This is a genomic window from Streptomyces sp. NPDC056479, assembly GCF_042795335.1.
In the GTDB taxonomy this organism is placed as follows: domain Bacteria; phylum Actinomycetota; class Actinomycetes; order Streptomycetales; family Streptomycetaceae; genus Streptomyces.
In genome coordinates, this window is the sequence record NZ_JBHTRZ010000006.1 from 1 (window position 1) to 57,202 (window position 57,202).

Sequence of the window (57,202 nt, forward strand, 5' to 3'; positions counted from 1 at the left end):
CTGGCGTTGATTTTTGGCACGCTGTTGAGTTCTCAAGGAACGGACGCTTCCTTTGTACTCACCCTCTCGGGCTTTCCTCCGGGCGCTTCCCTTCGGTCTTGCGTTTCCGACTCTATCAGACCGTTTCCCGATCCGATTTCCTCGGTGCTTTCCAGGTTCCCGCTCTCGCGTTTCCCTTTCCGGCGGTTCCGACTTTATCAGAAGTTTCAGACCGGACTGACCGGCCACTCATTTCCGATTCATCGGGAGAAGCTTCTCGGGAATCAATGTTCCGCTGAAGCAGATAGATTCTAACTCGGCCCGGCTGGACTACATCCACTTCCAGGCAACTGTTCGAATCTACCTCCCCGCTCGCTCCGTGTCAACGGCTCTTGTGGGGCGAAGAGGACACTAGCAGCTCAGCAGGCGTGCCCGCACATCAGGCCGCGGTCGGAACGGTCGCGCTGCGCTCGGCCGCCTCGAGGTCACCTGTGTCACCGGCGCGCGCGGCACGGCCGCCGAGGACATAGACGTATGCAAGAAAGGCCAGTTCAGCGATTACGCCGATCGTGATGCGTGCCCAGGTGGGCAGGCCCGACGGGGTGACGAAGCCTTCTATGGCGCCGGAGACGAAGAGGACCAGGGCCAGGCCTATCGCCATGCCTATGGCGGCTCGGCCTTCCTCGGCGAGGGCTGAACGCCGGGTGCGTGGGCCTGGGTCGATGAGGGTCCAGCCGAGGCGCAGGCCGGTGCCGGCGGCGACGAAGACTGCGGTCAGTTCGAGGAGGCCGTGCGGCAGGACCAGGCCGAGGAAGGTGTCCAGGCGGCCTGCCGATGACATCAGGCCGATGCCGACACCTAGGTTCAGCATGTTCTGGAAGAGGATCCAGAGCACCGGAAGCCCGAGGAAGACTCCGAGGATCAGGCAGAGGGCGGCGGCCCATGCGTTGTTCGTCCAGACCTGGGCCGCGAAGGAGGCTGCGGGGTGGCTGGAGTAGTACGTCTCGTACTGGCCGCCGGGGCGGGTGAGCTCGTGTAGTTCGCTCGGGGCCGCGATGGTGGCCTGGACTTCGGGATGGGTGCCTATCCACCAGCCCAGGAGGGCCGCGACAAGGGTCGACAGGAGCGCTGTGGGTACCCACCAGTGGCGCGACCGGTAGACCGCGGCGGGGAAACCGTGGGCCAGGAAGCGGGTGACATCGCGCCAGGAGGCGCGTCGCGTGCCTGCGACCGCACTACGCGCGCGTGCCACCAGCTGGCTGAGCCGGCCGGTCAGCTGGGGGTCGGGTGCGCTGGACTGGATCAGGGACAGGTGGGTGGCGGTGCGCTGGTAGAGGGCGACGAGTTCGTCGGCCTCGGTGCCGGTGAGGCGGCGCTGGCGCCCGAGGAGGGCGTCGAGGCGGTCCCACTCGGCTCGGTGGGCGGTGACGAAGACGTCGAGGTCCATCTGGTTTCCTGCTCCTCGGCTGTTCGTCGGCGACTCGTCGTAGGTGTCAGCTTGTCGTACTGCGGCGCGATGCGCCCTCAGCTTGGCAGACTGGCCATTTCAGGGGCAGATCAGGGGAAGGACGGTCGGCGTGAGTGAGCTGGTGACGGGCGAGGCGGTGGCGTTGGAATTGCGCCCTGCGAAGCTGCCCAGCAGGGCACTTGCCGTGCTGCTCGATCTGGCCGTGGCCTTGGTCGCCTACCTCGTCGTGACCATTGGCGTGGTCGCTGCCACCGCTTCGTTGGACGAGGCGGCGCAGACCGCGCTGTCGATCGCGATGTTCGTGTTGCTGCTGGTCGGCGGGCCGATCGCGGTCGAGACGCTCAGCCATGGGCGTTCGCTCGGGAAGCTGGCGTGCGGGCTGCGGGTGGTGCGCGACGACGGTGGACCGATTCGCTTCCGGCACGCACTGGTGCGGGGCCTCATAGGCGTGATCGAGATTCTGATGACGCTCGGCGTCGTCGCCGTCATCGCTTCACTGGTGTCCGCGCGCGGGCGGCGGCTGGGTGATGTGTTCGCCGGGACTCTCGTGGTCCGGGAACGGGTGCCCCTGACCCGGGTGGGGTTCGTGCCGCCGCCTCCGCCGTGGTTGGCCGGGCGGTTCTCGGGGCTCGATCTGTCGGCGGTTCCCGATGGTCTGTGGCTCGCCGTTCGCCAGTACCTGACGCGGATGCAGCAGCTCGACCCGCAGGTCGCCTGGAGCATGGCGGAGCGGCTTGCTACGGATCTCGCAACGCGTACGGGCGCTCCGGCCCCGCAGGGTGTGCCGCCTGCCGCGTATCTGGCCGCGGTTCTTCAGGAGCGGCAGGCGAGGGAGGCGCGGCGCGCATTCGGCAACGGGTCGGCTGCGGGCAGGGCGCCTGTCGGCGTCGAGGTGGCGGGCGGGCCGGGTGCGGCGGCTGGTGCACCCGGCACGTACGGTCCACCGGTCACGTCGCCCACGGTCATGCCGCCCCCGGCTGCGATGCCTCCGCCCTCGCCTTTCACCTACGGCGCGGCGTCTCCCGCCCCCCAGGACGCGCCACCCGCCGACCGACCCTCCACCGGCTTCGTCCCGCCGGCCTAGCCACCGCTCAAGCCGGCGGCGAGGGCGGCGATTCCAGGTCCTCCAGCTCGATGCCCGGTGCCGCCAGGACTACGTCGCCGGCGATGTGTACGGCGTGCTGCTCGCCCGTGTCCAGGGCTGTGACCTGGTATTCGTCCACGGTCAGAGAGCCGTTGTCAGTGGCGTGTGTTTGGCTGTTCACCAAGGCCCAGGACTGGTCCACGGTGCGTGGGGCGAGGACCGGATCCGTGAAGGCCACGAGGCGCACACGGGTTGCCGAGGCGGAGAGGGTGAGGCGAAGGAGACGAGCGGTGGCGATGAGGAACGCGGGGGATGTTCCGGTGAAGGCATGGGCGCGCACATTGCCTTCCGTGGCGTGAACCCCGGTGGGGTCGGTACGGACCCAGGTGACGCCGTCGAGGGCGGCGCCTCGGACCTGCCAGCCACCGGCGTGGAGTTCGAGACGGATGGGGCGGCCGAGTTCGTCGAGGGCCAGATCGACGGAGCCGCTGTGATCGCCCGCCGGGGTGGTCAGCTGGGCGACATAACGCCAGCCGGAGGGGCCGGGGGCGCAGTGGAAGTGTTCTTCTGCGAGGGGGGTGTGATCGTGCGGATCATGGAGCGAATAACGGCCGCGGGGCATCGGGGTCCTGGGGTTTGACGGACGGACTGGACCGGCCACGCGGGCCGATGAAGCTGCCTGGCCGAAGGGCCAAGCGGGCCAAAGGGGCAGGCCCCCGGCACGGGGGTGCGGGGGCCTGCCTCGGAGGAACTGCCGCTCGGCTCAGTAGCGGTAGTGGTCCGACTTGTACGGGCCGTCGACCTCGACGCCGATGTACGCGGCCTGCTCGGGGCGGAGCGTCGTCAGCTTCACGCCGAGCGAGTCCAGGTGGAGGCGGGCGACCTTCTCGTCCAGGTGCTTGGGCAGCGTGTACACACCGGTCGGGTAGGCGTCCGGCTTGGTGAACAGCTCGATCTGCGCCAGCGTCTGGTCGGCGAAGGAATTGGACATCACGAAGGACGGGTGACCGGTCGCGTTGCCCAGGTTCAGCAGGCGGCCCTCGGACAGCACGATGAGCACCTTGCCGTCCGGGAAGGTCCAGGTGTGGACCTGCGGCTTGACCTCGTCCTTGACGACGCCCGGGACCTTTGCGAGGCCGGCCATGTCGATCTCGTTGTCGAAGTGGCCGATGTTGCCGACGATCGCCTGGTGCTTCATCTTGGCCATGTCCGAGGCCATGATGATGTCCTTGTTGCCGGTCGTGGTGATGAAGATGTCGGCCTTGTCGACGACCTCGTCGAGGGTCGTGACCTGGTAGCCGTCCATCGCCGCCTGCAGGGCACAGATCGGGTCGATCTCGGTGATGATCACGCGGGCGCCCTGTCCGCGCAGGGACTCCGCGCAGCCCTTGCCCACGTCGCCGTAGCCGCAGATGACCGCGGTCTTGCCGCCGATCAGGACGTCGGTGGCGCGGTTGATGCCGTCGACGAGGGAGTGGCGGCAGCCGTACTTGTTGTCGAACTTCGACTTGGTGACGGCGTCGTTCACGTTGATCGCGGGGAAGAGGAGGTCGCCGTCGCGCTGCATCTCGTACAGGCGGTGGACACCGGTGGTGGTCTCCTCGGTGACGCCGCGGATCTCGGACGCCAGCTGGGTCCACTTCTGCGAGCCGTCCGTGATGGTGCGGTGCAGGAGTTCGAGGATGACGCGGTGCTCGTCGGACTCGGCGGTGTCGACGTCCGGGACCTTGCCGTCCTTTTCGTACTCGACGCCCTTGTGGACGAGGAGGGTGGCGTCACCGCCGTCGTCCAGGATCATGTTCGGGCCGCCGGTGGGGGTGTTCGGCCAGGTCAGGGCCTGCTCCGTGCACCACCAGTACTCCTCCAGGGTCTCGCCCTTCCAGGCGAAGACCGGGATGCCCTGCGGGTTCTCGGGCGTGCCGTTCGGGCCGACGGCGATCGCGGCGGCGGCGTGGTCCTGGGTGGAGAAGATGTTGCAGGACGCCCAGCGGACCTCGGCGCCCAGGGCGACCAGGGTCTCGATGAGGACGGCGGTCTGCACGGTCATGTGCAGGGAGCCGGTGACGCGGGCGCCGGCCAGGGGCTGCGCCTCGGCGTACTCCTTGCGGATCGCCATCAGGCCGGGCATCTCGTGCTCGGCGAGGGTGATCTCCTTGCGGCCGAACGCGGCCAGGGAGAGGTCGGCGACCTTGAAGTCCTGTCGGTTCTCGACAGTCGTCATTACGAGCTGCTCCTCGGGGTTGGGGCGAGGGTGGGTACGGCTGGTCTGCGCGGCGGCGGACACAGGGTGCCCGAAGAGGACACAGGCATGCCCGCGTACACGCAGCGCAGTCCGTCGGAGGCCCTCTCTCCCTCGGCCGGTCCTTGTCGGGACCGCCCGACCGCCATCAGCAGCGACGTCTGGCTCTGTCCCAAGCTACACCGGGAGGCCCGGCCGTCCCCAGTCCGCCTCCGAACAGATCGAGCCATCAAGGGGTCCGAGGGTGGGTGGGAAGAGGGGCCGCCCGGACGTCGGCGGCAGGGCAGGTGACGGTCGGGTGCGGGAGCGATAACAGGACACCAACGAAGAGTTCACAGGTGTCGGCAGACCGGGACGTTCCGGAAGCCTTGCCCCTTTGAGCTTGCGGTGAGGTGGGGCAGGATGCCTCGAGATCGGAACATCTGATCGATCTTGCGGGTCGTCCGGGACGGCGTATCCGCATGACAAAGGCGTTAGGAGATCGACGTGACCAATCCGGCCGGCCCTCCCCCCACGGGCAGCGGCGGCGGCGAGCAGAAGCGGTTGAGGCTGCTCGCGGTCACCGCTTGCCCGACCGGCATCGCCCACACGTACATGGCGGCTGAGAAGCTCGCGCAGGCCGCCGAGAGCCGTGGCATCGACATGAAGGTGGAGACCCAAGGGTCCATCGGGGCTGAAAACGTTCTCGATGACAACGATGTCAACCACGCCGACGGCGTCATCATCGCCGCGGACAAGGACGTGGACCTGAGCCGTTTCGCCGGTAAGCGGGTTCTCACCGTCGGGGTGGCCGAGGGCATTCGCCACCCCGAGCAGCTGATCGAGCGGGTGCTGTCGGCGCCCGTGCACACGGGAGGGGGCGCCCCCACGGCCCCCGCGTCCGGCGGTGGCAGGGAGCGGAGCGTCGGGTACAAGGCGCTGATGAACGGGGTCAGCTACATGATCCCGTTCGTCGTGGTCGGCGGGCTGCTGATCGCGATCTCGCTCTCGCTCGGCGGGCACACGGACCCGTCGGGCGGTCTGGTCATCCCGAAGGACTCCTTCTGGATGGACGTGAACAACATCGGTGTCATCGGCTTCACGCTGATGGTGCCGATCCTGTCCGGTTACATCGCGTACGCCATCGGCGATCGGCCCGCCCTCGTGCCCGGCATGATCGGTGGCTGGATCGCCAACACCGGTGAGCTGTACGACTCCAAGGCGGGCGCCGGGTTCATCGGGGCGATCGTGACCGGGTTCCTCGCCGGGTATCTGGTGTTGTGGATCAAGAAGGTCAAGGTCCCGAAGTTCGCGCAGCCGATCATGCCGATCATCGTGATCCCGATCGTGGCGACCACGGCGCTCGGGATGTTCTTCATCTACGTCATCGGCAAGCCGATCTCCTGGGTGTTCGAGAACCTGACCGACTGGCTCAGCGGGATGACCGGCACGAGCGCGATCCTGCTCGGCGCGATTCTCGGGCTCATGATCGCGTTCGACATGGGCGGGCCGGTCAACAAGACGGCGTTCCTGTTCGGCGCCGGGCTCATCGCGACCGGCAACCAGACGGTCATGGGCATGTGCGCGGCCGCGATCCCGGTCATGCCGCTCGGTCAGGGCCTGGCCACGCTGATACGCAAGCGGCTGTACACCGAGCAGGAGCGGGAGACCGGGCTCGCCGCGCTGTTCATGGGCTGCTTCGGCATCTCCGAGGGCGCGATCCCGTTCGCCGCGGCTCGGCCCGCGCAGGTCATCCCCGCCAACATGCTGGGCGGCGCGGTCGCCGGTGCGATCGCCGGGGTCGCCGGCGTCGAGGACGCGGTGCCGCACGGCGGGCCGATCGTGGCCGTGCTGGGTGCGGTGAGCGGCGTGCCCCTGTTCTTCGTGGCCGTGGTGATCGGCTCGGTCGTCACCGCGCTGACGACGGTGGCCCTCGTCGACCTGGGTGAGCGCACGCGGCGCGGGGAGGCGGGCGTCGGTGCGGGTGCGGCTGGGCCTGAGCCCGCGCTGGTCGGAGTGCCCGGTGGCGGTGGCGGTGCGGTCGTAGAGCAGGCGTCGGTACGTGCGCCGGCGACGGCCGCTGGTGCCGCGAGCAGCGCCACAGTCGTAGCGGAGGAAGCGGCGGTACCCCAGCAGGCCGAAATGTCCGACCCCGACGACGCGCCCACCGAGGTCCTGTCCGGTCACCTCACCGACCGGACCGTCAAGGTCCGCCTCGAAGCCGACGACAAGGAGGCCGCGATCCGGGAGATGGCGGAGCTGCTGGCTCGGACCGGCCGGGTCGCGGACCTGGACGAGCTGGTGGCGACCGCGCTGCGGCGGGAGGCACAGGGGACGACCGGACTCGGTGAGGAGATCGCGATTCCGCATGCCAAGACGGATGCGGTGATGGCGCCGGTCGTGGGTTTCGCGCGGTCCGTCGAGGGCGTCGAGTGGGGCTCGCTGGACGGTACGAAGGCGAGGCTGGTGTTCATGATCGCCGTACCGGAGGCGGCCGCGGGCGATGAGCATCTGCGGATTCTGGCGCTGCTGTCGCGGAAGTTGATGGATGCGGCGTTCCGGGAGCGGCTGCTGGCCGCCGGTGACGAACGCGCGGTGCTGAGGGTGCTCAGCGAGATCCAGTGACCGTGGCGCGGGCTCACGGCCGTCATGGCGTGGGCCCGCGCGGACGGTTCGGCGACAGCCGCTACCCTCTGCCGCTGCGGAAGTTCCGCCCGGGGAGGGAGTACTGATGGAGGAGGCGCGAAGACTCCAGGTCACGGCGTGGGTGGTGGGCCTCGTGGGGCTCGCGCTCGTGGTCGGGTCCGTGCTGTGGCTGCGGACGGGCTATGCGCTGTCCGCCGTGGCGAGCGAGAGCATGACGCCCACGTACGCCGTCGGCGACCGGATCGTCGCCGAGCGCGTCGACGCGGACCAGGTGGGCAGGGGCGATGTGGTGCTGTACTCCGCGCCGGAGCGCTACTACGACGGGCCGCCCGTCATGCAGCGCGTCATCGGCGTGGGCGGCGACCGCATCGTCTGCTGCGTGGGCACGGGAACGGCGCGGGAGCGGATCACCGTCAACGGCAGGCCGCTCAGCGAGCCGTATGTGAAGGGCGGCATCGCCAACGGCATGCCTCCGTACGACGTGACGGTGCCCGAAGGCCGGCTGTTCGTGCTCGGCGACAACCGGCTGAACTCCCGCGACTCCCGTTCCTTCGCCGCGGACCACGGCGGGACGGTGCCCGTAGGGGCGGTCGTCGGCCGGGTGACCGACAGCTATGCGATGCCCGTGCTGCTCGCGGTGGCCACGCTGCTCGGGTTTCTTCTCGCGCTCGCCGGGCTCGTCCTCGGGGTCGCGGCACGGAACGTACGACGGCGGCCGGCGGCGCGGCTGACGCTGTGGCCCGAGCACTTCTGACGGGACCGGCGCTCGGGAACGAGCGACGGGGCCCGCCGATCGACTCGGCGGGCTCCGTCGCCGTACGGACAAGTGCCGTACGGGAAGCTGTCGTACGAACCGTCAGTGGTCGGTGCCGTGCTGTGCCGGGCCGCCGGGCGTCGCCTCGCGGTCGGCGCCCTTGGCCGCCTCGGTCTCGCTGTAGATGTCGGGCTCGAGGTAGATGACGCGGGCGATCGGGACGGCCTCGCGGATGCGGGCCTCGGCGGCGTTGATCGCGGAGGCGACCTCGCCGGCCGTGTCGTCGTGCTGGACGGCGATCTTGGCGGCGACCAGGAGCTCCTCCGGGCCGAGGTGGAGCGTGCGCATGTGGATGATGCGGGTGACGACGTCGCCGTCGACGATGGCGGCCTCGATCTTCTGGACGTCCTCGACGCCCGCGGACTCGCCGAGCAGCAGCGACTTGGTCTCGATGGCCAGCACGACCGCGATCAGGACGAGCAGGATGCCGATGCAGACCGTGCCGATGCCGTCCCAGACGCCGTCGCCGGTGAGCAGGGCCAGGCCGACGCCGCCCAGGGCGAGGACCAGACCGACCAGCGCGCCGAGGTCCTCCAGGAGGACGACGGGCAGCTCGGGGGCCTTGGCGTGGCGGACGAACTCCTTCCAGGACTTCCTGCCCCGCAGGACGTTGGACTCCTTGATGGCCGTCCGGAAGGAGAAGGACTCGGCGATGATCGCGAAGACGAGGACGCCGACCGGCCAGTACCAGTGCTCGATCTCGTGCGGGTGCTTGATCTTCTCGTAGCCCTCGTAGAGGGCGAACATGCCACCGACGGAGAACAGGATGATCGAGACGAGGAAGGCGTAGATGTAGCGTTCGCGGCCGTAGCCGAAGGGGTGCTGCGGGGTCGCCTCGCGCTGCGCCTTCTTGCCGCCGACCAGGAGCAGTGCCTGGTTGCCGGAGTCCGCGAGCGAGTGCACGCCCTCGGCGAGCATCGACGACGAACCGCTGAACGCGAACGCCACGAACTTCGATGCCGCGATCGCGAGGTTGGCGGCGAGTGCCGCCACGATCGCCTTGGTACCGCCTGACGCGCTCATGTGTCGCGTTGTCCCTTCGCCTTCGTACGTACGCCGTCCAGGGCGTCGCCGAGGGAGCGCGCGGCCCCCGGTCGGCTTTGCCCGTCCTTTGCCGATGGGCCATTGTTGCAGCCCGGTCCGACAACGGTGTGCCGGGTCGTCCGATGCCCTCGGTCAGGCGACGACCGTGGCCCGGAAGACCGTACCGGCACCGGACACTTCGGCCTTTTCGCCCGCTGCTACGAAGACCGAGCGACCCGGCGTCAGCTCGTGTTCGCCGACGCGGACCGAACCCGCCGTGCAGAGCAGGATCTGCGGGGTCGCGCGCGTGAGGTCGTGGGCGGTGGTGCCCTCCGGAAGGACGTACCGGGAGAGCCGGAACTCGTCGATCGGGGTCTCGTAGACCTCCTCGCCGTCCGGGGCGGCCTCCGGGCGCAGCACGCCCGCGTCGCCCGCCTCGAAGCGGACGACGCGCAGGAGTTCGGGGACGTCGACGTGCTTGGGGGTCAGACCGCAGCGCAGGACGTTGTCGGAGTTCGCCATGATCTCGACGCCGAGGCCGCTGAGGTAGGCGTGCGGGATGCCGGCGCCGAGGAACAGTGCCTCGCCGGGCTGCAGACGGACGTAGTTGAGGAGCATGGCCGCGATGACGCCGGGGTCGCCGGGGAAGTGGTGGGCGATGTCGGCGTACGGGGTGTACGCGCCGCCGAGGCGGGAGCAGGCTGCCGCGGCTTCGGTGACGGTGTGCGCCATCTCGTCCGGGTCGGCGCTGAGGATCGCGGTGAGCACCTCGCGCAGGGCCGCTTCCTCGGGATGGGCGTGCAGCAGGTCGACGTACGGCTTGAGGGAGTCGACACCCAGGCCGTCCAGCGCGTCGGCGGCCTCCACGGGGGCGCGGAAGCCGCACAGGCCCTCGAACTCGGTGAGCGCGCAGATCAGTTCGGGCTTGTGGTTGGCGTCCTTGTAGTTGCGGTGGCCCGCGTCCACGGGGATGTGGCGGCGCTCCTCGTCCGCGTAACCCTCCTTCGCCTGCTCCAGGTTGGGGTGCACCTGGAGGGAGAGCGGGGCGCCGGCGGCGAGGATCTTGAGCAGGAAGGGCAGGTGGGGGCCGAACTTGGCCACGGCCGCCGCGCCCAGCTCGCGCTCCGGGTCGGCCTCGATCGCCTCGACGAGTGTGCCGCGCTCGGTGAGCGACGGTGCGCCGGGGTGCGCGCCCATCCACATCTCCGCCTGCGGTTCGCCGGTCGGCTCGACGCCGAGGAGCTTCGGGATCGCGGTGGTGGAGCCCCAGGCGTAGGGGCGGATGGTGTTGTCGAGGCGGTCCATGCGGGTTTCTGCCTGCTCTCTGTACGGGGGCGCGGTCTCGTTGCGTAGGACGCGAGTTCGCCTTGCGTACGACTGCCCGTTCCTCGGGCGTACGACCGTCAGCGCGTCCAGAGATAGATCAGGCCCCCGAGGCGAGCGCCAGGTAAACGGCGGCGAAATCGGTGATGGCGATCAGTTCCGCGAGGGTCTCGAGCTCGTCGCCGGGCTCCGGCTCCAGTTCGCTGATCGGTGTGTCATGGCTGAGAGCGAGGTCGCGGGCCGCGGGCGCGGCGGTGAGACCGCCGATCGGGCGGTCGCGCAGCAGCACCACGCGCGCGTGCAGGGCCGGTGTCTCCTCCACGCGGTCGCGGAAGAAGTCGTCGGGGTCGGCGCTGCCCGCGAGCCGGCCCGCGAGCATGGCGCTGTGCGAGGCGAGTGCCTCGGGCAGTTCGGCGACCAGGACCGGGTGGCCGGAGAGTTCGGCGACCGCGGCGGCGAAACGGCGGCCGGCCGGACCGGCGGAGACGCCCTCGGTCCAGATCAGCGGGAGCGCGTCGGCGAGTTCGGCGGCAAGGGTCTTGGCGGGGTTGCTGTAGGTCGCGATGGCGGGGCCGCAGCGCTCGGCGATGTGGTCGAGGCGGTCGGCGACCTTCTCGACGGCGTCGGGCGGGGCGGTGAGCAGGCCGGTGCGGTCGAGGAGCGCCAGGAGCGGGGTGAGCAGCGCCCACAGCACTCCGGGGGCGGAGGCCGCGAGGGGTTCGGCGTGCTCGTACGGGGCGGTCGCCATCGGTACGAACAGGCCGTGGTTGCCGTGCACCGCTTCGGCGAGCGGGGTGCGGGCGGGGGCCACGGCGACGACCGTGCAGCCGCGGCGGTACGCCTGCTCGGCGAGCAGGGTCAGGCCGGGCTCCGCGCCGTCGGGGGTGGTGATCAGCAGCAGGTCCACGGAGCCGGCCCAGCCGGGCAGCTCCCAGCGCAGGGCGCCCGCGGCGGGGGCGACTCCGGCCGGGGCCAGCCGGGTGACGGGGCTGGTGGCGCCGGCGAGCGTGCTGAGGAGGTCGGCCACGCAGATGGCGGCGGCGCCGGGGCCCGCGAGGAGGATGGCTCGGGGGCGGCCGTCCGGCTTGAGGTCGTTGATGCCGGCCTCGGCGGCGAGCCGGGCGGCGGTGCGGACGCGGGCGCCTGCTTCGGCCGCGCCTCGGAGCAGGGCACGGCGGTCGGCCTCGGCGAGCGCCTCCGGCGTGTCCAGCAGCGATTCGTCGAGCATGGGCGGCAGCCTCCGATCGCCGGGGTGGGTTGGGGCCTTGATGGGCCGGTGCGCCTTTGGGGGGTGGGGTGCGGTCCTGTTGGGCGCGGTTTTGCTGGGCGCGTCTTGGTGGGGCGCGGTTGCGGTGTGCAGTTGTGTGGTCGGCGGTGCTCGTGCGTGCGCTTGTGTGCGTACGTCTGTTGCGCCGGGGCCGTCGCGCCTGTCGCTTTACGCGGGGCGGCGGGCCTCGTCGATGAGGAGGACGGGGATGCCGTCCCGGACGGGGTACGCCAGGCCGCAGTCCTGGCCGGTGCAGAGCAGCTCGGCGTCCTGCTCCTTGAGCGGGGCGTGGCAGGCCGGGCAGGCGAGGATCTCCAGGAGGCCGGCTTCCAGCGGCATGGCGGGTCCCTTCTGGGGGTGGGGGTGGGTGGTACGTGCGTCTGTGCGGATGTGCCTGGTCAGGGTACCGCCGGTGGGGGCGGGGTGCTGGGGTTGGGCGGGGTCGGTGCGGTGGGCGGTGGTCGGGTTGGTTTCGCCCCCGCCGCCCCTACCCGTCCCGTCCTCCAGGGGCTCTGCCCCTTCGCCCCCGGGTGCTTCTGGGGGCTGCCGCCCCCAGACCCCCGCTGTCGGCCCTGAACGGGCCTCGTCCTCAAACGCCGGACGGGCTGGATGGTGCGGACCGGCGCCTGGAAAGCGGACGCGCCCCAGCGGGTGGGTGGGGGTTGGGGACGGCACGGACTGAACCTCGACCGCCGGACGGGCTGACACTGCCTGGACCGGCGCTGAGAGGTGAAGGCCGGCGCCTGGAGGTGAGCTGGGGACGGCCCCACCTCACCCCCTGATGATCGCCAGCGCCGCGTCCCGCACCTTCGCCATCGTCATCTCATCCCGCGCCTCCGCGTTCAGTCTCAGCAGCGGCTCCGTGTTGGACGGGCGGACGTTGAACCACCAGTCGGTGGCGGTCACCGTCAGGCCGTCGAGTTCGTCCAGCTCCACGTCTTCCCGGCCCTCGTACGCCGCCTTGATCGCGGCGAGGCGGTCCGTCTGGTCGGCGACGGTGGAGTTGATCTCGCCGGAGCCGGCATAGCGGTCGTACTGGGCGACGAGGCCGGAGAGGGGGCCCTCCTGGCCGCCGAGTGCCGCGAGGACGTGCAGGGCGGCCAGCATGCCCGTGTCGGCGTTCCAGAAGTCCTTGAAGTAGTAGTGGGCGGAGTGTTCGCCGCCGAAGATCGCGCCGGACCTGGCCATCTCGGCCTTGATGAAGGAGTGGCCGACGCGGGTGCGGACCGGTGTGCCGCCGTTCTCCTCGACGACCTCCGGGACCGACCACGAGGTGATCAGATTGTGGATGATCATGCCCTTGCCGCCGTGCCTGGCGAGCTCGCGCGAGGCCACCAGGGCGGTGATGGCGGACGGGGAGACCGGCTCGCCGCGCTCGTCGACGACGAAGCAGCGGTCGGCGTCTCCGTCGAAGGCGATGCCGAGGTCGGCGGACTCCTCGCGGACCCGCTTCTGGAGGTCCACGATGTTCGCCGGGTCCAGGGGGTTGGCCTCGTGGTTCGGAAACGTGCCGTCCAGCTCGAAGTACATCGGGACGACGTCCAGCGGGAGGCCGCCGAACACGGTCGGCACGGTGTGACCGCCCATGCCGTTGCCCGCGTCGACGACGACCTTCAGGGGGCGGATGGAGGTCAGGTCGACGAGGGAGCGGAGGTGGGCCGCGTAGTCCTCCAACGTGTCGCGCCGGCTGATCGTGCCCGGCCGCGCGGCCGGTGCCGGGGCGCCCGACTCGGTCCAGCCCTCGACCAGTTCGCGGATCTCGGCGAGCCCGGTGTCCTGGCCGACCGGGGCGGCGCCCGCGCGGCACATCTTGATGCCGTTGTACTGGGCCGGGTTGTGCGAGGCCGTGAACATCGCGCCCGGCAGGTCCAGGGCACCCGAGGCGTAGTACAGCTGGTCGGTGGAGCACAGGCCGATTTCGGTGACGTCGACGCCCTGGGCCGCGGCCCCGCGCGCGAACGCGCGGGACAGACCGGGCGAAGAGGGGCGCATGTCGTGACCGATCACGATCGCGCTCGCCCCCGTCACCTGGATGAAGGCGGCTCCGAAGAGCTCGGCCAGTGACTCGTCCCACTGGTCCGGGACGACACCGCGCACGTCGTACGCCTTCACGAGCTGTGACAGATCAGCAGCCACGGCCAACCCTCCTGAAAGTCCTGTCGGTGACCCCAAGCTACCCGGCCGGACCGACACCGCGCCGAGTGCCCGGTGAGTGGACCCCGAGCCGTAACCAGGAGGTCAGCGCAGGAGTCAGGGCAGCATCCAACCGAGCACCGGTGAACTCTGTCCGACCACGATCAGACACATCACCAGCAGCAGCCCGAGACTCCACGGCAGCACCCGACGCAGCAGATCCCCCTCCCGGCCCGCCAGCCCCACGGCCGCGCACGCGATGGTGAGGTTCTGCGGCGAGATCATCTTGCCGAGCACACCACCTGAACTGTTGGCGGCGGCCAGGAGTTCCGGAGACAGCCCCGACTCCCGCGCCGCCGTCACCTGCAGAGCGCCGAACAGCGCGTTGGCGGATGTGTCCGAGCCGGAGACGGCCACCCCGAACCAGCCCAGCACCGGCGACAGGAAGGCGAGCCCGGCACCCGCCGCGGCCACGAAGTAGCCGATGGTGGCGGCCTGTCCGGAGAGATTCATGACGTACGCCAGCGCCAGCACGGACGTCACGGTCAGGATGGCGAACCTCAACTCGTGCACGGTGGCGGCCCACTCCCTGACGGCCACGCGCGCGTTAACTCCGAGCACGACCGCCGTGCACACCCCGGCGAGCAGTACGAGCGTGCCTCCGGTGGACACGATCGGCCAGCTGAACACATTGCCGCCGACCGGCTCGCCGTCCGGGCCGACGACATCGAGGAAGGGCCAGTCGTAGGTCTGGGTCGCCTCGGCCAGCCAGTCCTTGATGACGGCGATCTGCGCGACGGAGAAGATCACGACGATCAACGCGTACGGCGCATAGGCCCGTACGACCTCCCCGCGCGGGTCGTCCTCGTCCAACTCCTCACTGCGCGCGCCGGTCAGCACGGACGCGCGTACCGCCTCGTCGGCGGGCACGCGCGCGTGCGGTACGGCGACCAGGGCGCCCGCACCGGCCAAGGCGGCGCCGATGTCGGCGAGTTGCGCGGAGACGTAGTTGGAGGCGGCGAACTGGGCGACGGCGAAGGCGACTCCGCACGCCAGAGCGGGCACCCAGGTCTCCCGCAGCCCGCGTCGCCCGTCCACGAGCCCGACCAGCACCAGCGGCACGACCAGGGCCAGCAGGGGTGTCTGGCGGCCCACCACGGAGGCCACGTCGTCCAAGGGCAGCCCGGTGACCTGAGCCAGCGTCACCACCGGCGTTCCCATCGCCCCGAAGGCCACGGGGGCGGTGTTGGCGACCAGCGCGACGACCGCCGCCCGCACGGGCTCGAAGCCCAGCGCGACGAGCATGACCGAGCAGATCGCGACAGGCGCCCCGAACCCGGCGAGCGCCTCCAATAGCGCCCCGAAACAGAAGGCGACGACGAGCGCCTGGATGCGCGGGTCGTCCGACAGCCGGCCGAACGACCGGCGAAGGATGTCGAAGTGCCGCGTCCGGACGGTCATCCGGTACACCCACAGGGCGTTGACGACGATCCACAGGATGGGGAAGAGCCCGAAGACGGCCCCCTGGGCGCCGCTGGAGAGTGTCTGCCCGAGCGGCATGCCGTACGCGAGCCAGGCGACCAGCACGGCGGCCAACAGCCCCGTGAGGCCCGCCAGGTGCGCCTTCATCCGGACCCCGCCCAGCAGGACGAGGACGATCACCAGCGGTAAGGCCGCGACGAGGGCGGACAGGCCCAGCGAGCCTGCGACGGGTTCCAGTTCCTGGACGTACACGGGCGCCTCCCCGGATTCCGCCATGCGGAAAGCGATTTCTCGTTCCGGCATACGGAATGGTCGTGTCCGCGACAACCAGACGTCAATGCTTGTGCATCACTCAATGAATCGAGCACACAAGAACCACAGAAAAACCAACGTCACCAAACGTCAGTTGTCGGGCGACCGAAGCACCCGCAGATGGCCCCGCCGCGCGACCTCCATCGGATCGGCGGCACGTCCGCCGCCCCCGGCCGCCCGCTCCTGCGGACGGGCCGCCTCGCGCACGGCGTTGGCAAGCGCTTCCAGGTCGTCCCCGCTGGGGCGGGCCGGAGCCGAACTGTCCAGCAGCCGTACGACCTCCCACCCTCGAGGGGCGGTCAGGCGCTCGGAGTGCTCGGCGCACAGGTCGTAGCAGTGGGGTTCGGCGTAGGTGGCGAGCGGGCCGAGGACCGCGGTCGAGTCGGCGTAGACGTACGTCAGCGTCGCTACGGCGGGACGGCCGCAAGCGGTGCGCGAACAGCGACGTACAGGGCTCACGACGTTGGACGGTACCGCACTCTTGAGCGGGCCGCGACGACTCTCCCCCGGGTCACTCCACCGTGTCGTGTTGTGAAGCTTCCCGCGCGCCTCTTCCGTCCCACCCTCCTGACCTGCACAAAAGCCGCTTACCTAGATCCTGGACATTTTCAGAATCGGTCACCACATACCACAAAACCCAACAATTGCCGTGACGTCGACGGTCTCGGAGAGATGCGGAAACGAGCCCAAGCTTGGCTGGAATGGTCATCTATCGACATGGCGTGCGGGCGGGCCGAGATCGCTCCCACCAGCCCACGGCGATCGGACACGCACCGGCCGTGAGGACTACCCTTCATCAGTGATGGACACCCCTGTACCGCCCCGTGCCGCCGGCCCCGGCCCCCGCCGTCGTGATCGCCACGGTCGGGGCATGCGCGGCCCGATCGCACCGCCGCAGGTCCCGCTCGCGGCCAGCCGCGCCGACGCCTTCGCCGACCTGGTCCAGGACTCGGTGGAACGCCTCGAACGCCGCTGGCCCCAGCTGACCGACATCGATTTCCTGGTCCTGGAGGTCCCGCGTCTCGACGGCCCCGGCCGCACCTGGAACGACGAGGCGGTCCCCCTGGGCGGCACGATCGCCGCCCGCGAGGGACGCCGGGCGCGGGTGGTCATCTATCGCCGCCCGGTGGAGATCCGCACCAAGGGCCGCGACGAGCGGGCCGCGCTGGTGCACGAGGTGGTCGTGGAACAGGTCGCGGAGCTGCTGGGCCTCACGCCGGAAACGGTGGATCCCCGGTACGGCGAGGACTGACGGCCCCCGCGGCAGCGTCCGGCGTCGAGCGGTCGGCCCTACTTCTGCAGAACCGACAAGTCCTCGTCCGCCTCCGGCACAGCCACCATGCCCCGGTCGTCCGGCAGCGTCTGCACGGTGAACCCGGGCACCCCTTCCTCCGTCACGGCCAGCGTCCGGGACGCGTACGCCGGTCCGCCCGACACCGTCTCCACCGTCAGGGCGTACGTGCCCTTCAGCCCGCTCGGGACCGGCACTTCCACTTCCTGCGTGGTGCCGGACTTGACCGTGTACGTCTTCGACGCCGCCGAACCCCCGTCGCTCCCGGCCGACGCCGTCACCTTGACCTCCGCCGTATCGAACGGCGCCGTCACGGACAGCGTCGTGCCCTTCGCCCGGTTGTCCACGGCAGTCGCGCGTGTGCCCACCGCCCGAGCGGCCGGAATGAACGCCGTCTCCTGCTTGGCCCCCTTCCCGCGAACCACCCGCAATGCCGCCACCACCGGCACCGAGCGATCCGTGGGCGTCAGCACCAGCGACCCGGCCTCACCCCGCATCACGTCACCGAGATCCACCGCACTGGTCATCCCGGCCTTGACATGCAACGTCTCATTGCCGGCGGGCGTGATCAGCCCGGACGGCGCGGCCAGCCGCACCTTCAGATCGGCGTCCGCCTCCCCCGGCGCGAACACGACCAGCCGTACGGCCGTGGCGTCCTTCGGAATGCCGGGCAGCACCAGGCTCCCCGCAGGATCGACGGCCGCCGCCAGCCAGTCCCCGCCGAGCTTGTCGTCCAGCGCCTGCACCGAGGCACCCACCCGCCCGCTGCGCACACTCACGTGCACGGTCACGTTGTCCTGCTTCTCGCTGGTGAGCGTGGACAGGAGGATCGGCTCACCGGAGTGCGGCTGGACCGTGATCCCCTCCCCCACCGTGGTCTCCAGCGCACCGTCCTTGCCGTACAGCTCGATGTCGACGACGGCGGCGGAGTCATCAGGGTTCGTCAGATGCACATAGTCCGTCCGGTCGGCAGCCGTACTGGCCCCCGGGAACCAGAACTCCGTGTCCGGCGCGGTGCAGTTGACGCCCTGGAGCCCACGTCCCGTACCCACGGCGACCCGAGTGGTCTCCTGCACGGTCCACCCCGGCGCGAACTTCCCGTCGGCGGTCCCGATGAGTGCGGGCGAGTCGGCCCCGGAGGCATCCCCGGTGACCGGCGCCCCCGGCTCCTTGGCCTCCAGGACAGGCTTGTCGGCCTTCCCGGGCTTCTCGGCCTCGCCCTCCTTGCCGGCGGACAGCAGCTCCGCCTTCCCGTCACTTCCCGTCCCCTTGGTGACGGGCGTGAAGGAGGTGTACGTCGTCTCGGCGAGGTCCGAGCTGCTCGGCGCCGGACACACCAGACTCGAACGCTCCACCGGCAACGCGGCGGCCGCCCTGGCGGTGTTCGCCCCGGACGCCTCCGGCGACGAGAGCGCCGCGAACCCGGTGACGGCCGCGAGGGCTCCGGCGCCGGCGATCAGGGACAGGGTGGTGCGGTTCACTGCTGGCTCCCGTCGGAACGCTCACTGCCGTGCGGATGCTGCTGCGTCGGGTCGTAGCCGGCGTCGTAACCCTGCTGGTAGTTCTGGTCGTACGTGGGGTCGTACGCCCCGGCCTGCGGCTGCTCGCCGTACGCGTACGGGTCGTACTGACCGCCCTGATACGGATCCGCCTGGTACCCCTGGTCGTAGGCGCCGCCCGCCGGGTACTGCTGCCCGTCCTGGTACTGCTCGGCGCTGTATCCGCCGTACTCGGCACCCGCGTAACTGGGCGTGTCCCAGTCGCCGTAGGGCGTCTGCTGCGGAATCGCCGCGGCCGGCGCCTCCGCAGGAGGCGGCGGCAACTCCCCGTCCTGACCGCCCTCCTCGGCCTCGGCCTGGGCGCGCAGCCGGCGTGCCCGCCGGCCCTCACCGGCCATGGCCTCGGCCGGGACCGCCGGTTCCTCCGGCAGATCGTCGTCGATGTCACGGCGACGTCCCGGCAGCGCCATCACCACCAGCACGACGGCGAGGAAGCCCTGCGCCCACAACCAGACGGTGTGGCCGATCGGGTCGTCGTAGGACACGTCCAGCCTGCCGCCGTCGGCGGGAAGCTCGAAGCCCTGGGCCCAGCCGTCGACGGTGGTCGCGGTGAGCGCCCTGCCGTCCAGGGTGGCCGTCCACCCGTCGTCGGCACTGTCGGCGAGCCGCAGCACACGCCCGTCGGAGCCACCGGGAATCGTGGTGTGGATCTCCACGGGCCCGGCCGCCACCGGCACGGGTTCACCGGCACCCGCCTCGGACCCCTCGACGATGGCCGCGCGCGACACCTGCCGGTCGATCCGCCACAACGCGCTGCCGTTCTGCTCGCTCAGCCGCGACAGCCCGGGCGTGGCGTCCAGCACCCGCGTGACCTCGCGCGGCGCACCCTTGTGGACGAGGACATAACGCACCGCGAACGCGCCCAGTTGGTCGGCCTGGTCGGCGCCGGAGCCGGCGACGAGGTTGGCGACGATCTTGTCGAGCTTGGCGTTCTCCCCGTCGGCCACGGCGAGTTCGGCGTCGCCCAGACGGGCACCGGAGCCGCGGACGAGCATGTAGCCGACGTGGGCCGAGGAGTCGCTGTCGAGGACCAGGGTGCGCGCCTGGTCGCGGGTGTTGCTCTCCTCGGCGACGAACGCGGGCACCTGCACGGGGTCGCGCCGCTCCAGCGGCCCGTCGGCGCCGCGGATCATCCAGCCGGCGGCGACGAGAAGCGGGCCCGCTGCCGCGGCGAACGCGATCAGCGCGGCGACGGGCTGGCGCCAGCCGAAGCTCTGCTCGGCCACCCGCGAGCGTGCCCCGTCGGCGCCGAGCAGGGCGGCGGCCAGGAGGGCGATGCCGTAGACGAGGGTCGCGGGACCGGCCCAGGTGGAGCTGTTGGACAGGACCGCGAAGACAAAGCCCAGCAGGGCGACCGCCCAGGCCGTAAGGATGCCCAACTGACGCTCGGAGCGCAGCAGGGCGGCCAGCGCGGCCAGCACGACGCCGATGAGCATCAGCCCGCTGACGGTGCCGGGCCCGCCGGGGCTGGCGCCGAGCAGATCCAGGGCGGACGCGGCCGAGGCGCCGTACTCCAGACCGGCCTCGCGGAAGAAGCCGAACGGCAGCAGCGACAGCGACCAGGGCGCGAGAACCAGCAGGGGCACGCCGAACTGGGCCAGGAAGCGCAGGCCGTACGCGGTGATGTCGGTGCGCCGCACCACCAGCAGACCGATGCCGAGGAGCAGCGCGATCGGCCAGATGATCGGCGTGAAGGCGGTGGCGATCGTCAGCAGCAGGGCGTACGCCCAGGTCGCGCGCCAACTGCCGCGTGCACCGGAGCCGTTCGCCAGGCCGCTGGCCGCGATGCCCGCGCGGGCGATGAACGGCAGCAGGACGGCGAGTACGGCGGTGCCGATGCGGCCGCCGGCGAGGGCGCCGGTGGCGGCGGGCAGGACGGCGTAGACGACGGCCGCCCAGGCGCGCAGCAGGCGGGACTCGACGAGCGGGCGGGAGGCGAAGTAGGCGGTGAATCCGGCCAGCGGCACCGAGGAGACCAGCAGGATCGTGACCGCGAGCCCGGTCGAGCCCAGCAGCACGGAGGCGAACATCGCCACGATCGCGAGGTACGGCGGCGCGGCCGGGGTGCCGCCGGCGCCCACCGGGTGCCAGGCGTCCAGGTAATGGGACCACAGCTCACCGGATTCGGCCGGGGCGGGCAGCAGCGAGCCGCCCGCGAGCGCGCCGGCGCCGAGGAGTTCGCGGCAGGCGATCAGCGAGACGAACAGCAGCACCAGGAAGAGCATCGGGCCCGGGTTGCGGGCGATGCGCTTGACGCGCGCGAACTGCTCTATCTCCAGGAAGTCGGCGTCGTCGCCGCCGGGTCCGGACTCGATCGCGCTGCCGTGCCGTCCCGCGCCGGAGGCCACCTCGGGGTCGGAGCGGCCGACGAGGCTGCTCGCGACCTGTTCGACGGTGGCCCGCACGGTCGCGCCGGGCGGCGGGAACAGCGCCCGCAGCTCGCCCTTGTCGATCACGGGACTCCCGCGCCTGCGCCGTCCGGCGATGATCCGCTCGGGGCGCAGCAGGGTGCCCATGAGTCCGCGGATCTCGTCGAGGGCCTGGCCGGGGACCTTGCCCACGAGGTAGGCGAGCGTCCGCAGGACCGTGCCGAACACCAGGCGCAGCAGCACCCAGGGCAGCACGGCGGTCCGGGTGTTGACGAGGAGGGTGTAGACGGCGCCCGCCTTGTCGACCTTGTGCGGGGAGGCGGAGGTGCGGCCCACGCAGTCGACGGTGCGGCGCTCTCGGGAGGACGCCTCGGCGTGTCGTACGACCGCCTCGGGGGCGACGAGGACCCGGTGGCCGGCGGCGGTGGCGCGCCAGCACAGGTCGACGTCGTCGCGCATGAGGGGAAGCCGCCGGTCGAAGCCGCCGAGCTGTTCGAAGATGTCGCGCCGGATCAGCATGCCGGCGGTGGAGACGGACAGCACGGACCGCACGTGGTCGTGCTGGCCCTGGTCCTGTTCGCGGCGGTCCAGGCCGGTCCAGCGGCGGCCGGAGTGGGCGATGGTGACGCCGACCTCGAGGAGCTGGCGGCGGTCGTACCAGCCGCGGAGCTTCGGGCCCACCACGGCGACATCGTCCCGCCCCAGCTCGTACTCGTTCTCCACGACGCGCAGCAGCTGGGCCAGGGCGTCGGGTTCGGGGGCGCAGTCGTCGTGCAGGAGCCACAGCCACTGCACCGGTTCCCCGTGGGGGAGTTCGGGCATGTCGTAGGCGTCGTCGCGCCATGTGCGCGTGACGGGGTCCCAGCCGCTGGGCCGCTTCAGATACGGCAGCTCGTCCGGGGTGAGGACGGGAGCGGTGCGGCCGGCCTCCTCGACGGCCTGGCCGAATCCGGTGCGCCGGGCGAGGTGCAGTACGCGGTCGGCGCCGAGGGCGTCGGTGACCAGCTGCGCGGAGTGGTCCGCGCTGCCGGTGTCGGCCGCGACGGCGAACTGGACGGGGCGCTCCTGGCCGAGCAGCCCGGCGAGCACGTCGGGCAGCCAGCGGGCGCCGTCGTGGGAGACGAGCACCGCCGTCACCACATGACGCGGGAACTCAGGTGTGGCAGCGGAGTCGTGCTGGGCTGCCGTGTGGCTGTGCACGGACATCGAGGTACGGGCCCCGGTTCGGTGGACTGCGGTGGACGCCTGTGCCCCCAGGGGGCAGCGGGGCGTCTCGGACGAGCGACCACACTATCGGCTGGGCATCACGGCGGCCCGCCGCCTGTGGATAACCCACCCGCGACGGGCCGTTCGAGACCTGTTCGAGACGTATGTATGTGCGGTTGCGTCCGTGCGGCTCCGTGCGCTCCGACCTCGCCGCTCGGTCCTGCGGCTCGGCCCGCGACGGCCGGACGGCCGGTGCTGCGGTCAGACGGCCGCCTTCTTCAGCCGGCGGCGCTCGCGTTCGGACAGGCCGCCCCAGATGCCGAAGCGCTCGTCGTTGGCGAGGGCGTACTCGAGGCACTCGGAGCGGACCTCACAGGCGAGGCAGACCTTCTTGGCCTCGCGGGTGGAGCCGCCCTTCTCGGGGAAGAAGGACTCGGGGTCGGTCTGGGCGCACAGCGCGCGCTCCTGCCAGCCGAGTTCCTCGTCCGCGTCGTCGACCAGCAGTTGCTGCACCAGCTCGGTCATGTGCGCCCCTCGTCTGTCTTTCGCGTCCCCGTGATGTAGCCGTTACCGATTTCGGCTGAACGACACGAGTGAAATTACAAGTGTGCTGCTCCGGGCGAGTCAAGCCGAGATCTGCTATTGAGCCCCTTATTCACTCTGCGGAACCAAGGCCTAGCGGAAAGTGTTCAAATCGGGATAAACCTTGACACGCAGACGAGACCCGGGAGAGTGCCCCGCCCCGCGCAGTGCCTGTACGGAAAAGGACGCCCAGAAGTTCGATCTCGTTGCACACACACGCAGAAGCGAACCGGATCACAGTCGGATCACAGGATCACAACGACGCCCATGCGCCCGGTGGTGCGCCATGTGTCCCGGCCACCCCATGAACAAACCTTTCGCCACGGAGATGAACCGGATGAGGTGAAACATGTCCCACATAACGGGCGCCGAGTTGACAGTCCGAGGTGCAAACCGGTGTGCTTGTGGGCATGCTCGCGAACTCGGCACTCACCTCGACCCGCACCGCCGGGTCCCACGGTGCTGCCCGCGCTCGCTGTAGCTGTTGCTGTCCCAGCTGTTGAGCCACACCTGCTCCAGCTGTAGGCCGAGTCTCCCGTCCCTCGGCTGCCGTTCCCTCTGACCTTCCTTCACTGAGGAACCACCCACCCCATGAACAGCGACAGCGACCTCCAGATCGCCGGCGACATCCTCGAAGTCCCGCACCTCCTCCAGGCACCGCGCGAGCACCCGGCCACCGTCGCCGAGTTCGTCGGCCTGGCCCGCTCCATCGCCGCCGACCGGTCGCAGTGGGAGCACCTCGTCCGCTACGACGCGACCACGCGCTGGTACCACCGGCTGCACACCGGCCCCGGCTACGAGGTGTGGCTGCTGTCCTGGGTCCCCGGACAGAGCAGCGGACTGCATGACCACGGCCGCTCCTCCGGCGTGCTGACCGTCCTGGACGGCACGCTGACCGAGCGCACGGAGCGCGACACGCGCACCTTGACTGCCGGTGCGCAGCGGGTGTTCGCGCCGGGCTACGCGCACGACGTGGTGAACGACACGCTGGATCCGGCGGTGAGCCTGCACGTGTACTACCCGGGTCTGACCGAGATGCCGATGCACACCGCCTCCGCCTGCGAGGCCCGAGTCGAGCCGCGTCCTGTGACTGCCTGACGCGTTGTCGTACCCGCCTGCAAGACTTGGGCCCATGCGCATTGTGGTTCTGGCAGGCGGCATCGGTGGTGCCCGGTTCCTGCGTGGTCTGAAGCGGGCCGTGCCGGACGCGGACATCACGGTCATCGGCAACACCGGGGACGACATCCACCTCTTCGGGCTGAAGGTCTGCCCGGACCTCGACACGGTGATGTACACGCTCGGCGGCGGTATCAACGAGGAACAGGGCTGGGGCCGGTCCGACGAGACCTTCCACCTCAAGGAGGAGCTCGCGGCGTACGGCGTGGGACCCGAGTGGTTCGGGCTCGGCGACCGCGACTTCGCCACGCACATCGTGCGGACCCAGATGATCGGCGCCGGATATCCGCTGAGCGCGGTGACCGAGGCGCTGTGCGACCGGTGGAAGCCGGGCGTCCGTCTGATCCCCATGACCGACGACCGCGTAGAGACGCACGTCGCGGTCGAGGAGGACGGCGAGCGCAGGGCCGTCCACTTCCAGGAGTACTGGGTACGGCTGCGGGCCCAGGTGCCGGCCGAGGCGATCGTGCCGGTCGGGGCCGATCAGGCCAAGCCGGCGCCGGGCGTCCTGGAGGCGATCTCCGAGGCGGACGTCATCCTCTTCCCGCCGTCCAACCCGGTCGTCTCGGTCGGCACGATCCTCGCCGTGCCCGGCATCCGTGAGGCGATCGCCGACGCGGGCGTGCCGGTCGTCGGTCTGTCCCCCATCGTCGGGGACGCGCCCGTGCGCGGGATGGCCGACAAGGTGCTCGCGGCGGTCGGCGTGGAATCGACGGCGGCGGCGGTCGCCGAGCACTACGGCTCGGGACTCCTCGACGGCTGGCTGGTCGACACCGTGGACGCGGGCGTCGTCGAGCGGGTCGAGACGGCCGGGATCCGCTGCCGGGCCGTACCGCTGATGATGACCGACCTCGACGCCTCCGCGCAGATGGCCCGCGAGGCGCTGGCGCTGGCCGAGGAGGTGCGGACGTCTTGAGCGAGGTGTCTGCCGACGGCTACCGGGTCTGGGCCGTCTCCGGGATCCCCGAGGTCCAGCAGGGCGACGACCTCGCGAAGCTGATCGCCACCGCGGAACCCGGCCTCGCCGACGGGGACGTGCTCCTGGTCACCTCGAAGATCGTCTCCAAGGCGGAGGGACGCGTCGTCGAGGCCGAGGACCGGGAGGCCGCCATCGACGCGGAGACCGTCCGGGTCGTGGCGCGCCGCGGCCCGCTGCGGATCGTCGAGAACCGGCAGGGTCTGGTGATGGCCGCGGCCGGGGTCGACGCCTCCAACACCCCCGCGGGGACCGTGCTGTTGCTGCCCGAGGACCCGGACGCATCCGCGCGGGCGATCCGCGACGGGCTGCGGGACGCCCTGGGCGTCGACGTCGGGGTCGTCGTCACCGACACTTTCGGGCGCCCGTGGCGCGCTGGGCTCACCGACGTCGCGATCGGGGCCGCGGGCATCCACGTACTCGACGATCTGCGCGGGGGCGCGGACGCGCACGGCAATCCGCTCAGCGCGACCGTCGTGGCGACGGCCGACGAACTCGCCGCCGCCGGTGACCTCGTGAAGGGCAAGGCGGCCGGTCTGCCCGTCGCCGTGGTGCGCGGGCTGGCGCACACGGTGATCGCGGACCACGGGGAGGGTGCGCGGGCCCTGGTGCGCGTCGCGCGCGACGACATGTTCCGGCTGGGCACCTCCGAGGCGGTACGGGAGGCGGTGACCCAGCGCCGTACGGTACGGGCGTTCACGGACGAGCCCGTCGACCCCGGGGCCGTACGAAGAGCGGTCGCGGCGGCGGTCACCGCGCCGGCGCCGCACCACACCACACCGTGGCGTTTCGTGCTGCTGGAGTCGCAGGAGTCCCGGACGCGGCTGCTCGACGCCATGCGGGATGCCTGGATCGCCGATCTGCGGCGGGACGGCAAGGGCGAGGAGTCCATCGCCAAGCGGGTGCGGCGCGGGGACGTACTGCGGAACGCGCCGTATCTGGTGGTGCCGTGCCTGGTCATGGACGGCTCACACACCTACGGGGACGCGCGGCGGGACGGTGCCGAGCGGGAGATGTTCGTCGTCGCCACCGGGGCCGGGGTGCAGAACTTCCTGGTCGCGCTGGCCGGGGAGCGGCTGGGCTCGGCGTGGGTGTCGTCGACGATGTTCTGCCGGGATGTGGTGCGCGAGGTGCTCGGGCTTCCGCAGGAGTGGGATCCGATGGGGGCGGTTGCGGTCGGTCATCCGGCGGAGGAGCCGCGGGCTCGACCGGAGCGGGATGCGGGGGCTTTCATCGAGGTGCGCTGAGGAGTGCCGACGGACCCCGCCGAGCCCATACGCTCGTAGAGCCCCTTCTGTACCCCACCTCGATCGAGGTCCCCTCCGTGGCAGGACGTTTCACTCCGCGGCCCACGCGTACGACCGTGCGCGGTGGGCATGTCGCCGTGCCCGGCGGGATACCGCGGCAGGCCCCGGCGCCCGCCCGCGTGCGCACCTGGGTGCCGGACGGGCCGCTCGACCTCGGGCTGGTGCTGGGGCCCTTGCGGCGCGGGCCGGGTGATCCGACGTTCCGGGCGATGCCGGACGGGTCCGTATGGCGGGCCAGCCGTACCCCTGCCGGGCCCGGGACGCTGCGGGTCGGTGCGCGTGGGACCGAGGTGCGGGGCGAGGCCTGGGGGCCGGGGGCCGAGTGGCTGCTGGAGCAGTTGCCGGAGTTGCTCGGGGCCGCCGACGATCCGTCCGTGTTCGTGCCGCGGCACCGGGTGGTGGCGATGGCCCGGCATCGGCGGCCGGGGCTTCGGCTGACGCGGACCGGGCTGGTGATGGAGTCGTTGATTCCGTCGATTCTGGAGCAGAAGGTCACCACCGATGAGGCGTATCGGGCGTGGCGGTTGCTGGTACGGAAGTACGGCGAGCCTGCTCCGGGGCCCGCGCCCGGGCGGATGTGTGTGATTCCGGATGCGCGGACCTGGGCGCTGATTCCGTCCTGGGAGTGGCATCGGGCCGGGGTCGACAACAAGCGGGCGTCGACGATCCTGCGGGCCGTACGGGTCGCTGCGCGGATGGAGGAGGCGACGCGGATGACTCCGGCTCTGGCGCAGGCCCGGTTGGAGGTCGTGCCGGGGGTCGGGCCGTGGACGTCGGCCGAGGTGGTGCAGCGTAGTCATGGGGCGCCGGATGCGGTGACCGTGGGGGATCTGCATCTGCCGGGGATCGTGGGGTTCGCGCTTGCCGGGGATCGGGATGCGGATGACTCCGTGATGCTGGAGTTGTTGGAGCCGTATGCCGGGCAGCGGCATCGGGCGGCTCGGTTGATTCTGTTGAGCGGGCGGGTGCCGGGGCGGCGGGCGCCGCGGATGCCTCGGGGGGATATCGGGCGGTTGTGATTTTCGGTGGCTTGCTGTGGTTGCCCCCAAGGGTTTTCGCCGGTTTTCGCCCCCGCCGCCCCTACCCGTCCCATCCCCAGGGGCTTCGCCCCTTCGACCCCACCAGGGGGCTCCGCCCCCTGGACCCCCATCGGCCCTGAAAGGGCCTCGTCCTCAAACGCCGGACGGGCTGAAAGAAGCCGACCGGCACGGAGAGTCGCCGTAGGCGGGCTGCCCCACCGGGCCGGCACCCGCGTACGGCGGCACGGCCCCGACCCCAACACACACCGCGGGCATCGACCGCTACAGATCCGGCGAGAACCGCACCGCCCCCGCCGGTATCCGCGCGTCGCACCACACCCGCGCGCCCTCCCTCAGCTCGTTGTCCGGGCCGATCACCGCGCCGTCGCCGATGACCGTGCCGGTGAGGACGGAGCGTTCGCCCACGCGGGCCCGGGTGCCTATGAGGGAGTCGGTGATGATCGCGCCGGGCTCGATGACGGCGCCCGGGAGGATCGTGCTGCCGAAGACGCGCGCCCCCTCGGCCACGAACGCGCCCTCGCCCACCACCGTGCCGCCGGTCAGCTTGGCATCGGGGGCGACGCTGGCCGTGGGGAGGATCAGGCGGTCGCCGCAGCGGCCGGGGACCGCGGGGGACGGGGCCCGGCCCAGGACGAGGTCCGCCGAGCCGCGGACGAAGGCAGCCGGTGTGCCCAGGTCGAGCCAGTACGTCGAGTCGACCATGCCCTGAAGGTGCGCCCCGGCCGACAGCAGGTCAGGGAAGGTCTCGCGCTCCACGGAGACAGGGCGGCCCGCCGGGATCGTGTCGATGACCGAGCGCCGGAAGACGTAAGCCCCCGCGTTGATCTGGTCGGTGACGATCTCCTCGGGGGTCTGCGGCTTCTCCAGAAACGCCGTCACCCGGCCCGTGTCGTCCGTCGGGACCAGGCCGTACGCCCTCGGGTCCGTCACCTGGGTGAGGTGGAGGGAGACGTCCGCGCCCGTCGTCTCGTGCGTACGGACCAGGGCCCTGATGTCCAGGCCCGTCAGGATGTCGCCGTTGAAGATGAGCACCGGGTCCTCGGGCCCGGAGTGAAGCCGGGACGCCACGTTGCGGATCGCGCCGCCCGTGCCGAGGGGCTCCTCCTCCGTGACGTACTCCAGGTGCAGGCCCAGCGCCGAGCCGTCGCCGAAGTACGGTTCGAAGACCTCGGCCAGATAGGACGTCGCCAGGACGATGTGCTCGACGCCCGCCGCTCTCGCTCTCGCCAACTGGTGCGTGAGGAACGGGACCCCGGCCGCCCGGACCATGGGCTTCGGCGTGTGCACGGTGAGCGGACGCAGCCGAGTGCCCTTGCCGCCGACCAGGAGGATCGCTTCTGTCACCTGTCGTCTCTGCTTCCTGCCGGGACCGGCCGAACTGTCTTTCGGCCGGCCAGTGTATGCAGACCGTTGTGCGGCGCCCTCGACGGCAGTGCGGTATTCCGCCTCTTGTCCCCCGACAGCGGTGAATACGACCTCAAGCCCCCCGGAGGTCCCCCCACGAGCCCCCATATATCCCTGAAAACACCCCGTACGTCCAGCGCGGGCGGCCCACCCGCGCACCCGCGCTGGACAGCCCACGCCTTGTGCGCCCCACCGCACTCCCGCGCGCTCCCTGTCTCAACGCCCCTGGAGGCGGGCCGCCGAGGCGCGGGCCGAGCCGAGCTTGCGATAGAGCTGCAGTCCGGGGCACGCCGTGGAGAAGCCGTCCCGATGGCCGGAGATCACGTTCAGTCGTACGTTCTTTCCCTTTCGGTAGAGATTGCCACCGCCGGACTTCAGATATGTCTTTCCGCGCGGATTGGCGCCGTAGAGCCCCAGTTTCCAGGCCGTGAGCCGGGCGATGGCCCGCACCGCGGCGATGGTCGGCTTTCTCGAGCCGTAGCTGCCGAGGACGGCGATCCCCATGCTGTCGGAGTTGAAACCGAGCGTGTGCGCGCCCAGCACCGGCTTCGCCACTCCCCCGGCTCGGCCCTCGTAGATGTTTCCGCACTTGTCGACGAGGAAGTTGTAGCCGAGGTCGCGCCAGCGCATGCTCTTGACGTGGTAGCGGTAGATACCGCGAATGAGCGAGGGAGCCTGCGTGCACCAGTAGGTGCCGCCCGACGCCGTGTGGTGCACGAAGGCCGCCTTCACCTTCCTCGTGTAGGCGAACCTCTTCTCCCGCCACGTCTCGTTCGCGCCCCAGCCGCGTCGTGTGACGATGCGCGGCCGCGGCCCGATGTACGGCTTCGCCCGCTGCGCCTCGGTCAACTCGCTGCCACGCAGGGCCAGCAGCTCCCGCTCGGTCTCGACGCGTCCGAGTTCAGGGATCTCGGCGGCACCGAGGGGCGCGAGTTCGGCGTTGGCGGCCGCGGCGGCGAGGGCCTCGGCCCGGCCGGCGGATCCGGTGGTACCGGGGGTCAGTGAGCCGGGGCGGGGGCCGGGATCGCTCTGCGCGGGGGCGGGCTCGCCGGGGTCGACGAGTTCGAGACGGAGGCCGGCGGGCAGCGGGGTGATGGCCGTGGGGTCGACCGCCGTGTCGTCACCGCCCATTGGGCCCTCCTCGGGCCCGGGCTCGGCGGTCTCCGGCGTGACCCGCACGTCCACGCCGTCCGACTCCCCGACCCACAAGGGCGCCGTGGAGCCGCGCACCCCGCCCGAGGCGCGCTCGGCGGTGTCCGGGTCGGGGGCGTGTTCGGCGTTGTGCGTCTCCACGTCCTGCCAGCCGGACCATCTGCCGCCGGCGACCGCGCGGGTGCGGACCTGGACGCGGCCGTGCAGTTCGGTGTCCGCGTCGTCCCAGATGACGCCGACGAGGGAGAAGGACGGCACGTCCCTGCGGGACAGCCCCTGTTCGCCGGGGGCGGGGGCGGGGGTGCCGGTGGCTCGGTCGCGGGTGAGGGGGGTGAGGGGCAGCGACTGGGTGCTGCCGGGGACGTCCGGCTCGACGCCGGCACGCCGCATCGCCGGACCGGCGGCCACCGTCGCGCTCGTGGCGGCTTCCGCTCCGAGTGCCGCTCTCGCGGGTGCCGCGACGGCGGGTGGGGTGAGCGGCAGCGCTAGAGCGGCCGCACACGTGACACCGATCGAGGAAGCAAGGAATCCACGCATGCTCCTGATGTTGGACATAGTCATACATACCTGTCCATTGGGGAACTGACGGTGCGTCGGCCTGTGATTCCGCCGAACCGGTGGCCGTCGGGCAACCCGCAGAGGGCTCCGCGTCCGCGCCTGCGCGTACCCTTGCGCGGGTGAACGCCACCGATCGCACCCCTGCCGACCTGCTGCGTTCCGCGCTCGCCGCGGATGCCGGACGCCCCCTGGTGACCTTCTACGACGACGCCACCGGGGAACGCGTCGAATTGTCCGTGGCCACCTTCGCCAATTGGGTGGCCAAGACCGCGAATCTGCTCCAGGGCGACCTCGGGGCCGGGCCGGGTGACCGGGTCACGCTGCTGCTGCCGGCGCACTGGCAGACGGCGGTGTGGCTGCTGGCGTGTTCGTCGGTGGGGACGGTCGCGGACGTGGGCGGGGATCCGGCGACGGCCGACGTGGTCGTGAGCGGGCCGGAGAGCCTGGAGGCCGCGCGGGCGTGCCGGGGTGAGCGGGTGGCGTTGGCTCTACGGCCGCTGGGTGGGCGCTTCCCGCAGCCGCCGGCCGGCTTCGCCGACTACGCGGTCGAGGTCCCCAGCCAGGGTGACCGCTTCGCGCCGTACGCCCCCGTCGATCCCGAGGATCCTGCGCTGATCGTGGCCGGTCGTGAGTTCAGCGCCGCCGAACTGGTCGAGCGCGCGCGGGCGGAGGCTCCGGGGCTGGGTCTCACGGGTCCCGGGGCGCGGATTCTCTCCGTCCTGCCCTACGACACGTGGGAGGGCCTCAATGCCGGCCTGTTCGCTGCGCTGGCTACCGGGGGCTCGGTGGTTCTGTGCCGCAACGTCGACGCGCTGGCCGAGGAATCCCTGGCCAAGCGGATCGAGACGGAACGGGTGACGGCGACGGCGAGGTAGGCCCCTCGGCGCCCCGCACGAGGGTTTCGCCCCCGCCGCCCCTACCCGTCCCATCCCCAGGGGCTTCGCCCCTTCGACCCCACCAGGGGGCTCCGCCCCCTGGACCCCCATCGGCCCTGAAGGGGCCTCGTCCTCAAACGCCGGACGGGCTGAATGACGCACCCCGGCGCCGAAAGTCGCCGTAGCAGCTCATAGGCGGCGGGCTGCCCCCACCGGGCCGGCAGTCGCGTACGGCGGCAAGGGGCCGTGCCGGGGGGTGTCCGCCCGCAGCGGCGGGCGTCAACAAACGCCACCACCCTGCCCAACGGCAACCGCCCGACCGAGGACGGACACCCCCCGGCACGGCCCCGACCCACCCACCCCACCCGCAGGCGCTACCCGCACCCCCACCGAACCCGCACAGGCGCCGCAGGCATCGCCCCCCAACCGCCGGAGGCACACGTCACCCATTCAGCCCACCACCACCCACCCCCCACCCCCCATCCGCGCCATGGTCGTAAGAGCAGCCCACACCACACGCAGCAGTACGCCATGAGGGGTGGACCCAGCCGTGACCTACACCGCACGTGCGCGCCGGGGGGCGTCGGCCAGTAGGAAGGGGTCGGTGCGGCGATGGGTGAAGCGGGGGGTCGTGGGGGCCGGCGCTCTGGTCGTCGTCGCCGGCGGTGTCGGCTGGGCCGTGTACGCCAAGCTCAACTCCAACATCACCCCGGACGAGGCCGCCGCCGCGGAACTCGCCCGGTACGAGAAGGAGCGCCCCACCTCACTCGTACGCGGCGCCCAGAACATACTCGTCATCGGCTCGGACTCCCGAGCCGGCACCAAGAACCGCCGCTACGGCAAGGACTCCGGCACCGAGCGCTCGGACACCGCCATCCTGCTGCACCTCTCCTCCGGCCGCCGCAGCGCCACCGCCGTCTCCATACCCCGCGACCTCATGGTCGACGTCCCCGGCTGCCGCCGCCCCGGCGGCTCCCGCAGCAAACCCATGTTCGCGATGTTCAACTACGCCTTCCAGGTCGGCGGTTCGGCCTGCACCGTCCGCACCGTGGAACGGCTCACGAACATCCGCATGGACCACCACATGGTCATCGACTTCAACGGCTTCAAGGAGATGGTCGACGCCCTCGACGGCGTGGAGATCTGCCTCACGAAGCCCATCAACGACAAGGCCGCCAAACTGAGGCTCCCGGCCGGAAAAGTGACCCTCAACGGCGAACAGGCCCTCGGATACGTCCGCGCCCGCAAGTCCCTCGGCAACGGCAGCGACACCGACCGCATGGACCGCCAGCAGCGCTTCCTCGCCGCACTGGTGCACAAGGTGCAGAGCAACGACGTACTGCTCAACCCGGTCAGGCTCTATCCGGTCCTGGACGCCGCCACGTCCTCGCTCACCACCGACCCCGCCCTGGCCAGCTTGCGCGGTTTGTACGAACTCGCGCGAGGAGTGCGCGACATCCCCACCGAACGCGTGCAATTCCTCACGGTCCCCAGAGAGTCGTACGTCTACAACGCCAATCGCGACCAGCTCGTCGAGCCCGCGGCCAAGCGGCTCTTTCAGCGGCTGCGCACCGACACCCCGGTGGAAGTCGTGGATTCGTCCGAAATGCACCATGGGCCAATTCTCGATTTCTCGTACACGCGTTCCCATGACGGGGACGGGAAGACCTCCCTCGAGCGGCCCCACGACCCCGCCGACCCCACTCCCCCGGCACCCACTTTCCGCGGCAGTACGGCCGCCGAGAACCCCTGCGGGTAAAGCGCTCACCAAGTCGGCGAACCTCAGTTCAAAGATATGAGGCGGATTGCCCAGTTGTAGGGACGTGGAATTTGTCACCGTCGTCGCTTGACGCTGAACTGGGCGGATAGTGTGAGCGATCCGGTGCTCCCTGCCGTAGTTAGGCTTGCGCACTGTTTGACCGAGACCCGAGCGCCTTGGAGGGGTAGGCGCCGCGTGGCCCCGACGGAGGATTTAGACAACCGTGGACGCGCAAGGCCGTGGGCGGGCGGACGATATCGATCCCGCAGACCAGTGGGTGCTCAATCCGAACACCGGTGAATACGAACTGCGACTGGGTAATTCCTCTCCGCAGTCACCGGTCCCGGGACCCCGTAGAGCCGCTTCCCGCGCAGGTGCCGCCGCAAGATCGGCCGGTACCGCGACCAAGGGCGCCGGAGGCGCCGGCGGAGCGGGTGCAAATACCGGCGGTGGTGCGGCACGCAATCGGAGCGCGGCCCCGGGGCGCGAGACGCGCCAGGCGCCGGGCCGTGAGGTCCCGCCGCAGCGCAGGCGCAGGGGGGCGCCGGAGGAGCCGCCGCCGGGGCGGCGCGGTCGCCGGCCGGTGAAGAAGAGCAAGGCGAAGAAGGCCGTGCTCTGGACCGGCGGAATAATGGCGTTCGTGGTGGTCGCCGCCGCGGCCGGTGTGTATCTCTACATCGAGCATCTCAACGACAACATCCAGTCCGTCTCCGACGACGGCGCGAGCACCGGTGGCTTCAGCAAGGACAAGGCCATCAACATCCTGCTCATCGGCACGGACAAGCGCACCGGCGCGGGCAACGAGAAGTACGGCGACTCGGGCAGCGCGGGGCACGCCGACACCACGATCCTGCTGCACGTCTCCAAGGACCGCTCGAACGCGACGGCGCTGAGCATCCCGCGTGACCTGATCGTCGACATCCCGGACTGCCCGACCACACAGGAGGACGGCTCCGAGAAGGTCATCCCGGGCGAGACCGGCGTCCGCTTCAACACCAGCCTGGGCCAGGAAGACCGTACGCCCAGCTGCACCGCCCGCACCGTCACCGAGCTGACCGGGATCAAGCCGGACAACTTCATGGTGGCCGACTTCAACGCGGTGAAGACGCTGACCACGGCCGTCGGCGGCGTCGAGGTGTGTCTGGCCAAGGACATCAACGACTCCGACTCCAAGCTCAACCTCACCAAGGGCAAGCACACGATCGAGGGCGAGGACGCGCTGGCCTTCGTCCGCACCCGGCACTCGGTCGGCTTCGGCGGTGACCTGAGCCGGATCGGACTCCAGCAGCAGTTCCTCAGCGCTCTGATGCGCAAGCTGAAGTCGAACGACACGCTCTCCAGCCCGACCAAGATGATCAAGCTGGCCGAGGCGGGCACGAAGGCGCTGACCGTCGACTCCCAGCTCGACACCATCGACAAGCTGAAGGATCTCGGCCTGGAGCTGGGCAAGCTCAACACCAAGAACCTGACGTTCACGACGGTTCCGGTGATCGACAACCCGGCGGAGAAGGTGAAGACGACCGTCGTGCTCAACGAGACGACGGCGCCCGAGGTCTTCGAGGCGATCCAGAACGATGTCTCCTTCACCGCGGTCAAGCAGCAGAAGCAGAAGGAGGCCGCCGCCGTGGCCGCCCGTCTCAAGGGCACCAAGTCCGACGCCTCCGAGGTGCGGGTGCAGGTCATGAACGGCGGTGCGCCGGCCGGCAGCGCCCAGGAGACCCTCGCCTGGCTGCAGACCGAGGAGAACGTGACCAAGTCCGAGAACGCGGGCAACGCCCCGGCGACGCTCGCGAAGACGACGCTGGAGTACGCGCCCGACCAGGCGGACCAGGCACGCCGGCTCGCCGACATCATGGGGCTCTCCGGGTCCGCGATGAAGCCCGGCAAGAGCGTGACCAACTCGCAGGGCCTGCCCACGATGACCCTGACCCTGGGCAAGGACTTCAAGGGCGCGGGCGTGTCCCTCACCGCTCCGACGAAGGCGCCCGACGTGGAGAAGTCCACGGCGGACAAGGTCGAGTGCGCGAAGTAACCGGCCGGTAGCGGCTCAACGGGCCTGTCCCACCGCCCCCTTGGGGTGGGGCGGGCCCGTTCCGGTACGCGCTCCGGGTGGGGGCACGGAGTCCGGCGTACGGAAATTGGGGCGAGGAACGCAACTGTCCCCGTCGCTCGTTGGTCTGACACACGACACGGTCGTGTCAGCCGGCGTTGGCCGGACGCTCCACGCGGCCGTACCTGGCGCGGATTTTGCCGATGCCTGGCCAACCCGGGTCGGACCCACAGAGGTCTGACAGGTTGCGAACCGGTGTCGGACAGGGTGGTCTGCCATGGTTCGCTCCGCACCGGACAGGGAGGTCCGACCCGCGGAGCGCGGCCGTGTCGGGCAAAGGGTGGGGAAGGGCGAAGAGTTGGCGCAGAGCAGTGTGCGAGGGGAGGCCCCCGCGGTGGACGACACCATGTCGCTCACCCCGCGGGCCGACCAGGACACGCCGGCCGACCACGGCCGGCACGGTGGCGGGGGTTCCCGGGGCGGCCGGGGAACCGACGGCAGGCCCCGCAGACGGCGGGTGCTGCGCTGGTCGGCGACGATTCTGGCGGTGGTGATACTGGGCACCGCGGGTGCCGGGTATCTCTACTACCAGCACCTCAACGGCAATCTGAGGAAGGACGACCTCAACATCGGCGACGCGAAGGACCGCGCCGCCGAGACCGAGGCGAACGCGGCCGGTCAGACGCCGCTGAACATCCTGCTGATCGGCTCGGACGCGCGGGACACCGAGGCGAACCAGAAACTCGGCGGCGCCAAGGAGACATTCGGCGGCACACCGCTCGCCGACGTCCAGATGCTGCTCCATGTCTCCGCCGACCGCAGCAACATGTCGGTCGTGAGCATGCCCCGCGACACTCTGGTGGACATCCCCAAGTGCACGGACCCGGACAGCGGAGACGCCTACGAGGCCCGTGAGCGCGCGATGACGAACCAGTCGCTGGGCCGCGGCGGGCCGGGGTGCACGGTGGCCACATGGGAGAAGCTCACCGACATCCACATCGACCACTTCATGATGATCGACTTCTCGGGTGTGGTGTCGATGGCGGACGCGATCGGCGGTGTCCCGGTCTGCGTCGACAAGAACATCCACTCCAAGGACAGCCAGGGCCACGGCTCCGGGCTGAAACTGGAGAAGGGCACGACGTACGTCAAGGGCGAGCAGGCCCTGCAGTGGCTGCGCACGCGGTACGGCTTCGAGGACGGCAGCGACCTGGCCCGCGCCAAGGCGCAGCACCAGTACATGAACTCGATGGTCCGCGAGCTGCGCAAGAACGCCAAGCTGAGCAACCCGGGCAAGCTGCGTGCCCTCGCCGAGGCCGCCACCAACGCGCTCACCGTCGACCCGGGCCTGGGCACGGTCGCGAAGCTGTACGACCTGGCCGGCGAGCTCAAGAAGGTGCCGACCTCGCGCATCACCATGACGACGATGCCCAACCGGTACGTCGGTTCGCGCGTCGAGCCCACCGACGACGCCGCCAAGCTGTTCCGGCTGGTGCGTGAGGACATCGCCCTCGACGGCAAGGACAAGAAGAAGGCCACCGAGGAGAAGGCGTCCACCGACCCGGCCGCGGCGGACGGCGAGATCGCCGTCCAGGTGCAGAACGGTACCCGCACCGACGTCCTCGCCCCGGCCCAGGGCCGCGCGACCACCGTCGCCGGGCTGCTCGTCGACAAGGGCTTCACGCAGGCGTTGGCGGACTCCTCGACGGCACCGATCGCGGACACGACCCTCGTCCGCTACCCGAGCGCCGATCTCGAAGGCGACGCCCAGCGGGTCGCCAAGGCCCTCGGCATCCCGACCAGTGCCGTGGAGAAGACCACGGACGTCTCCGGCGTCACGCTCGTCGTCGGCGCCGACTGGCGGGAGGGCTCGGCGTACAAGGCGCCGAAGCAGGACGACAAGACGCCTGACACGGCGGAAGCGCTGAACGCCTCCGACACCGACGCGTGCATGAAGGTGAACGACGGGTTCACCTGGTGACGGGCGCCGCGCCCGGCGGCGCGCTCAGCTCGCGCTGAGCACCGCCGGGCGGCGGGAGGCGATGACCTTCCTCGCCAGCGAACGCGGGCTGGTCAGGAAACCGTAGCCCCAGGACATGTGCATGGTCGCGAGGGCTACGGGGATCTGCAGGCGTGCCTTCAGCGGCAGGCCCTGGCCGGCCGGGACCGAGCCCGCGGTGATGGCGGCGAGGTAGCCGCCGGGGACCACCAGGGCCCACGGGGTGACCAGGGCGCCCAGCACCAGGCCGGCCGCGATGGCGCAGACCGCCGTCGGCGGGGCGAGATAGCGCAGGTTGATGGAGCCGGCGTGGTAGCGGGCGACGACATGGCGCCAGCGGCCGTAGTCCTTGTACTGCTTGGCCAGGGCCTTCACCGACGGCCTCGGGCGGTACGACACCTTCAGCTCCGGCGAGAACCAGATCAGGCCGCCCGCCTCGCGGATCCGGAAGTTGAGCTCCCAGTCCTGGGCGCGGATGAACTCCTCGTTGTAGCCGCCCTGTTGCTCCAGCGCCTCGCGCCGGAAGACGCCGAGGTAGACGGTCTCGGCCTGCTGGGCCTCGCCGCCGGTGTGGAAGGCGGCGTTGCCGACGCCGATCTTCGAGGTCATCGCGGCGGCGACGGCGTGCTCCCAGTCGCTCTCGCCCTCGGCGTGCATGATGCCGCCGACGTTCTGCGCGCCGGTCTCCTCCAGGAGCCGTACGGCGGTGGCGATGTAGTTCGCCGAGAGAATGCCGTGGCCGTCGACGCGGACGACGATCGGGTGGCGGGAGGCCTTGATCGCGGCGTTGAGGGCGGCGGGGGTGCGGCCGGTCGGGTTCGGCACGGTGTGTACGCGAGGGTCCTCTTGCACGAGCTCGGCGGCGATCTCGTCCGTACGGTCCGTGGACGGACCGAGGGCGATCACGACCTCCATCTCGCCGGCGTACTCCTGCGCGAGGATCGCTTGGACGGCTCCGCGCAGATGCCGCTCCTCGTTGAGCACGGGCATGATGACGGACACGGCGGGGAGCTGCACGTCGGGATTGGCGTTCATAGGGGGCTCACGTTACCGCGAACGGGGGACACGGGTGCGCCCCGCCGGGACCGTGCACCGGGCAGCAGATCGTATGGCCCTACGGTGCTCACGGATCCCACGTACGGCCCCCAGGGGCACGCCCCAGCGGAGGTATCCCTTCATGCCCACGCCGTCCCGCCGCTCTTCCGCCCCCGCGCAGCGCAGTCCGCAGCCGCCCCGCGGCGGGGCGCGGTCGGTCGCACCCGTACGGCGGAGGAGACCACGCTGGGCCTTGCGGGCGGTGACGACGCTGTCCGTCGTGGTGCTCGCCTCCGCGGGGATCGGACACGCGGTGGTGACCAGCCTGGACGCGAAGATCGCACGCGTCGACCCGTTCAAGGACATGAAGAACCGGCCGCAGGCCGGGAACGGGATGAATGTGCTGCTCGTCGGCACGGACGGCCGCGAACGCATCAGTGACAAGGAGCGCCGCAAGTACCGCCTCGGCGGAGCGCCCTGTCACTGCACCGACACGATCATGATCGTGCACATCTCCGCGGACCGGGAGCGGGCGAGCGTGGTGAGCCTGCCGCGCGACTCGTACGCCGAGGTGCCCACGAAGGACGGGCGCGAGGCGCACCCCATCAAGATCAACGCGGCGTACGCGGAGGGCGGTCCGAACCTCACCGTGCGCACGGTCGAGCACATGACCCACGTCAAGATCGACCACTATCTGGAGGTCGACTTCACCAGCTTCATGAAGACGGTGGACGTGCTGGGCGGCGTGCGGATCTGCACCGCCGCGCCGCTGAAGGACTCGTACACCGGGCTGGACCTGCCCGCCGGCGACCACCGGCTGATGGGCGGCGAAGCGCTGCAGTTCGTGCGCGCGCGGCATGTCGACAGCGACTCCGACCTGGGACGGGTGCAGCGTCAGCAGCGGTTCATGGCGGCGCTGATCGAGCGGGCGACCTCGTCCGGGATCCTGCTGAACCCGATGCGGTTCCGGGACGTGACACGGGCGGTGCTGGGGTCGGTGCGGGCCGACAAGGGCTTCGGCACGGGTGAGTTGCTGGACCTCGGGCGGGCGATGCGGAACTTCTCACCGTCGTCCTCGGAGTTCACGACCGTACCGATCGGACAGCTGGGCTACGACGTGAAGGGCCTCGGATCCACCGTGAAGTGGGACACCGAGCGGGCCGAGCGCCTCTTCAGGGCCCTGCGCGAGGACCGGCCGCTGGCCACGCACCGGTCGAAGCACCGGGCCGTCCCGGTCGAGGTCGCCCCGCAGCAGATCCACGTCCAGGTGGAGAACGGCACCAAGGAGACCGGCCTCGGCAAGCGCGTCGACACGGCGCTGGCGGGGATCGGGTTCCGTACGACGGAACGCCCGGTCCCCGCCGCGGACCGAGGTCTGAGGCGCACGGTCGTCGCCCACGACCCCGGCTGGGACCGCTCGGCGAAGAGCCTGGCGGCCGCGCTGCCGGGGAGCGAGCTGCGGGCGGTGAAGGGGCTGGGGCCGACGCTGAAGGTGATCGTGGGCGCCGACTTCAAGCAGGTGCGGAAGGTCCGGGCCGAGGACCCGCTCCAGGGACATTCCCGGGTGGTGCGAGGGGACGAGACGGGGTGTTCGTAACTCCGCTCCCCCCGGCGCGGGCTCTTGCGGCGCTCAGTCCTCGAACCCCTCCGCCGCCCGCTTCTCCCGCAGCTCCTTGATGGCGCGGCGGCGGGCCAGCCGGTGGGTCCGGCGGATCTGGGCCTCCTGGTAGCGGCGCTCGTCACGCTCGCTCTCCGGCGTCACCGGGGGCACCCGGCGCGGCTTGCCGTCGGCGTCGACCGCCGCGAACACCAGGTACGCCGAGCCGACCTGCGTGGCCGGCGCCGACTCGTTCCAGCGCTCGGCCAGGACCCGTACGCCGACCTCCATCGAGGTCCGGCCGGTCCAGTTGACCTGGGCCTTCACATGGACGAGGTCGCCGACGCGGACCGGCTCCAGGAAGGCCATCTCGTCCATGGACGCGGTGACCGCGGGGCCGCCGCTGTGCCGGCCGGCCACGGCTCCCGCGGCGTCGTCGACGAGTTTCATGATCACACCGCCGTGCACCGTCCCGAGGAGGTTCGTGTCGTTGTGGGTCATGATGTGGCTGAGAGTGGTACGGGATGCGGATGTCGGTTTGCCCGGGATCTCCGGATTGCCCGACTCCACTGCGGTGACCTGGTCTGTCATGGCGTCCACCTTATGCCGAGCTGACATTCGCGGACTTTGTGTTGGGTTCGCAACAGCACTGCCTCTATTTTCCGCCGAACCTTGTAAGACACCTGTCCGGTCCCTGCACACTGGGGCGCATGAATGACTGGCCCCAGGGATGGTCCGACGGCAACCGCGGCAACCGTTACGGACACGGCAGCGCGAGCGCACAGCCTGAAGGCGCGCGTGTGATGCGACAGGTCCGCCGCGGACCGACGGCACCGCCCGGCCAGGGCTACGGCGGGGTGCCACAGCAGCCGTCGTACGTGAACGGCCAGGGCCACGGCGGCCACGGCGACGACCCGTCCTACGACGACGGGTACGACAGCGGCTACAACACCGGCCAGGTCTACGGCGGCGGTGGCCCGGGCGGCCCCGGCGGCGGGGGGACGCGGGAGCGGCCCGCACCGAACTGGCGGCGCCGGATAAAGGTGGGCTCGATCACGCTGGTGACGGTGCTGCTCGTGACGACCGTCGCCACCTACTTCTGGGCGGACTCCAAGCTCAACCGGGACGTCGACCTGTCCAAGGTCATCGACCGGCCGGAGGCGGGCGAGGGCACCAACTACCTGATCGTCGGCTCCGACAGCCGTGCGGGCATGACCGACGAGCAGAAGAAGGCACTGCACACCGGGTCCGCCGAGGGCAAGCGCACGGACTCGATGATGATCCTGCACGTCGGCAGCAACGGCGACACCCTGGTCTCGCTGCCGCGTGACTCGAACGTCAAGATCCCGTCGTACAAGGGCTCCGACTCCGGCAAGCTCTACGAGAGCACCGGCCGGGAGACGAAGCTGAACGCGGCGTACGCGGAGGACGGTCCCGAACTGCTGGTCCGTACCGTCGAGGCCAACACCGATCTGCACATCGACCACTACGTCGAGATCGGCTTCGCCGGCTTCGCGAACATCGTGGACGCGGTCGGCGGTGTCGAGATCGACATCCCGCAGGACATCAAGGACTCCAAGTCCGGCGCGGACTTCAAGAAGGGCAAGCAGACCCTGAACGGCGAGGAGTCGCTCGCCTTCGTCCGCACCCGGTACGCGCTGGCCGGCTCCGACCTGGACCGTACGAAGAACCAGCAGAAGTTCCTCTCCGCGCTGGCGAGCCAGGTGGCGACGCCGGGCACGGTCCTCAACCCGTTCAAGCTGTACCCGACCATGGGCGCGGGCCTGGACTCCCTGACCGTCGACAAGGACATGAGCCTGTGGGACCTGGCGTCCATGTTCTGGGCGATGAAGGGCGTCAGCGGCGGCGACGGCAAGTCCATGAACATGCCGATCTCGGGCAACTCCGCGAACGGCAACCTCCAGTGGGACACCGCGAAGGTGAAGCAGCTGGTGGAGCAGCTGAAGAACGACGAGACGGTGACCGTCTCCGGCAAGTGAGCGCACCTGTGACAGCCGTCGAGGGCACCCCTGCGGGTGCCCTCGAGTGCTGTGGGGCGGTCGTCACATCGTGGCGCCCGCCATCGCGCGGCAGGTGGCGGCGCAGCTGCGACACGCCTCGGCACATCGCATCATCTGGGGATCGTCCGGCATGGACATACACGCCTCGGCGCACATCTCACAGGCCTTGGCGCACATCGCGCACATCTCGGCCGACATGGGCGAGCGGCGCATCATCATGTCCGCGCACATCCGGGTCGTCTCGGCGCAGTCCATGAGTGCGCGCATGATCTGCATCTGAGCCTGGCCGCCCATCTGCATGCAGGAGCTCATGGTCTCCTCGCAGATGCTGTGGCAGGTCATGCACGCGTCGACGCAGTCCTGCATCTCCTTGCTCATCGGGATGGTTCCGGGCTGGGTCATGGCTCCTCCTGGGGGACGCGGGAGCCCGGGACGGGCCCCGTGCCCTTCCGTCCTACGCCCGCCCTCGGCTGGGCGCCATCGGGCGGACGCGAACAATTCCCACCAGATGCCGCGCAGGGCACGGACCCTGGCAATCCGCCGCAGACGGCGACAGAGGCCCGAACGGGTGAAGGGCGCCCGGGATACCCGGGCGCCCTTCACCGTCAAATCCCGCGGGGTTACGGCAGGTTGCGCGCCATGACGATGCGCTGGACCTGGTTCGTGCCCTCGTAGATCTGCGTGATCTTGGCATCGCGCATCATGCGCTCGACCGGGTAGTCACGGGTGTAGCCGTAGCCGCCGAGGAGCTGGACGGCGTCCGTGGTGACCTCCATCGCCACGTCCGAGGCGAAGCACTTGGCGGCGGCCCCGAGGTAGGTGAGATCGGCGTCGCCGCGCTCGGAGGCGGCCGCGGCCTGATAGGTCAGGGCGCGGGCGGCCGATATCTTCATGGCCATGTCGGCGAGCATGAACTGGATGCCCTGGAAGTCGGCGATCGGCTTGCCGAACTGCTTGCGCTCCTGGACATAGCCCTTGGCGTAGTCGAGGGCGCCCTGGGCGATACCGAGGGCCTGGGCCGCGATCGTGATGCGGGTGTGGTCCAGCGTCTTCATCGCGGTGGCGAAGCCGGTGCCCTCCTCGCCGATCATGCGGTCCGCCGGGATGCGGACGTTGTCCAGGTAGACCTCGCGGGTCGGGGAGCCCTTGATGCCGAGCTTCTTCTCCGGGGCGCCGAAGGAGACGCCCTCGTCGGACTTCTCGACGACGAAGGCGGAGATGCCCTTGGAACGCTTGGCGGGGTCGGTGACCGCCATCACCGTGTAGTACTCGCTCACGCCGGCGTTGGTGATCCAGCGCTTCACGCCGTTCAGGACGTAGTGGTCGCCGTCGCGGACCGCCTTGGTCTTCATGCCGGCCGCGTCGGAGCCGGCGTCGGGCTCGGAGAGGCAGTACGAGAACATGCCCTCGCCCTTGGCGAGCGGGGTCATGTACCGCTTCTTCAGGTCCTCGGAGCCGGAGAGGATCACCGGGAGCGAGCCCAGCTTGTTCACCGCGGGGATCAGGGAGGAGCTCGCGCAGACGCGGGACACCTCCTCGATCACGATCACGGTGGCGAGCGCGTCGGCGCCCGCGCCGCCGTACTCCTCGGGTACGTGCACCGCGTGCAGGTCGTTCGCGACCAGGGCCTCCAGCGCCTCCTGCGGGAAGCGGGCGTCCTCGTCGACCGCGGCGGCGTGCGGCGCGATCTTCGCCTCGGCCAGGGAGCGGATGGCGTCACGGAGCATGTCGTGCTCCTCGGACGGGCGGTACAGGTCGAAGTCAGCCGATCCGGCCAAGGTCTCTCACGCTCCAAGGACGCTGGTTGCAAATGCGCTGCTGGTGCTAATTACCGTTAAGTAACTCAAATTTTAGGGGGCGGCCCACGGGAGTGATACGTGAGCTTGGCGACAGGGGGGAAGTTGCCCGTCAGACCCGCCGACTATGCTCGGGCCCGCACTGCCCCGTCCCCCTTTCTGGAGTCCCCATGGCCCTGAAGATCACCGTGATCGGAACCGGTTATCTCGGCGCGACACACGCCGCCGCCATGGCCGAGCTCGGATTCGAGGTGCTGGGGCTCGATGTCGTGCCCGAGAAGATCGAGATGCTCGGCCGGGGCCAGGTCCCGATGTTCGAGCCGGGGCTCGAGGAGCTGCTGAGCAAGCACGTGGCCGGCATCGAGGGTTCCACCGGGCGGCTGCGCTTCACGATGGACTGGGCGGAGATCGCCGAGTTCGGCGATGTGCACTTCGTCTGTGTGAACACCCCGCAGAAGCACGGCGAGTACGCCTGTGACATGAGTTACGTCGACTCGGCCGTCGAGTCGCTCGCCAAGCATCTGCGCAAGCCCTGCCTGGTCGTCGGCAAGTCGACCGTCCCGGTGGGCAGCGCGGACCGGCTCGCGGCCCGCATCCTGGAGCTCGCCCCGGGCGGCGGCGAGGTGGAGCTGGCCTGGAACCCGGAGTTCCTGCGCGAAGGCTTCGCCGTCGACGACACGCTGCACCCGGACCGGATCGTGGTCGGCGTGCGCAGCGAGCGGGCCGAGAAGCTGCTGCGCGAGGTGTACGCGAAGCCGATCGAGGACGGCTCGCCCTTCGTCGTCACCGACTTCCCGACCGCCGAGCTGGTGAAGACCTCCGCCAACTCCTTCCTCGCCACGAAGATCTCCTTCATCAACGCGATGGCGGAGGTGTGCGAGGCGGCCGGCGGCGATGTCGCCAAGCTCGCGGAGGCCATCGGCCACGACGACCGGATCGGCAAGAAGTTCCTGCGCGCCGGGATCGGCTTCGGCGGCGGCTGTCTGCCGAAGGACATCCGCGCCTTCATGGCCCGCGCCGGCGAGCTGGGCGCCGACCAGGCGCTGACCTTCCTGCGCGAGATCGACTCGATCAACATGCGCCAGCGCGGGCAGATGGTGGAGCTCGCCCGCCAGGCGCTGGGCGGCGGGTCCTTCCTGGGCAAGCGGGTCGCGGTGCTCGGCGCCACCTTCAAGCCCGACTCCGACGACGTACGGGACTCACCCGCGCTGAACGTCGCGGGGCAGATCCACCTCCAGGGCGGCCAGGTCACGGTGTACGACCCCAAGGGCATGGGCAACGCCCGCCGCCTCTTCCCGACCCTCGGCTACGGCGACAGCGCGGTCGAGGCGGTGCGCGGCGCCGATGTCGTACTGCATCTGACGGAGTGGCGCGAGTTCCGCGAGCTGGATCCGAAGGCGCTCGGCGAGGTCGCGGCGGCCCGGGTCATCCTGGACGGCCGCAACGCCCTCGACCCCGAGCTGTGGCGCAAGGCCGGGTGGACTTACCGGGCGATGGGGCGGCCGACGGCCTAGACCGGATACGGCCTGGACCGGATACGGCCTGGACGAGATAGGGACGACGCCGTTTCGGCCGAGGCTCAGTCGGCCGAAACGGCGTCTTTCGCATTCTGCCGCACATCGCCGCAGCACGCCGAATGAATCTTCAACGACCTTTCGAAATGGCTCACTTCGACGGGCCGCACCGCGCGTCGGCTCACTTGGCCCGGTAGCGCCGCATCTTCGCGCGCGCCCCGCACACCTGCATCGAGCACCAGCGGCCGCGCCCCGCCGGACTGCGGTCGAAGTACGCCCAGTGGCAGTCGACCGCCTCGCAGGCCTTCAGCCTGGTCCAGGCGCCTTCGACCAGGGCCTGCGCGACGGCCGCCGCCACCCGGGAGAGCAGCGGGCCCTCGTCGGCGGGGGCGAGGGTGGCCGACCCGTCGGCGGCGTCGACCGCGACCACCAGGGGGGCGGCGGTCAGCAGAGCGCCGAGCGGTGTCACCTCGCGGTGGGCCGGATGGCCCGCGTGGGCGAGCAGGGCCACGCGCAGGGACTCCCGCAGCTCCCGCGCGGCGGGGATGTCCGCCTCGGCCAGCCCGAAGCGCGTCCGGCCCTCGGCCGTGTCCAGCGAGTCCGCGCCGGACTCCACGTCCAGCGTGTTGACCAGGGACTGGACCAGCTCCAGGCCCCCGGGCGCGGGCGATCTCTCACTCATGGCTGCACGCCGTCTCTCGCTTCTCGAATCCCTTTTCCCTTTGCGACGTTACCCTCAATGCTGGAGTATGGGGTAACCGACCGCGTTACCCGCTGCCGCGACTTACTGGTAACCGGCCGATCATGAGCACCCAAGACTTCAAGGAGGAAGTCATGGCCATCGCCGAACTGGGCTCCGTCGTCCTGGACTGTCCCGACCCCCGCACCCTCGCCGCCTTCTACGCGAGCGTGCTCGGCGGCACCATCGAGGACCAGGACGACTGGGTGGACCTGAAGGTGCCCGGCGGACCGATTCTGGCGTTCCAGGCCGCCCCCGGATTCGTACCGCCGACGTGGCCCTCGCCCGAGCACTCGCAGCAGTTCCATCTCGACCTGACCGTCAAGGACCTGGACGCGGCCGAGGAAGCGGTGCTGGCGCTGGGCGCGAAGCCGCTGGAGGCCGAGGACCGCTCGCGCAGCTTCAGGGTTTACGCCGATCCGGCAGGGCACCCTTTCTGTCTGTGTGCCTGCTGAGCACCTCGTCCCCACCGGGAGGACCCCATGGCACCCGTCGCCCGACTGCGCAGTGTCGTCCTCGACTGCCCCGACGCACGCGCCCTCGCCCGCTTCTACGCCGACGTCGGCGGCGGCACACCCGAGGAGGACGATCCCGAATGGGTCGTGCTCCAGCTGCCGGGCGGGCCGCGGCTGGCCTTCCAGCCGGCGCCGGGGTACACCCCGCCCGAGTGGCCGCGGGCCGACCTGAACTCCCAGCAGTTCCACCTCGACTTCGACGCCGGGTCCACCTGGGAGGAGATCGAGGCGGCCCAGGAGAAGGTGCTGGCGCTGGGGGCGCGGTTGCTGCACGCGGAGGACAAGGAGGACTTCCGGGTGTACGCCGATCCGGCAGGGCATCCGTTCTGCCTCTGCCGGATCGAGCACTCCTGAGCGGGCCCGCCCCGACGGCTACCCGTCCAGCTCGGCGATCTTCATCGTCGACGGCGCCCGGCGCCGCTGTGCCTCCCGGGCCGTGAAGTCGGCCTCGCGCAGCACACGCTGGACGTTGCCCCAGGTCAGCAGCGCGATCTCGGCCTCGGGCCAGCCCCGGCGCAGCAGTTCGGCGACGAGGTGCGGGTAGCAGGAGGCGTCGCTGAGGTCCTGCGGGTGGGCGGTGCCGGCGTCGTAGGTGCCGGACAGGCCGACGCACTGCGGGCCCGCGACCTGACGGACGTGGTCGAGATGGTCGGCGACGTCCCGGACGGACGGGCCGGTCTGCTCGGCGGTGAGCGGCACCATGCACAGGCCTCCGACGGCGCCCAGCTCCGCGAGCAGGTCGTCGGGGAGGTTGGCCGGGTGCGGGCGCAGGGCGCGGGCGGCGGAGCGGGCGCACAGGACCGGCGCCTTGGAGACCGCGAGCGCCCGGCGCAAGGTGTCCTCGGAGGCGCCGGAGAGGTCGGCCAGCACACCGAGCCGGTTCATCTCGCGCAGCACCTCCTCGCCGAACCGGGTCAGCCCCGCCTCGCTCGCCCAGGACACGCCGGACAGGGTGAGGGCGCGCAGCCCGAGCCCGTGCAGCGAGCGCAGGATGCCGAGCGAGTCACCGAGCGCGGCGGCCCCGGCCGGGCCCGGCAGCACGGCGACGCGACCGCTGTGGCGGACATCGGTTATCTGCCCCGGGGTCTCGGCGAGGCGCAGACCTTCGGGGTGCCCCCGTACGACGGTCTTCACCAGGTCGAGCTGCTCCAGCGTGGCACCGACGGCCCGGTCCCCGGCCAGCCCGTCGGGCAGGTGCAGCGCCCAGAACAGCGCGCCGACGTGACCCTCGCGCATCCGCGGCACATCGGTGTCGACCGCGCTCTCGCCGAGCTCCAGGTCGAACCAGGGCAGTCGGCGCAGCGCCCACGGCAGCCCGCTGTAGCCGTCGGCGACGGGGTGGGCGGCGAGCAGGGCGTGGGCGCGGGCGAGGAGATCCTCATCGGGGTTCGCCTCGGAGCCGGTGACGCTGTCGTACGGCTTCCCGGGGAACGGGTCGGCCAGTTCATCGAGTTCGTCGACCGCGGTGCCGGGTTCCAGGTCGTCCCTGAGGTCTGCCATGGCGGCCTCCGTACGTGCTCGGCGTCCTGATCAAGCAGTTCGGTTCACCGTCGCACGGACCCGAAAGGGCGTCCTGGTGGGCGATCCGTTCGGGGGTACGGCTCCTCGGTCGGCATGGAACGGCGCGCTCGGGGGTAACGCGGCGGTCGGCGATCATGCGGCCGATGCGCTCGCGCCCGGTGGTGAGGTCCTCGACCAGCCGGGGCGGCTCCTGGCGGCCGGCGTCGATCTGATCGCCCTCGGCCGTCCCCTCCTCGCCAACCCCGACCTGGTGCGGCGGCCGGCGCTCGGGGCGCCGCTCAACGCGGTGCGGGACCGGTACCCGATGTACACGGGCGGGGCGACCGGCTGCACCGACCACCCCGCCCTCGACGATCAGCCGTCCAGTGCCTCGATGGTCGCGTTCGACGGACCTCGTGTCGCCTGAAGGCCGCGGGCCACGTCCTCCGCCGCGCCCAGCACCCGTACGGCGTTCTGCCAGGTCAGCTTGGCCAGGTCGGGCTTCGACCAGCCGCGGTCCAGCAGTTCGGCGATCAGGTTGGGGTAGCCGGAGACGTCGTTCAGACCGTCCGGGGTGAAGGCGGTGCCGTCGTAGTCGCCGCCAATGCCGAGGTGGTCGATGCCGGTGACCTCGCGCATGTGGTCCAGATGGTCGGCGACCGTGGACACCGTGGCGACCGGGCGCGGGACGCGCTCCTCGAAGGCGCGGTGCACCTTCATCGCCTCGGCGGTGGTGTCGAGGTGGTGGAAGCCGTGCGCGCGCATGTTCTCGTCGGCCGCGGCCGTCCAGTCGACCGCCGCCTGGAGCACGAACTTCGGCACGAACGTCACCATCGCGATGCCGCCGTTGCCGGGCAGGCGTTCCAGGACGGCGTCCGGGATGTTGCGCGGGTGGTCGCACACCGCCCGGGACGAGGAGTGCGAGAAGATCACCGGCGCGGCGGATGCGTCGAGCGCGTCGCTCATCGTCGTGGCCGCCACGTGCGAGAGGTCGACGAGCATGCCCTCGCGGTTCATCTCCCGGACCACTTCGCGGCCGAAGGCCGACAGGCCGCCCACGCCCGGCTCGTCCGTCGCCGAGTCGGCCCACGCGATGTTGTCGTTGTGCGTGAGGGTCATGTAGCGGACGCCGAGCGCGTACAAAGCGCGCAGCGTGGCGAGGGAGTCGGCGATCGAGTGGCCGCCCTCGGCGCCCATGAGGGAGGCGATACGGCCCTCGGAGCGGGCGGTCTCCATGTCCGCCGCCGTCAGCGCCGGGCGCAGGTCCTTCGGGTACCGCGCCAGCAACTGCCGTACGCAGTCGATCTGTTCGAGAGTGGCGCTGACCGCCTTGTCGCCGGCGTAGTCCGAGCGGACGAACACCGACCAGAACTGCGCGCCCACGCCGCCCTCGCGCAGCCGCGGGATGTCGGTGTGCAGATGGGCGTTCTGGTGGCCGGCGATGTCGCGGGCGTCGAGGTCGTAGCGAACCTGTTCGCGCAGCGCCCAGGGGAGGTCGTTGTGGCCGTCGACGACGGGGAACTCGCGCAGGAGTTCCCGGGCTGCCTCCAGCGAAGCGGAGGTCATCGTGGTCACTTCCCCGTGCCGAAGCCGAAGCCGCCCGCGCCCTCTACCTTGGCGCGCAGCCGCTTGCCCTTCTCGGTGGCCTGGTCGTTCAGGTCCTGCTGGAACTCCCGCATCCGCTGCTGCAGGTCCTCGTCGTGGGTGGCGAGGATGCGGGCGGCGAGCAGACCGGCGTTGCGCGCGCCGGCGACCGAGACGGTGGCCACGGGCACGCCGGCCGGCATCTGCACGATGGAGAGCAGGGAGTCCATGCCGTCGAGGTACTTCAGCGGGACGGGCACGCCGATCACCGGCAGCGGGGTCACCGAGGCGAGCATGCCGGGCAGATGGGCGGCGCCTCCGGCACCGGCGACGATCACCTTGAGCCCGCGCTCGGCCGCCTGCTCGCCGTAGGTGACCATCTCGCGCGGCATGCGGTGCGCGGAGACGACGTCGACCTCGTAGTCGATCTCGAACTCGTCGAGGGCCTGGGCGGCGGCCTCCATGACGGACCAGTCGGAGTCCGACCCCATGACGATGCCTACGAGGGGTCCGGCAGCGGTGCTCATTCGGTGATCGTGCCTCTCAGGTAGCCGGCAGCGTGACGGGCGCGCTCCAGCACGTCGTCGAGGTCGTCGCCGTAGGTGTTGACGTGGCCGACCTTGCGGCCGGGCTTCACGTCCTTGCCGTACATGTGGATCTTCAGCTGGGGATCGCGGGCCATGCAGTGCAGGTACGCGGAGTACATGTCCGGGTAGTCGCCGCCGAGCACGTTGGCCATGACCGTCCACTTCGCGCGCGGGCGCGGGTCCCCGAGGGGGAGGTCGAGGACGGCCCGGACGTGGTTGGCGAACTGGGAGGTTATGGCGCCGTCCTGGGTCCAGTGGCCCGAGTTGTGCGGGCGCATTGCCAGTTCGTTGACGAGGATGCGGCCGTCGCGGGTCTGGAACAGCTCGACCGCGAGGTGTCCGACGACGCCGAGTTCCTTGGCGATGGTCAGGGCCATCTCCTCGGCCCTGAGGGCCAGGGTCTCCTCGAGGTCGGGGGCCGGGGCGATGACGGTGTCACAGACGCCGTTGACCTGCTGGGACTCGACGACGGGGTACGCGACCGCCTGACCGTGCGGGGAACGTACGACGTTCGCCGCGAGCTCCCGTACGAAGTCGACCTTCTCCTCGGCGAGGACCGGGACGCCGGCGCGGAAGGGCTCGGCGGCCTCCTCGACGGAGTCGACTACCCAGACGCCCTTGCCGTCGTAGCCGCCGCGGACGGTCTTCAGAACGACCGGGAAGCCGTCGCCCTCGGCCGCGAAGGCGAGGACGTCCTGCGGGTCGCGCACGATGCGGTGCCGAGGGCAAGGCACGCCGATCGCGTCGAGTTTCGCGCGCATCACGCCCTTGTCCTGGGCGTGCACGAGCGCGTCGGGGCCGGGGCGCACGGGGATGCCGTCCGCCTCCAGGGCCCTGAGGTGCTCGGTGGGTACGTGTTCGTGATCGAAGGTGATCACATCGCACCCACGGGCGAACTCGCGCAGCGTGTCGAGGTCGCGATAGTCGCCGATCACGACATCGCCTACGACCTGCGCCGCGGAATCCTGTGGAGTGTCACTGAGGAGCTTGAATTTGATGCCCAACGGGATGCCCGACTCGTGTGTCATACGAGCGAGCTGACCCCCGCCGACCATGCCGACTACCGGGAACGTCACGCCCCTAGGGTATCGGCCACTCCGGGGCGAGCCTCTTACCGGACTTTTCCGGGTCTCTTCCCCGCCCTATGAGCCCGCGCACAGGCAATCGCCAAGGGGGGTGGTTAGCATGGCTGGGTTGACGAAACCGACCGACAAATCGACCGACAGGAGCCTTCACGACCATGGGACGTGGTTCCTCGGGGCTTCATGTGGCGCCTCCGGTATCTCGCAGTGCGGTACGGCAGCGGTTCGATCGGCTGGTGCGTGAGGTCGCCAAGTTCGGTGCGGTGGGCGGAGCGGGGCTGCTGGTCAACCTCCTCGTGTTCAACCTGGTGCGGCATGTCACCGACCTTCAGGTGGTGCGGGCGAGTGTCATCGCCACGGTCGTCGCGATCATCTTCAACTACATCGGTTTCCGTTACTTCACGTACCGCGATCGCGACAAGGGCCGCCGTACGAAGGAACTGAGCCTGTTCCTGCTGTTCAGTGCGGTCGGCCTGGTGATCGAGAACGGCGTGCTGTACGCGGCGACGTACGGGTTCGGCTGGGACAGCCCGCTGCAGAGCAACGTGTTCAAGTTCCTCGGCATCGGCATCGCGACCCTGTTCCGGTTCTGGTCGTACCGCACGTGGGTGTTCCGTGCACTGCCGGTGGACGAACCGGTGGAAGAGCCGGCGTCGGCCGCGGAATCGTTCCTTGAGCAGCGCCCTGCGACGCCGGAGCCGCGGGTCGGGCAGCGGGTGGGCTGAGGCGTACCCGGCGTGGGGCTCGGCCCTGGGGGTCTCGCCCCCGCCGCCCCCGCCCGTCCCGTCCTCAAGGGGCTCCGCCCCTTCGACCCCGCTGGGGCAGCAGCCCCAGACCCCGCTTCGCCCCTGAACGGGCCTCGTCCTCAAACGCCGGACGGGCTGAGAAATGCCTGGACCGGCGTCGAGCCCCCTGAGCGCGGAACCCCTACCTGACCGGCGGCGGGCCCGGCTCCTGTGACTTCTTCGGTGGCTGGGGGCGGGACAGGAAAAGGGCGATGACCGGGGGCTTCGTCTGGAGCATCTCCAGGCGGCCGCCGTCCGCCTCTGCCAGGTCCCGGGCCACCGCCAGGCCGATGCCCGTGGAGTTGCGGCCGCTGATGGCGCGTTCGAAGATGCGGGCGCCCAGGTCGGCCGAGATGCCGGGGCCCTCGTCCGTCACCTCGATGACCGCCTGGTTGCCGGTGACGCGGGTGCGCAGGGCGACCGTGCCGCCGCCGTGCATCAAGGAGTTCTCGATCAGGGCCGCCAGGACCTGGGCCACCGCGCCCGGGGTGCCCACCGCCTGGAGGTGGCGCTTGCCCGAGCTCACGATCGCCCTGCCCGCGCTGCGGTACGCCGGGCGCCACTCCGCCAGCTGCTGCTGGATGACCTCGTCGAGGTCGAAGGTGACGGCGGAGCCGGTGCGTGGGTCGCGGGAGTTGGTCAGGAGACGTTCGACGACGTCCGTGAGGCGCTCCACCTGCGTCAGGGCGATGGTCGCCTCGTCCTTCACCGTGTCGGGATCGTCGGTGAGGGTGATCTCCTCCAGCCGCATGGAGAGGGCCGTGAGCGGGGTGCGGAGCTGGTGCGAGGCGTCCGCGGCGAGGCGCCGCTCCGCCGTCAGCATGCGGCCGATGCGTTCGGCCGAGGAGTCCAGCACGTCCGCCACCCGGTCCAGCTCGGGGACGCCGTACCGCTTGTGACGCGGGCGCGGGTCGCCCGAGCCGAGACGTTCCGCCGTCTCCGCGAGGTCGGTGAGGGGCGAGGCAAGGCGGTTCGCCTGACGTACCGCCAGCAGCACCGCCGCGATCACCGCCAGCAGCGCCACCGCCGCGATGATCAGCAACGTACGGCCGACCTCCCGCGTCACCGACGAGCGCGGCTCCTGCACGGTGACCGTCTCGCCCTCCTCGCCGGTCTCGGTGGCGCTGATGACGTCACCGGACGGCTTGCGGCCCACCTCGATCACGGGCTTGTGGGGGATGCGGATCTCGGCGTAACGATCACCCTGGATCTGGTCCCGCAGCACGGACGCGTCCACGGTCTCGTCGCCGAGCAGCCGGCTGTCCACGATGCTGGCGAGGCGCACGGCCTCGGTGTCCACCCGCTCCTGTGCGGTGCTGGTGATCGTCCGTGTCTCGACGATCACGAGTGACACGCCGAAAACGGCGATCACGACGAGAACCACGGCGAGGGTGGACTGGATCAGTCGGCGGCGCATGTCCTGTTACTTACCTGTACGGCTCGGTTACCGGCTCAGCTCTTCTCGAAGCGGAAGCCGACGCCCCGCACCGTCGCGATGTAGCGGGGGTTCGCCGCGTCGTCGCCCAGCTTCTTGCGCAGCCAGGAGATGTGCATGTCGAGCGTCTTGGTCGACGACCACCAGGTGGTGTCCCAGACCTCGCGCATCAGCTGGTCCCGGGTGACCACCCGCCCGGCGTCCCGCACCAGCACCCGCAGCAGGTCGAATTCCTTCGCCGTGAGCTGGAGCTCCTCGTCGCCCATCCACGCCCGGTGCGACTCGACGTCGATCCGCACCCCGTGCGTGGCCGGCGGCTGCTGCGGCTCCGCCGCCCCGCGCCGCAGCAGGGCCCGGACCCGGGCGAGCAGCTCGGCGAGCCGGAACGGCTTGGTGACGTAGTCGTCGGCGCCCGCGTCCAGGCCGACCACGGTGTCCACCTCGTCGGCACGCGCGGTGAGGATGAGGACCGGCACGGTGTGGCCCTCGGCGCGCAGCCGGCGGGCGACCTCCAGGCCGTCCATGCCGGGCAGGCCGAGGTCCAGCACGACGAGGTCGATACCGCCCTGCATCCCTGCGTCGAGCGCGGTGGGGCCGTCCTCACGGACCTCGACCTCGTACCCTTCCCGGCGCAGTGCGCGGGCCAGCGGCTCCGAAATGGACGCGTCGTCCTCGGCGAGCAGTACTCGGGTCATGAGCTGATGGTAGTCCGCCCATGACAAGAGCTGGAGTGTGATCGGGCGCCCGGATTCTCACCGGTCCCTGGCACGTCTCTTACCTTCACACGCCGTGGTACAGACCTATGCCGATGAGATGCGATCCTGGAAAGGACCTTGGAAAGGGTGGCCGCGGTTCCCTCGACACCTGTGATCCCCGTCTCAAGTCCTTCCATATCCGGCAGTGTCCTGACGTATGGTGAATCTACGCCCGTAGCACTGCGGGGACCTTCGGCGCACTTGACGCTGAGGGTCTCTTTTGTGTGCGGGACCGGCGCTCACCGGTCCCGAATGGAATGACCTGTGGCCGGGCCCCCGAAGGCGGGGGCGTGGATCCCGACGGTCGCCGTCTTCCCCTCCGTGACCCGGAGCGGGACTGCCCCTGGGCGTGGGGTGGACGGCCGTGTCCGCCGGTGCCGGCCGCCCCCCACCGGGCGCGTGAACGTTCTACGTCGGTGCGCGTCCCGACCAGCAAGGATCGACCATGGCGTCCAGCCTGACGAAGGACTCGGCCCGCCCGGGCACCCCCGGCTCCGAGAAGACCTTCTTCGGCCACCCCCGCGGACTGGCCACTCTCTTCATGACGGAGATGTGGGAGCGTTTCTCCTACTACGGCATGAGGGCACTGCTCCCGCTGTACCTGGTCGCTCCGGGCGGCCTGCACCTCAACCCGGCCACGGCGACCGCGATCTACTCGGTCTACGTGTCGATGGTGTACCTGCTCGCCATGCCCGGCGGCTGGTTCGGCGACCGGGTCCTGGGCCCGCGCAAGACCGTCGCCATGGCCGGCGGCATCATCATGCTCGGCCACCTCACGCTGGCCCTGCCGTCCTCCGGCACGTTCTACGCCGGCCTCGGCCTGGTCGCGATCGGTTCGGGTCTGCTGAAGGCCAACATCTCGACCATGGTCGGCCACCTCTACGACGGCCCGGCCGACCCGCGCCGCGACGGTGGCTTCACGGTCTTCTACATGGGCATCAACCTCGGTGCCTTCGCCGCGCCGCTGATCATCGGCACCATCGGTGAGAACGTCAACTGGCACCTGGGCTTCGCGCTCGCCGCGCTCGGCATGGCGCTGGGTCTCGCCCAGTTCCTGATCGGCTCGCGTCACCTGGCCGAGCGCTCCAGCGTCGTCCCGACGCCGCTGTCCGCCCAGGAGAAGTCCTCGACGCTGCGCAAGGCGGCGATCTGGGCCGGTATCGCGGTCGTCTTCTACGCGATCGTCGGCTTCTCCGGCAACTACACGCTGAACTGGGTTCTGGTCCCGCTGACGCTGCTCGGCGTGATCATCCCGACGTTGGTCCTGGTCCGCATCAAGCGCGACAAGGACCTGGACCGTGCCGAGCAGTCGAAGATGTCCGCGTACATCTGGTTCTTCGTGGCCGCGGCCGTGTTCTGGATGATCTACGACCAGGGCGGCTCGACCCTGTCGATCTTCGCCGACGGCTCCGCCGAGAACAGCGTCCTCGGCTGGGACTTCCCTGTCTCCTGGTACCAGTCGGTCAACCCGGTCCTGATCATGGCGCTGGCCCCGGTCTTCGCCTGGTTCTGGCTGGCGCTGAACCGGCGCGGCAAGGAGCCGAGCACGATCGTGAAGTTCGGCTCGGGTCTGGTCCTGGTCGGCGCGTCCTTCTTCCTCTTCCTGGCGCCGCTGTCGATCGCCGAGGGCGGTCACAAGGCGGCCGCGATGTGGCTGGTGGCGATCTACTTCGTCCAGACCGTCGGTGAGCTGCTGCTGTCCCCGGTGGGTCTGTCGGTGACGACGAAGATGGCGCCCGCGAAGTACGCCTCGCAGATGATGGGCGTCTGGTTCCTGGCCGTCACCGCCGGTGACGCCACGACCGGTCTGCTCTCCATCGCCGGTGTCGACCTGAACAAGACGAACATCGTGGCTCTGGAGGCCACGCTGGCCGTCCTCGCCGGTGTCGCCGTATGGATGTACCGCAAGAAGGTCAAGGCGCTCATGGGCGACGTGCGCTAGCGCTGCGCTGCTTGAGCCGACGGGGCCGCTGCAACCTCCCCGGGTTGCGGCGGCCCCGTCAGTTTTCCGACCGTGCGCGGTTCCCCGCGCCCCTGAGGGAAATCAGCGCGTCCTGCGCCTTGGCATGAACGTGAACACCGCTCCCCCCAGGAGCAGTGCCGTCCCCGCCACCAGGCCCAGCGCCTTCAAGGCGTCATGCTCCTCCGCGCCCGTCGCCGCCAGGCCGCCGTCGGTCGATGAACCGCCCGCCGAGCCTCCCGCCGAGCCGCCGGCCGAACCGCCGCCCGACGCCCCGCTCGCCTGCTCGCTCGTGTCCAGCGTCAAGGACACCTCCGACTTCGCCGGCGTACAAGTCGTCGTCGTCCCCAGGGCCTCGATCGTCAGGACGCCCGGGGAGAGGGTCGACTCGCCGCTCGCGCCCGGCTTGTAGGTGCCGGTGAGGTCGGGGATCTCGATCGGTTCGCCGGACTTGATGTCCTCGGAGTTGGTCGGGCCCTCGACATGGACCGTGCCCTTGTCGGCGCCGCCCAGCGCGACCTCCATGGACGGCTTGACCGAGTCCTTGGGGATGTCGGCGGGAGAGTCCATCACCGACTTCTTGAACTGGACCGTCAGGTCGAAGCTCCCGCCGTTCTTCTTGGCGTTGATCTGGACCGGCGAGGTCGCTTCCTTGTCGCCGATGGGCGTCTTGCACTTGTACGGGACCTGGACCTCCTTGCCCGTGAAGTCGCTCTGGCCGCCGTCCCCGCCGCCACCTGTGCCCGAACCGCCCGCGTCCCCGCCCGTCTCGCTCTCGCTCGGCGTGGCGGTCGGGCTCGACGAACCCGTGGGCAGGTCGGTCGGCACGCCCGTCGGCAGCGTCGGGACGACCGTCGGCAGCCCTCCCGTCGTACCGCCCGAACTCCCGCCTCCGTCCGTCACCTTGATCGTCGCCGCCGGCTTCACCGTCTCCTTCGGCGAGCACTTGGTGTCCGTGGAGATCGGCTTGTTGACGTTGATGTTGTACGCGTCCGGCGCGAGCGTCACCTCGCCCGGTGCCGTCAGCTTCAGCGTGCCCTTCATGTCGGACAGCTTCATGTCGGTGTTCTTCGGGATCGGCGGGTTCTCCCGGGGCCCCTCCATGGCGATGTCCGCCGTCTGCGCGCCGGCCGCCTTCAGCGTCCCCGTCGGCTGGACCGTGTTCGCGTCCAGGTCGAGGATGTCCGGGTTCTTGGACGCGGCCTGGACGAACTTCCAGACGATCTCCACCTCGTCGCCGACCTT

General features: G+C 70.5%; 47 protein-coding genes (1 of these 47 cut by a window edge). 20 read left to right on the plus strand and 27 right to left on the minus strand.

The annotated features are described in order from the left end of the window. Window positions 1-418: 418 nt before the first annotated feature. Entirely contained in the window at window positions 419-1,426 is a 1,008-nt protein-coding gene (locus ACFQ6S_RS23445; RefSeq protein WP_383413018.1) for a stage II sporulation protein M, read from the minus strand. Window positions 1,427-1,556: 130 nt separating this feature from the next. Between ACFQ6S_RS23445 and ACFQ6S_RS23450 the strand changes: the two genes are divergently transcribed. Next, window positions 1,557-2,531 carry an RDD family protein gene (locus ACFQ6S_RS23450; RefSeq protein ID WP_383413021.1) on the plus strand — a complete coding sequence of 325 codons (975 nt, stop codon included), beginning with the start codon at window positions 1,557-1,559 and terminating at the stop codon, window positions 2,529-2,531. 7 nt (window positions 2,532-2,538) lie between these two features. Here ACFQ6S_RS23450 and ACFQ6S_RS23455 read toward each other — a convergent pair whose 3' ends face one another. Both ACFQ6S_RS23455 and ahcY read right to left on the minus strand, forming a co-directional pair. After that, window positions 2,539-3,153: a hypothetical protein gene (locus ACFQ6S_RS23455; protein ID WP_383413024.1), complete on the minus strand. Its 615-nt coding sequence runs from the start codon at window positions 3,151-3,153 to the stop codon at window positions 2,539-2,541. Window positions 3,154-3,294: 141 nt separating this feature from the next. Next, window positions 3,295-4,752 (minus strand): adenosylhomocysteinase, encoded by a 1,458-nt coding sequence (ahcY, locus tag ACFQ6S_RS23460; RefSeq protein WP_383413027.1) that lies wholly within the window; start codon window positions 4,750-4,752, stop codon window positions 3,295-3,297. Between the two features lie 504 nt (window positions 4,753-5,256). Here ahcY and ACFQ6S_RS23465 point away from each other — a divergent pair. Both ACFQ6S_RS23465 and lepB read left to right on the plus strand, forming a co-directional pair. Then, the gene (locus ACFQ6S_RS23465; protein ID WP_383413030.1) at window positions 5,257-7,374 is read left to right on the plus strand and encodes a fructose-specific PTS transporter subunit EIIC; all 2,118 of its coding nucleotides are present in this window, start codon (window positions 5,257-5,259) and stop codon (window positions 7,372-7,374) included. A 106-nt stretch (window positions 7,375-7,480) separates the two neighbouring features. Beyond that, a complete protein-coding gene (lepB, locus tag ACFQ6S_RS23470) occupies window positions 7,481-8,149 on the plus strand; it encodes a signal peptidase I (protein ID WP_383413033.1) in 669 nt (222 codons plus the stop codon). 102 nt (window positions 8,150-8,251) lie between these two features. Here lepB and ACFQ6S_RS23475 read toward each other — a convergent pair whose 3' ends face one another. From ACFQ6S_RS23475 to ACFQ6S_RS23505, 7 genes are all read right to left on the minus strand, one after another. Next, entirely contained in the window at window positions 8,252-9,232 is a 981-nt protein-coding gene (locus tag ACFQ6S_RS23475; protein ID WP_383413035.1) for a cation diffusion facilitator family transporter, read from the minus strand. Between the two features lie 153 nt (window positions 9,233-9,385). Continuing rightward, window positions 9,386-10,537, minus strand: a complete 1,152-nt coding sequence (gene manA, locus ACFQ6S_RS23480; protein ID WP_383413038.1) for a mannose-6-phosphate isomerase, class I — start codon at window positions 10,535-10,537, stop codon at window positions 9,386-9,388. 118 nt (window positions 10,538-10,655) lie between these two features. Then, complete coding sequence (locus tag ACFQ6S_RS23485) at window positions 10,656-11,783, minus strand: SIS domain-containing protein (RefSeq protein WP_383413041.1); 1,128 nt, start codon at window positions 11,781-11,783, stop codon at window positions 10,656-10,658. A gap of 207 nt (window positions 11,784-11,990) precedes the next feature. Further along, window positions 11,991-12,161, minus strand: a complete 171-nt coding sequence (locus ACFQ6S_RS23490) for a Trm112 family protein (protein ID WP_383413044.1) — start codon at window positions 12,159-12,161, stop codon at window positions 11,991-11,993. A gap of 432 nt (window positions 12,162-12,593) precedes the next feature. After that, the gene (locus ACFQ6S_RS23495; RefSeq protein WP_383413047.1) at window positions 12,594-13,958 is read right to left on the minus strand and encodes a phosphomannomutase/phosphoglucomutase; all 1,365 of its coding nucleotides are present in this window, start codon (window positions 13,956-13,958) and stop codon (window positions 12,594-12,596) included. 114 nt (window positions 13,959-14,072) lie between these two features. Continuing rightward, the gene (locus tag ACFQ6S_RS23500) at window positions 14,073-15,689 is read right to left on the minus strand and encodes an L-lactate permease (protein WP_383414497.1); all 1,617 of its coding nucleotides are present in this window, start codon (window positions 15,687-15,689) and stop codon (window positions 14,073-14,075) included. Window positions 15,690-15,839: 150 nt separating this feature from the next. Beyond that, window positions 15,840-16,208 carry a DUF3499 domain-containing protein gene (locus tag ACFQ6S_RS23505; RefSeq protein ID WP_383413049.1) on the minus strand — a complete coding sequence of 123 codons (369 nt, stop codon included), beginning with the start codon at window positions 16,206-16,208 and terminating at the stop codon, window positions 15,840-15,842. 343 nt (window positions 16,209-16,551) lie between these two features. On the opposite strand from ACFQ6S_RS23505, the gene ACFQ6S_RS23510 reads away from it, so the two are divergent. Next, window positions 16,552-17,001 carry a metallopeptidase family protein gene (locus tag ACFQ6S_RS23510; RefSeq protein WP_383414499.1) on the plus strand — a complete coding sequence of 150 codons (450 nt, stop codon included), beginning with the start codon at window positions 16,552-16,554 and terminating at the stop codon, window positions 16,999-17,001. A gap of 38 nt (window positions 17,002-17,039) precedes the next feature. On the opposite strand, the gene ACFQ6S_RS23515 is transcribed toward ACFQ6S_RS23510, so the two are convergent. The 3 genes from ACFQ6S_RS23515 to ACFQ6S_RS23525 form a co-directional block, all read right to left on the minus strand. Further along, window positions 17,040-18,521 carry a DUF5719 family protein gene (locus ACFQ6S_RS23515; protein WP_383413052.1) on the minus strand — a complete coding sequence of 494 codons (1,482 nt, stop codon included), beginning with the start codon at window positions 18,519-18,521 and terminating at the stop codon, window positions 17,040-17,042. Next, the gene (locus ACFQ6S_RS23520) at window positions 18,518-22,174 is read right to left on the minus strand and encodes a glycosyltransferase family 2 protein (protein ID WP_383413055.1); all 3,657 of its coding nucleotides are present in this window, start codon (window positions 22,172-22,174) and stop codon (window positions 18,518-18,520) included. The genes ACFQ6S_RS23515 and ACFQ6S_RS23520 overlap by 4 nt, the downstream gene beginning before the upstream one ends. A gap of 261 nt (window positions 22,175-22,435) precedes the next feature. Continuing rightward, window positions 22,436-22,699, minus strand: coding sequence for a WhiB family transcriptional regulator (locus ACFQ6S_RS23525; protein ID WP_003975777.1), 264 nt, complete (start codon window positions 22,697-22,699; stop codon window positions 22,436-22,438). Between the two features lie 648 nt (window positions 22,700-23,347). Between ACFQ6S_RS23525 and ACFQ6S_RS23530 the strand changes: the two genes are divergently transcribed. From ACFQ6S_RS23530 to ACFQ6S_RS23545, 4 genes are all read left to right on the plus strand, one after another. Further along, complete coding sequence (locus ACFQ6S_RS23530; RefSeq protein WP_383413057.1) at window positions 23,348-23,854, plus strand: cysteine dioxygenase; 507 nt, start codon at window positions 23,348-23,350, stop codon at window positions 23,852-23,854. Window positions 23,855-23,888: 34 nt separating this feature from the next. Beyond that, window positions 23,889-24,848 carry a 2-phospho-L-lactate transferase gene (gene cofD, locus ACFQ6S_RS23535; protein WP_383413059.1) on the plus strand — a complete coding sequence of 320 codons (960 nt, stop codon included), beginning with the start codon at window positions 23,889-23,891 and terminating at the stop codon, window positions 24,846-24,848. Between the two features lie 5 nt (window positions 24,849-24,853). After that, window positions 24,854-26,155, plus strand: a complete 1,302-nt coding sequence (locus ACFQ6S_RS23540; protein WP_383414502.1) for a coenzyme F420-0:L-glutamate ligase — start codon at window positions 24,854-24,856, stop codon at window positions 26,153-26,155. Window positions 26,156-26,232: 77 nt separating this feature from the next. Further along, window positions 26,233-27,234, plus strand: coding sequence for a DNA-3-methyladenine glycosylase family protein (locus tag ACFQ6S_RS23545; protein WP_383413062.1), 1,002 nt, complete (start codon window positions 26,233-26,235; stop codon window positions 27,232-27,234). A 282-nt stretch (window positions 27,235-27,516) separates the two neighbouring features. On the opposite strand, the gene ACFQ6S_RS23550 is transcribed toward ACFQ6S_RS23545, so the two are convergent. Then, complete coding sequence (locus ACFQ6S_RS23550) at window positions 27,517-28,599, minus strand: sugar phosphate nucleotidyltransferase (protein WP_383413065.1); 1,083 nt, start codon at window positions 28,597-28,599, stop codon at window positions 27,517-27,519. A 276-nt stretch (window positions 28,600-28,875) separates the two neighbouring features. Next, complete coding sequence (locus ACFQ6S_RS23555) at window positions 28,876-30,348, minus strand: peptidoglycan recognition protein (protein WP_383413068.1); 1,473 nt, start codon at window positions 30,346-30,348, stop codon at window positions 28,876-28,878. 140 nt (window positions 30,349-30,488) lie between these two features. Here ACFQ6S_RS23555 and ACFQ6S_RS23560 point away from each other — a divergent pair, with 140 nt between their 5' ends. From ACFQ6S_RS23560 to ACFQ6S_RS23575, 4 genes are all read left to right on the plus strand, one after another. Continuing rightward, window positions 30,489-31,244 (plus strand): TIGR03089 family protein, encoded by a 756-nt coding sequence (locus ACFQ6S_RS23560; RefSeq protein ID WP_383413071.1) that lies wholly within the window; start codon window positions 30,489-30,491, stop codon window positions 31,242-31,244. A 631-nt stretch (window positions 31,245-31,875) separates the two neighbouring features. Beyond that, window positions 31,876-33,003 carry an LCP family protein gene (locus tag ACFQ6S_RS23565; RefSeq protein WP_383413073.1) on the plus strand — a complete coding sequence of 376 codons (1,128 nt, stop codon included), beginning with the start codon at window positions 31,876-31,878 and terminating at the stop codon, window positions 33,001-33,003. A gap of 223 nt (window positions 33,004-33,226) precedes the next feature. Then, complete coding sequence (locus ACFQ6S_RS23570; protein ID WP_383413076.1) at window positions 33,227-35,035, plus strand: LCP family protein; 1,809 nt, start codon at window positions 33,227-33,229, stop codon at window positions 35,033-35,035. 424 nt (window positions 35,036-35,459) lie between these two features. Further along, window positions 35,460-37,034, plus strand: coding sequence for an LCP family protein (locus tag ACFQ6S_RS23575; RefSeq protein WP_383414504.1), 1,575 nt, complete (start codon window positions 35,460-35,462; stop codon window positions 37,032-37,034). 24 nt (window positions 37,035-37,058) lie between these two features. Here the strand turns inward: ACFQ6S_RS23575 and ACFQ6S_RS23580 are convergent, their stop codons facing one another. After that, complete coding sequence (locus ACFQ6S_RS23580) at window positions 37,059-38,087, minus strand: glycosyltransferase family 2 protein (RefSeq protein ID WP_383413079.1); 1,029 nt, start codon at window positions 38,085-38,087, stop codon at window positions 37,059-37,061. A gap of 142 nt (window positions 38,088-38,229) precedes the next feature. Between ACFQ6S_RS23580 and ACFQ6S_RS23585 the strand changes: the two genes are divergently transcribed. Next, window positions 38,230-39,684, plus strand: coding sequence for an LCP family protein (locus ACFQ6S_RS23585; RefSeq protein ID WP_383413081.1), 1,455 nt, complete (start codon window positions 38,230-38,232; stop codon window positions 39,682-39,684). Between the two features lie 33 nt (window positions 39,685-39,717). Here the strand turns inward: ACFQ6S_RS23585 and ACFQ6S_RS23590 are convergent, their stop codons facing one another. Continuing rightward, window positions 39,718-40,275: an acyl-CoA thioesterase gene (locus ACFQ6S_RS23590; protein ID WP_383413084.1), complete on the minus strand. Its 558-nt coding sequence runs from the start codon at window positions 40,273-40,275 to the stop codon at window positions 39,718-39,720. Between the two features lie 119 nt (window positions 40,276-40,394). Here ACFQ6S_RS23590 and ACFQ6S_RS23595 point away from each other — a divergent pair, with 119 nt between their 5' ends. Next, window positions 40,395-41,684, plus strand: a complete 1,290-nt coding sequence (locus ACFQ6S_RS23595) for an LCP family protein (protein ID WP_383413087.1) — start codon at window positions 40,395-40,397, stop codon at window positions 41,682-41,684. A gap of 63 nt (window positions 41,685-41,747) precedes the next feature. On the opposite strand, the gene ACFQ6S_RS23600 is transcribed toward ACFQ6S_RS23595, so the two are convergent. Then, window positions 41,748-42,107, minus strand: coding sequence for a four-helix bundle copper-binding protein (locus ACFQ6S_RS23600; RefSeq protein WP_383413090.1), 360 nt, complete (start codon window positions 42,105-42,107; stop codon window positions 41,748-41,750). Between the two features lie 218 nt (window positions 42,108-42,325). Continuing rightward, on the minus strand, window positions 42,326-43,483 hold the full coding sequence (locus ACFQ6S_RS23605; protein WP_383413092.1) for an acyl-CoA dehydrogenase: 1,158 nt from the start codon (window positions 43,481-43,483) through the stop codon (window positions 42,326-42,328). A 188-nt stretch (window positions 43,484-43,671) separates the two neighbouring features. On the opposite strand from ACFQ6S_RS23605, the gene ACFQ6S_RS23610 reads away from it, so the two are divergent. Further along, window positions 43,672-45,015 carry a UDP-glucose dehydrogenase family protein gene (locus ACFQ6S_RS23610; RefSeq protein ID WP_383413095.1) on the plus strand — a complete coding sequence of 448 codons (1,344 nt, stop codon included), beginning with the start codon at window positions 43,672-43,674 and terminating at the stop codon, window positions 45,013-45,015. Between the two features lie 181 nt (window positions 45,016-45,196). On the opposite strand, the gene ACFQ6S_RS23615 is transcribed toward ACFQ6S_RS23610, so the two are convergent. Further along, window positions 45,197-45,697, minus strand: coding sequence for a CGNR zinc finger domain-containing protein (locus ACFQ6S_RS23615; RefSeq protein ID WP_383413098.1), 501 nt, complete (start codon window positions 45,695-45,697; stop codon window positions 45,197-45,199). 152 nt (window positions 45,698-45,849) lie between these two features. On the opposite strand from ACFQ6S_RS23615, the gene ACFQ6S_RS23620 reads away from it, so the two are divergent. Together ACFQ6S_RS23620 and ACFQ6S_RS23625 are read left to right on the plus strand one after the other, a co-directional pair. Then, complete coding sequence (locus ACFQ6S_RS23620) at window positions 45,850-46,209, plus strand: VOC family protein (protein WP_383414507.1); 360 nt, start codon at window positions 45,850-45,852, stop codon at window positions 46,207-46,209. A 27-nt stretch (window positions 46,210-46,236) separates the two neighbouring features. Beyond that, complete coding sequence (locus ACFQ6S_RS23625; protein ID WP_383413101.1) at window positions 46,237-46,623, plus strand: VOC family protein; 387 nt, start codon at window positions 46,237-46,239, stop codon at window positions 46,621-46,623. A gap of 18 nt (window positions 46,624-46,641) precedes the next feature. On the opposite strand, the gene ACFQ6S_RS23630 is transcribed toward ACFQ6S_RS23625, so the two are convergent. Then, window positions 46,642-47,769, minus strand: coding sequence for a dipeptidase (locus ACFQ6S_RS23630; protein WP_383413104.1), 1,128 nt, complete (start codon window positions 47,767-47,769; stop codon window positions 46,642-46,644). A 76-nt stretch (window positions 47,770-47,845) separates the two neighbouring features. Between ACFQ6S_RS23630 and ACFQ6S_RS23635 the strand changes: the two genes are divergently transcribed. Then, entirely contained in the window at window positions 47,846-48,196 is a 351-nt protein-coding gene (locus tag ACFQ6S_RS23635; protein WP_383413106.1) for a hypothetical protein, read from the plus strand. Here ACFQ6S_RS23635 and ACFQ6S_RS23640 read toward each other — a convergent pair. The 3 genes from ACFQ6S_RS23640 to ACFQ6S_RS23650 are packed head-to-tail and all read right to left on the minus strand — an operon-like array spanning window position 48,145 to window position 51,016. After that, on the minus strand, window positions 48,145-49,335 hold the full coding sequence (locus ACFQ6S_RS23640) for a dipeptidase (RefSeq protein WP_383413109.1): 1,191 nt from the start codon (window positions 49,333-49,335) through the stop codon (window positions 48,145-48,147). The genes ACFQ6S_RS23635 and ACFQ6S_RS23640 overlap by 52 nt on opposite strands. A gap of 5 nt (window positions 49,336-49,340) precedes the next feature. Then, entirely contained in the window at window positions 49,341-49,880 is a 540-nt protein-coding gene (purE, locus tag ACFQ6S_RS23645; protein ID WP_383413112.1) for a 5-(carboxyamino)imidazole ribonucleotide mutase, read from the minus strand. Beyond that, window positions 49,877-51,016 carry a 5-(carboxyamino)imidazole ribonucleotide synthase gene (locus tag ACFQ6S_RS23650; protein ID WP_383413115.1) on the minus strand — a complete coding sequence of 380 codons (1,140 nt, stop codon included), beginning with the start codon at window positions 51,014-51,016 and terminating at the stop codon, window positions 49,877-49,879. Before ACFQ6S_RS23650 ends, purE begins: the two co-directional genes overlap by 4 nt. Window positions 51,017-51,180: 164 nt before the next feature. On the opposite strand from ACFQ6S_RS23650, the gene ACFQ6S_RS23655 reads away from it, so the two are divergent. Beyond that, a complete protein-coding gene (locus tag ACFQ6S_RS23655; RefSeq protein ID WP_383413118.1) occupies window positions 51,181-51,747 on the plus strand; it encodes a GtrA family protein in 567 nt (188 codons plus the stop codon). A 202-nt stretch (window positions 51,748-51,949) separates the two neighbouring features. Here ACFQ6S_RS23655 and ACFQ6S_RS23660 read toward each other — a convergent pair whose 3' ends face one another. Both ACFQ6S_RS23660 and ACFQ6S_RS23665 read right to left on the minus strand, forming a co-directional pair. Next, a complete protein-coding gene (locus tag ACFQ6S_RS23660) occupies window positions 51,950-53,224 on the minus strand; it encodes an ATP-binding protein (RefSeq protein WP_383413121.1) in 1,275 nt (424 codons plus the stop codon). A gap of 35 nt (window positions 53,225-53,259) precedes the next feature. Then, window positions 53,260-53,937 carry a response regulator transcription factor gene (locus tag ACFQ6S_RS23665; protein ID WP_107905766.1) on the minus strand — a complete coding sequence of 226 codons (678 nt, stop codon included), beginning with the start codon at window positions 53,935-53,937 and terminating at the stop codon, window positions 53,260-53,262. Window positions 53,938-54,442: 505 nt separating this feature from the next. Here ACFQ6S_RS23665 and ACFQ6S_RS23670 point away from each other — a divergent pair. Then, window positions 54,443-55,939, plus strand: coding sequence for an oligopeptide:H+ symporter (locus tag ACFQ6S_RS23670; protein WP_383413125.1), 1,497 nt, complete (start codon window positions 54,443-54,445; stop codon window positions 55,937-55,939). 102 nt (window positions 55,940-56,041) lie between these two features. Here the strand turns inward: ACFQ6S_RS23670 and ACFQ6S_RS23675 are convergent, their stop codons facing one another. After that, window positions 56,042-57,202, minus strand: partial view of a hypothetical protein gene (locus ACFQ6S_RS23675; protein ID WP_383414510.1) — the 3' portion only. 156 nt of this gene lie beyond the right edge of the window; only the last 1,161 of its 1,317 coding nucleotides appear in the window; its start codon lies beyond the right edge, outside the window — the gene reads right to left on this strand; it ends in the stop codon at window positions 56,042-56,044.

What these genes read in the sequence shown, in the direction of transcription:
- ACFQ6S_RS23610 (WP_383413095.1), top strand. Translation starts at nt 43,672, where the DNA reads ATGGCCCTGAAGATCACCGTGATCGGAACCGGTTATCTCGGCGCGACA.
- ACFQ6S_RS23585 (WP_383413081.1), top strand. Translation starts at nt 38,230, where the DNA reads ATGCCCACGCCGTCCCGCCGCTCTTCCGCCCCCGCGCAGCGCAGTCCG.
- ACFQ6S_RS23640 (WP_383413109.1), bottom strand. Translation starts at nt 49,335, where the DNA reads ATGACCTCCGCTTCGCTGGAGGCAGCCCGGGAACTCCTGCGCGAGTTC.
- lepB (WP_383413033.1), top strand. Translation starts at nt 7,481, where the DNA reads ATGGAGGAGGCGCGAAGACTCCAGGTCACGGCGTGGGTGGTGGGCCTC.
- ACFQ6S_RS23670 (WP_383413125.1), top strand. Translation starts at nt 54,443, where the DNA reads ATGGCGTCCAGCCTGACGAAGGACTCGGCCCGCCCGGGCACCCCCGGC.
- ACFQ6S_RS23660 (WP_383413121.1), bottom strand. Translation starts at nt 53,224, where the DNA reads ATGCGCCGCCGACTGATCCAGTCCACCCTCGCCGTGGTTCTCGTCGTG.
- manA (WP_383413038.1), bottom strand. Translation starts at nt 10,537, where the DNA reads ATGGACCGCCTCGACAACACCATCCGCCCCTACGCCTGGGGCTCCACC.
- ACFQ6S_RS23655 (WP_383413118.1), top strand. Translation starts at nt 51,181, where the DNA reads ATGGGACGTGGTTCCTCGGGGCTTCATGTGGCGCCTCCGGTATCTCGC.
- ACFQ6S_RS23630 (WP_383413104.1), bottom strand. Translation starts at nt 47,769, where the DNA reads ATGGCAGACCTCAGGGACGACCTGGAACCCGGCACCGCGGTCGACGAA.
- purE (WP_383413112.1), bottom strand. Translation starts at nt 49,880, where the DNA reads ATGAGCACCGCTGCCGGACCCCTCGTAGGCATCGTCATGGGGTCGGAC.
- ACFQ6S_RS23620 (WP_383414507.1), top strand. Translation starts at nt 45,850, where the DNA reads ATGGCCATCGCCGAACTGGGCTCCGTCGTCCTGGACTGTCCCGACCCC.
- ACFQ6S_RS23625 (WP_383413101.1), top strand. Translation starts at nt 46,237, where the DNA reads ATGGCACCCGTCGCCCGACTGCGCAGTGTCGTCCTCGACTGCCCCGAC.
- ACFQ6S_RS23665 (WP_107905766.1), bottom strand. Translation starts at nt 53,937, where the DNA reads ATGACCCGAGTACTGCTCGCCGAGGACGACGCGTCCATTTCGGAGCCG.
- ACFQ6S_RS23595 (WP_383413087.1), top strand. Translation starts at nt 40,395, where the DNA reads ATGAATGACTGGCCCCAGGGATGGTCCGACGGCAACCGCGGCAACCGT.
- ACFQ6S_RS23490 (WP_383413044.1), bottom strand. Translation starts at nt 12,161, where the DNA reads ATGCCGCTGGAAGCCGGCCTCCTGGAGATCCTCGCCTGCCCGGCCTGC.
- ACFQ6S_RS23590 (WP_383413084.1), bottom strand. Translation starts at nt 40,275, where the DNA reads ATGACAGACCAGGTCACCGCAGTGGAGTCGGGCAATCCGGAGATCCCG.
- ACFQ6S_RS23615 (WP_383413098.1), bottom strand. Translation starts at nt 45,697, where the DNA reads ATGAGTGAGAGATCGCCCGCGCCCGGGGGCCTGGAGCTGGTCCAGTCC.
- ACFQ6S_RS23600 (WP_383413090.1), bottom strand. Translation starts at nt 42,107, where the DNA reads ATGACCCAGCCCGGAACCATCCCGATGAGCAAGGAGATGCAGGACTGC.
- ahcY (WP_383413027.1), bottom strand. Translation starts at nt 4,752, where the DNA reads ATGACGACTGTCGAGAACCGACAGGACTTCAAGGTCGCCGACCTCTCC.
- ACFQ6S_RS23525 (WP_003975777.1), bottom strand. Translation starts at nt 22,699, where the DNA reads ATGACCGAGCTGGTGCAGCAACTGCTGGTCGACGACGCGGACGAGGAA.
- ACFQ6S_RS23455 (WP_383413024.1), bottom strand. Translation starts at nt 3,153, where the DNA reads ATGCCCCGCGGCCGTTATTCGCTCCATGATCCGCACGATCACACCCCC.
- ACFQ6S_RS23575 (WP_383414504.1), top strand. Translation starts at nt 35,460, where the DNA reads ATGTCGCTCACCCCGCGGGCCGACCAGGACACGCCGGCCGACCACGGC.
- ACFQ6S_RS23530 (WP_383413057.1), top strand. Translation starts at nt 23,348, where the DNA reads ATGAACAGCGACAGCGACCTCCAGATCGCCGGCGACATCCTCGAAGTC.
- ACFQ6S_RS23475 (WP_383413035.1), bottom strand. Translation starts at nt 9,232, where the DNA reads ATGAGCGCGTCAGGCGGTACCAAGGCGATCGTGGCGGCACTCGCCGCC.
- ACFQ6S_RS23445 (WP_383413018.1), bottom strand. Translation starts at nt 1,426, where the DNA reads ATGGACCTCGACGTCTTCGTCACCGCCCACCGAGCCGAGTGGGACCGC.
- cofD (WP_383413059.1), top strand. Translation starts at nt 23,889, where the DNA reads ATGCGCATTGTGGTTCTGGCAGGCGGCATCGGTGGTGCCCGGTTCCTG.
- ACFQ6S_RS23485 (WP_383413041.1), bottom strand. Translation starts at nt 11,783, where the DNA reads ATGCTCGACGAATCGCTGCTGGACACGCCGGAGGCGCTCGCCGAGGCC.
- ACFQ6S_RS23580 (WP_383413079.1), bottom strand. Translation starts at nt 38,087, where the DNA reads ATGAACGCCAATCCCGACGTGCAGCTCCCCGCCGTGTCCGTCATCATG.
- ACFQ6S_RS23510 (WP_383414499.1), top strand. Translation starts at nt 16,552, where the DNA reads ATGGACACCCCTGTACCGCCCCGTGCCGCCGGCCCCGGCCCCCGCCGT.
- ACFQ6S_RS23520 (WP_383413055.1), bottom strand. Translation starts at nt 22,174, where the DNA reads ATGTCCGTGCACAGCCACACGGCAGCCCAGCACGACTCCGCTGCCACA.
- ACFQ6S_RS23555 (WP_383413068.1), bottom strand. Translation starts at nt 30,348, where the DNA reads ATGCGTGGATTCCTTGCTTCCTCGATCGGTGTCACGTGTGCGGCCGCT.